Here is a 48,675-nt window from a genome sequence, read left to right on the forward strand (position 1 = left end):
GGGCACGCCGACTTGCCGGGCGACCGAAGGCATCACTGCATCGAACAGCGCGCAAGCGGGAATACACTGCCGCGCGGCCATTCGTGCAATTCGTAACGCTGCACCCTTCGACCTGCCGATTAAATATTACAACGCTTGGAAAAGTGTGAGAGACTTTAGATTTAGCGGAGCCCTATGATGAAATTGCTGCGAGTTTTCGCAATCTTGCTGTTGCTGCCTGCCCCCGTCGCGGCGCAGGATCTTGGCGACCCTGTCGAGCCGGTGACGTCGGTAGAGACGGCTTTCGAAGATGAAGATGAAGGTCTGACCGGCGGCGAAGTGATCGACGAGCTGGCGATGCAGAATCTGAGCATCGCCATCGCCAGTTTCGCAACAGATCGTGACGTTTCCACGCCCGCCAATGGCAACGGCACGGCTGCGCTTGGCAACGAGCTTGCCCGCGTTGTGTTCAATGATCTGAAGAATAACGGCCTGTTCAAACCGGCCGGGCCGGATTCGCTTCCCAAACCGACTTACGCGCAGATCACCGCGCCCAACTGGCCCAGCTGGAGCAATCGCGGCACCGATATGCTGGTGCATGGATATGTCCGCGCGCGCGGTGATGGCCGCTTGACGGTCGGTTGTTATCTCTATGATGTCACGCTGCAGGACGAACTTGCGCGTGCCGGCTGGGTTGTCCCGCCGCGCGATTGGCGGCGCGCTGCGCATAAATGTGCCGACCTTGTCTATGCCACGCTGACCGGCGAAAGCCCGTTTCTCGACAGCCGGATCGCCTATATCGCCGAAACCGGCCCCAAGGATAAACGCACCAAACGCCTCGCGATCATGGATAGCGACGGCGCCAACCACCGCTTTATCACCACCGGCCGTTCAACGGCGCTGACCCCGCGTTACTCGCCCGATTACCGCCGTTTGCTGTATCTCAGCTATACTGACGGCAATCCGCGCATCTATATCTATGATATCGGCACCGGGCGGCAGACCTTGGTCACACAGAGCACAAACCCGACTTTCGCCCCGCGCTGGTCGCCCGATGGCAAATGGATCCTCTATTCGATGGCGGTGGCGGGCAATACCGATATTTACCGCGTATCTGCCGAAGGCGGTCCCAGCATTCGCCTGACCAATACGCCGGGTATCGATATCGGTGGATCCTATTCACCCGATGGCAGCAAGATCGTGTTCGAAAGCGACCGGTCGGGCAGCCAGCAAATCTATGTGATGAATTCCGATGGCACAGACCAGAAACGGCTCAGCTTCTTCGGCGGCCGCGCGGCGACACCCGAATGGAGCCCGCGCGGTGACCAGATTGCTTTCACCCATATTGCGGGGAATTTCCGTATTGCGGTGATGAGCCCGGGCGGCGGCGGTCTGCGCCATCTGACCGATAGCTGGCAGGACGAGGCACCGACCTGGGCGCCCAATGGACGGATTATCCAGTTTTTCCGGACAACGCGCAATTCTGGGACAACAGCATTGTGGCAGGTTGATTTAACCGGCCGAAATGAAAGGAAACTGCCAACACCTGTAGATGCATCCGACCCGGCTTGGGGACCCATTCTTCCCTAAGCGCATTCTATCAAGGCATGCTGGGCCACAAACCAGCGTAAGGAGACGCAAAATGAAAACTCGTTTCGCCACAGTTACTCTTCTCGCCAGTGCGGCGGCGCTAGCCGGCTGTAAAACCACCGCGCCTGACGTGCTCCCGCCCGATCCGGGCGCGACGACAACGCAAACCGACACGACCAACACCCTGCCTGCCGGACCGCAGCTGGGAACCAACGAACATTTCGTCAACTCGGTGAACGGTCAGAACATCATCTATTTCGATACCGACCGCTACAATATCGACAGCGCCGATATTCCAGCGCTGCAAAGCCAGGCGCAATATCTGATGCAATATCCGAATATCAGCGTCACCGTTGAAGGCCATGCTGACGAACGCGGTACCCGCGATTACAACCTGGCCTTGGGCGAACGCCGCGCCAATGCGACCAAAAACTACCTCGTCAGCCTGGGCGTGCCTGCGGGCCGGATCCAGACGGTCAGCTATGGTAAGGAACAGCCGGTCGCGCTCGGTTCAAACGAGCAGGCATGGGCGCAAAACCGCCGTGCTGTGACGGTGGTTATCAATTAAAGTCTGATAAAAGGGAGGGCGGCTTCGCTTGCAGGAGCCGCCTTCATCCATTCGGGATTAATCGGTCAGAACCGATACCGCGTAAGCCGGAAGATCCAGGCCCGCTTCCATCCTTGCTTCGCGCAATTCACCCGCCGCACCAACCAGCGCAAGCAGAACGAGTGCAAGGGCAGACGCGTGTGCGGAGATGGAAAGTTGTTTGCTCATAGTCTCAATCTGTCTCTGTCTTCCGCTGCGCTCTAAACCGGATATATGAACGCTTTGTTGCAGTACAACATTTTTAATCGCAACTTAGTTCCCGCTCTTCCAAAAAAACTCAATTCTCTCTAGACGGACCGCTATGCCAGTCGGACAAAATGCATTTTTCCCGCGCTTTGGGGCGTTTCACCATGGTGGGTAAGCGGCGCAAGGATGATTGGGGGTTCCCCAATTGGGGCGGCTATGAAAAGTCGCAGGAAGCGGTCGCGCAGAAAGAATGCGACCGGCATGGCTGCGAAGAGGCGGGCCTGTGTCCGGCGCCCAAATCGCCCAACAGCCCCGACCGGTGGTATTTCTGCCAGAAGCATGCGGCGGAATACAATAAGGGCTGGGACTATTTCGAAGGGCTCGACAAGGAACAGGCCGCCGAACGCCAGCGCACCGAACAGCGCGACGCCAATGCCTATGCCGAAGCATCGCATTATGGCTGGGCCGGGGGAACCGGCGATGGCGGGCGCACTGCCGATGAAATGCTCGCGCTCGAAGTGCTGGAATTGGAAGCCGATGCCGATTTCGCGGCGGTCAAGAAGTCATTCCGGATAAAGGCCAAAGCGGTCCACCCCGATGTCAAACCGGGCGACAAGGAAGCCGCAAAGGAATTCCAGAAAATCCAGGTGGCTTACGAAGTCCTGAAACAAGCCGAAGAACGGCGCGAGTGGATGGGCAACAACAGCTAGTCGCGATCAATCGCCACGATCGGATTGTCGTTCCACCAAGGCACATCGGTCCACGGGCGGACATCCACTTCGTGCGTCCAGCAATTCCTCGGTTGGTGCGCCAGATGCCAATAGGTTTCGGCCAGCGCAGCGGGGTCGATCACACCGTCATCGCCTTTGCTGGCTTTGTAGGCTTCGAACTGGTCGCCCAGCAGCTTGCCCAGAGTGTCGGGCGCGTCGACCGATCCGTCGACGACGACATGGGCAACATGCACACCTTGGGGTGCGAATTCAGCATTGAGCGTCTGGCATAGCATCCGGCGGCCACCCATTGCGGCGGCGTGGCTATGCTGGCCGCTATTACCGCGCACGGCTGCGGTGGCCGATGTCACCAGCAAGCTGCCCGTTCCCCGTTCGACCATGCGGGGCGTGAGCACATGGGCAAGCCGGAACAGGCCGAATGTGCCGAGGCGCCAGCCCAGTTCGAACGTCTTGTGCGGTGTGTTGGGCAAAGTCCGGTTCCCGATCTGCGCGCCAAGATTATACATCGCACAATGGATCGGGCCGATTTCGCCTTCGACCTGTTCGACCAGATCTTCGATAGAGCCGTCTTCAGCCGCATCGAGCAGCCGCCCGCTTGCTTCACCGCCGGCATCGCCGATCTGGTCGACCAGCTTCTGCAATCCCGCCTCGTCTGACCGGCGGGCCAGCACTGCGTGATAGCCGCCTTCGGCAAAACGTTTCGCGACATGGCCGCCAATGCCCGCGCCGGCACCGATTACAAGGAACACGGGTTTTCGATCGGCCATATGCGGCTCCCTTCAGTCTCACCTTAGTCGGGCAACAATCGCCTCTGCGATTCGGTCGCCAAGATCGGGACCCTGCATCGGATAGAGGAACGGTTCAATGACCTCGGCTTCCATCAGCAGCAGCGATCCGTCCGCTCCCTCGGCATCAGCACGCAGCATATCGATCCGCGCATAAAGCGGCGGGTCACCGGGCAGCGCCTGCATTATCGTCAAAGCGCAGGCGATGTCCGCATCGCTGGGGGTGATCGGCGTTTCCTTGCCGCCATAGAGCGACTGGATACGGTACTCGCCGCTTGCCGGTGTTTTCTGGATGGCGTGCGAAAACGCGCCGTCAATGAACACAAAGGACAATTCGCCCTCTTGCTGGATCGTGGGCAAGAAGGGCTGGATCAAGGCCGGGGCCCCCATCCGCCAATCCGCCGCGGGAAGATCCGCCTTGGAGAATATTTCCTGCCCGATCGCACCGCCGCCCACGCGCAGCTTGACCACCACCTTGTCGCTTCCGAAAAATTTCAGCGCGGAAACGATATCAGCGCGGCCGGCATTGGCGGCCCATTTTGTTGGGATGGTTTGCGCGCCTTGCGCCGCAAGGTCCTTGAGATAGGCCTTGTCGATATTCCAGCGCACCAGATTGGGCGAATTGCAGACGATTGTTCCGGCTTTTTCAATCGCATCAATCTTCGCCACAAAGGCATCTGCGTGGTCCTGATAATCCCACACTGTGCCCAGCAGCACCAAATCGAATGCGGCAAAATCTTCCAGCGGGGAATGCCAGTCGATCTCTGTCAAAGAGCCGCCGCGCGCCTCCAGCGCCGGGCGCAGCGCCGCCACCTGAAGATCATGCTCAAACGCATCGCCGCGCCGCTCTCCGCCGGTAGAGGGCATCGTTGCCGGGCAGGCGAGGAAACCGATTTTCATGCGCCTGCCCTCCGGCATCAAACCTGATCGAGCGCTTGCGCGAAATCGGCAATCAGATCGTCGGGATCCTCAATACCGATCGAAACGCGCACCAAATTGTCGGTAATGCCCAGCTGTGCTTTTCGCTCGTCGGGCACGGACAGGTGCGTCATTGCCGCGGGCAAGCTGGCGAGCGTTTCGGTACCGCCCAGGCTAACCGCGAGTTTGGCGATTTTCATACTGTCGAGGAAACGGAACGCTTCCGCCTCGCCGCCTTTGACGAAGAGCGAGAACGTGCTGCCCGCGCCTTTGCAATGCCGGTTGTAAATGTCCTGCTGGCGCTCGTCTTCGATGAAGCCGAGATAGCCAAGCCGTTCGACCTTTGGATGGTCTTTCAGGAACGCGCAGACTTTCTCTGCATTTTCGCCAGCCCGCTGCATGCGCAACTCTACTGTTTCCAAGGACCGCAGCAGCATCCACGCGGTGTTGGGATCGGCAATGCCGCCCATCGTGTTGCGCAAGGCACGGATCGCATCAATCCAGCGCTTGCTGCCCGACACGCTGCCAGCAACGAGGTCCGAATGGCCGCCGACATATTTGGTCAGCGAATACACCACCAGATCAGCACCGTGATCGAGAGGGCGCGACCACAGGGGGCCAAGGAATGTGTTGTCGATCGCAATCGGGCAGCGGTCGGGATCGAAATGCGCGTCGCGTGCTTCTTTCACAGCCTCGACATCGACCAAGGCATTGGTCGGGTTGGCCGGGCTTTCGAGATAGATCAACGGCACTTCGCCGCCTTGCGCTTCGGCCTGCGCCTTGGCTTTCTTCATCACTACATCGAGTTCCTCGCGGGTCGCGCCTGCGGGGAAATCGATATAGGTGACGCCGAACTTGGCCATGACTTTGGCGACAAAGCCTTCGCTTGCGGCATAGAGTGGTCCCGAATGGACAATCACGTCACCCGCATTGCACGCGGCCAACATCAAAACGCAGATCGCGGTCATTCCGCTGGAGAAACACAGCGCATCTTCCGCGCCGTCCCAGATCGCCAGCCGGTCTTCCAGGATTTCCTGATTGGGGCCATTGAAGCGCGAATAGACAAGGCCTTCTGCGCCGCCGGGACGTTTGCCGGTGATGCCTTCAAAATGCCGCTTGCCGGCTGCCGAATTCTCGAAAGCGAATGTGCTGGTCAGAAAGATCGGCGCCTTGAGCGAGCCTTCGGATAGCATCGGATCGTAGCCGTGACCCATCATCAGCGTGCTGGGCTTCATCGGCTTGCCGCCAATCGTGGTGACTTCCGGCTTGGGCTTGCGGCGCGGTGTCGGGGTATCGACGGGTTCGAAGGCGTCTTGTGTCTTGTCGGTCATCGGGATGTCGCTTCCTAAGTTGAGTGTACCCTGGGCGCTCCTAGGAAGGCAGGAGCTTAACAGCCGGTCCGGTCGGAACCCCTTTTTGGGCCTTGTTCCTAACCTCCGCAGGAACGCATCTCCGAACTGGTCTCAATGGCAAATCCGGTATCATCTGAAACCAGTCTGTTCAACCAAAGAGAGTGAGATGCCCACCGGAGAATGTGACGGGTGCAGCTGCCCTCTTGCCTGATTGAACGTGCCGGTTTTCGCGACCGTGGGCTGTGTGATAGTAATACTCAAAATAATAGATGGTGAGTCGCGCCAGTGATCAGTGATATTACTTCAAATTTGAAGCAATGGAGGCAGTTATGGACGATCCGTTTCAAATGCAGCGCGAATTACGTTATGGCGCACCGGTCTGTGATCAGGTCCTGACCGGACGATATTTCACTATCGGCTATTCCTGGTACTTCCGGCAGGCCAAATGGACTCTCGAAATCGTCAATAGGGGTGGCAAGGAATTTGCCCCCGACGCTTTCTCAAAAGCCAAGCGGATGAACAATTTCCGCGCCGATGTGCGAATTCCCCACCGCTTCAGAGCCTCGCTCGAAGCCTATAAGGGCAGCGGATTTGATCGCGGCCATCTGGTGGCAAGCGCCAATGGCGATCTTAGGCATATCGAAAATAGCGAGACTTTCCTGTTGTCCAACATGTCGCCGCAGACAGGCGATTTCAATCGCCAGGCATGGCGCAAACTGGAAGAACGGGTGCGCGAGCTCAACGAACAGGATGACGTGCTGGAAACCTATGTTCTGAACTGCCCGGTTTTCGATTTCAGCAAGCCGATCGAAATGATCGGCGATGCCAATGACGAATACGGCATATCGGTTCCCGTACCGCACGCTTTCGTCAAATCGGTGCTGGCGGAGTACCGCAATGGTGCGCTCAAACTTTGGACTTTCCTGATGGAAAACAAGAAGCTCGACGATGACTTCGCGAAGTATCTGGTGGTGACTTACGACGCAGAACAACTGGTCGGCGGGCGGTTCTGGGATCGCGCCAGCGGCGGCGACATGCACGAGATGAAGAAAAACCCGATCCAGATGTGGTAATCCGGCCTATCCGATAAGCGCGGCGACAACCCACACCAACCCTACGATCAGGAATATCCCGGCGATATCGAGGATAATTCCTGCGCTCACCATTCGCGGCAGTTTGATCCGCCCGGTTGACCAGGCGATGGCGTTCGGGCCGGTCCCCGCCGGCAGCATAAAGCCCCAGCTTGCCGCGAGCGCGGCAGGCATGGCCAGCAGCACCGGATCGACGCCCATCGCCACCGTCAGGCTGGCCACGACCGGGATGATCGCGCTGGCGGTGGCGACATTGCTGGCGAATTCGGTGATCAGCACCACCATCGCGACCAAGGTCAAAGCGACGATAATCAGCGGCACTGCCGAAAGTGGCAGCAGCGCATTTCCAAGCCATTCGGCCAGGCCCGAAGCGCTCATTCCGGCGGCCAGCGCCAATCCTCCGCCAAACATCATGATCACGCCCCATGGCGCGCGGTCTGCCTCTTGCCAGGTCAGCAGCGGGCGGCCTGTTCCATCGGGCACAATGAACAGTGCAATTCCCGCGACAATGGCAATGGTGCCGTCGGTCAACGCCCCGTCCGGCAGCATTGGTTTGAGCCACGGCCCGCTCATCCAAAGCAGAAAGGTGATCGCTATGATCGGCAGCAAACGCCGTTCGGGGGCGCTCCAATTGGTGTTTGTCGCAATTGCCTGCCGCGCGGCCTCGACATCGAAAGCGTGGGCCGAAACATTCTGGACCCTGGCGATAATCATCGCCGCAATCGGCACGCCGACCATCACAATGGGCAGACCGAAAGCGGTCCATTGGGCGAAGCTGATTTGCAACCCGATCATATTGTCGAGCAGGGCCACAGCGATGCCGTTTGTCGGCGAACCAACGATGGTTCCCAAACCGCCTATTGATGCGGCAAAGGCAATACCCATTGGCAATGCGCCCGCCAGCCCATCGCGCTCCCCATCGGCCAAACCGCCGCCAGCGAGCACCGCAAGCGCCATCGGCATCATGATAAGCGTGGTGGAGGTGTTGGAGATCAACATGGAGAGCACCGCTGCGCTGACCATAAAGGCGAGCAGAAGCTTCTCTGCATTGGCGAGCATCAGGCCCGCGATGATCGCCACAGCAAGGGCCATCACCAGCAAGCTGGCGGGTGCGTTGAAGATCAACATGGACAGTATCGACGCGCTCACCACTGCCGCCAGCAGCCAGCGCGATGTGTTGGCGGGCATCGCTTGCCCGCTGCCCACCGTCTTGAGGATCGCCAGCGACAGCCGGCGGTGAAGACCGGTCCTTTCAATTGCCAGCGCGATAAATGCGCCGCCCAATATGAGAAACAGGATCGGCGCATAATATGCGCCAGCGGTTTCCCTTGCCGACATAACGCCCGCAAATGGCAGGACGACAAAGGGCAAAAGCGCGGTGGCGGTAAGCGGAATCGCTTCGGTCATCCACCATGCGGCCATCCACAACACCAGCCCCGCGACGAGCCAAGCCTCTTGCGGCATGCCCGAAGGCGCGGGAACAATCAGCGTCGCCGCGAATGCAACGAGGCCCAGAATAAAGCCGATCCGGCGTGCGGTCATTTTCGACGTTCTCTCCCCTACGCCACGCTTTGGCGTGTTCTATCTTGTCGGCCAGCGGTTCAAAGCATGAAGTAACTCACCGCGAGCGCGCCCATCACCGCAATGGCCAATATGTTCAGCCCCCTGATCGCGGCGCTTGGTCTGGCACTATCCGGCATCGCGCAGCGGGTGACAACCAAGTGATTGAGCAGCGCAATTATGGGGGCCGATAGAAAGGCGAGCGAAGTCGCCAGATCGACAAAAGTGCCAAAGTCGGTGAGCAGGAACAGCACCGCCGCAAAAGCGAGCGCGGCAACCGATAGCACGATTATAATATAGGCGCGGCGCAATGTCAGCGGATCGTTGTCATTGCCGATTTCCCGAAAGGCAGCGGTGAACGATTTTCCATAGGCGTCAAAGGCAACGAACATCGTCGACAGCATCACCGCCAAGGCTGAAATGGCTGCGAGCAATGCGGGGACCGGGCCCAGCGTTTCGCGGTAGAGCCCGACCAGCTGCGCCGCGAAGCCGACAGCGTCGGAAGCAGGCTCTACATTTCCTGTGTGCATTACGCCCGCACCCATGATGCAGAAGCAAAGCGCAAGAATGCCGCTCACCAGATAGCCGCCGAGGAATCCTTTGCGCGCCTCGGCCAACGTCGCGCGCTGTTCCGGCGGAACATTCTCTTCGGCTTCCACGGTCCAGATCGATTGCGGCACGGAAACGTCGAGCGGGTTGGGCATAAATCCGGCCAGAGCGATAACGAACAGCAATGCGGCCGGATCGGCAATCCAGCTGGTATCGGCAAGTGTTCTCCACTCGACCCCCGGCAAGACCATCACTGTCGTCGCCAAGGTCGCCAGGATCAGGAACAGCATCAAAAGGCGATTGACCCGGTCGAGCCAGTGATAGCCGCCGACTATGATCAGGAACACCGTCGAACCCAGCACAATCGCAATTAGGGCGGGCAATGCGAGATCGATACCGGTCAGCGCGCCCAGCAAACCCGCCGTAGTGGCGCTGATCGCAGCAACAATGATGGGCGCCACGGGCACGATCACCAGACAGAACAGAATGGGCGCCCACAGGCCCAATTCGCGATAGCCCGCCAGCAGCGATTGCCGGGTCGATTGTCCGTAATCGACGCCAAAGCGGTAGGCGGGATATTTGAGGATATTGATGACCACAATCGTGGCCACCAGAGCGAGCCCGAACAATGCGCCCGCCCGTGTGGACTGCACCAGATGCGACACCCCGACCGCCGCGCCCGAAAACAAAAGCCCAGGCCCCAGCGTGCGCCAGAAATTCGCCTTTGCCATAAATTGCCTCTCCCCCAGCAATGTCTATGCAACCGGGGAAGGATCGGCAAACAGAAAAGGGCGCAGCTTTCGCCGCGCCCTTTCTGAGTTTCAAATGGGTGCCGCCTATTTCGGCGCCAGCACCATCAGCATCTGGCGGCCTTCGAGGCGCGGGAATGCTTCGACTTTGGCCACTTCGGCGGTGTCATCCTGCACGCGCTTGAGCAGGTCCATGCCTAATTGCTGGTGCGCCATTTCGCGGCCGCGGAAGCGCAGGGTCATTTTGACCTTGTCGCCATTGTCGATGAATTTGAAGACATTGCGCATCTTCACGTCATAATCATGCGTGTCGATATTGGGGCGCATTTTGACTTCTTTGATGTCTTGCGTTTTCTGGCTCTTGCGCGCGGCGTTGGCCTTTTTCTGCGCTTCGAAGCGGTATTTGCCGACATCGAGAAACTTACACACCGGTGGGTCGGCATTGGGGCTGACCTCTACGAGATTCAGGCCGACATCCGCCGCCTGCTCAATCGCTTCTTTGGTGTACATAACGCCCAAGTTTTCACCTTGGTCGTCGATTACGCGAACCTTGTCGCTTTGAATGAAATTATCGTAGCGCGGACCGCTCTTGGTGGGCGGGGTGTTCATGCGCCGAGGTGGACGGGCTATGGGGTGTTCTCCTGATTGACCAATTGTTGTGCGCGTTACTTAGGAGGGAATCCCCGAGAGCGCTAGGGGAGAGAAGCGTATATTTGGGAATGGTTTCCGCCTGTGGCGCGAGTGCTACGCTGCCCTGCGCCATAGTGGAAATTGGGCGAGCTTTCCGGCTGCGGGCAACACCGCGTCGATCCGGTCGGCGGGTTGCATGGCATCGAGAATGGCTGGATCCTTTGCGTCCATGCCGCCCGTCAATGCGCCAAAGGCGGGCAGGATAATGCGGTCTCCGCCCGTTTTGCTCCGGCTGACAACAGCGCAAGGTCGCCTGATAAAGCGTTTTCTTACATGGAGTTGCAAGCGAGGGTGGTAGTGGCCGGAGAATTCGGGGCGGGTCTCGCCGCGTTTGGCTTCGTGCCGCAAAACCATCCCTGCGATTTCCAGTTCCTCTGCAATCGTGCCGCCCGCTTTCGCTCCCATATGCGGGTCGTGATTGCCGGTGATCCATACCCAGTCGACCGCCCGGGTAAGGGCCGACAGCATTCCCGCCGCATGCGGTTCAAGCCGGGCGGACCCTTCGTTGTCATGAAAATTGTCGCCCAGAGTGAACACCCGCCGCGCGCCGGTTTCGCGAATCGCTTCTGCCACCCGCTCCAGCGTTTCGCGGCTGTCATAGGGCGGCAGCATCTGTCCGTGCTTGGCGTAAAAGCTGGACTTTTCGAGATGCAGATCAGCCACGAGCAAGGCCGATTCAGCGCGCCAAAAGAGCGCGCCCGAGGTGGTGAGCGCAAATTCCTGATTGGCGAACGAAAGGGGAACCATTCGTTGGGATTGGACTCTTTACCCGGCCAGTGCAACCCCTATTCCCGGTCATCCTGAGCTTGTCGAAGGATTGCTTTTTACTTTTGGCGAAGCGTCTGTAGAGAAAGGCAGCCCTTCGACAGGCTCAGGGCGAACGGAATAATTATGACTGACCACACCAATCACACCGCCCGCGCCAAAGAATGGTTCGAGGACCTGCGCACGCAAATCACCAACGAGTTCGAAGCCATCGAACGCGAAGCCGGAAGCGATGCCAGCTTCATGTTCACCCCGTGGCAGCGCGAAGAAGAGGGCAATGCTGACCCCGGCGGCGGTGTGCAGGGCCTGATGAAAGGCAAAGTGTTCGAGAAAGTCGGCGTCAATGTTTCGACCGTTCGCGGCAATTTTGCGCCCGAATTCGCGGGGAGCATCAATGGGGCCGATGCCGAAAATCGCAGTTTTACCGCAACCGGCATCAGCCTGGTCGCGCATATGGCCAATCCGCATGTGCCCGCCGTGCATATGAACACGCGCTTCCTTACAACGGGCAAAGCGTGGTTTGGCGGCGGTGCCGATCTCAACCCGCCGATCCCGTATGAGGAAGACACCGGCGAATTTCACGCTGCTTTCCGCGCGGCCTGTGCAGCACACAATCCGACCTATTACGACAAGTTCAAGAAATGGGCGGATGACTATTTCTACATCCCGCACCGCCAATGCCATCGCGGCGTCGGCGGGATATTTTACGACCATCTTGAAGTGGCAGACGACGCTGCTTTCGAACGCAATTTCGCTTTCACCAAAGATGTCGGAAAAACCTTCCTCGAGATTTATCCCAAGCTGGTCCGGCGGCGGATGGATGCAGAATTTACCGAGGCAGACAAGCAAACGCAGCTGGAATGGCGCGGCCGCTATGCAGAGTTCAATCTGGTCTATGATCGCGGGACCCTGTTCGGCCTCAAAACCGGCGGCAATATCGATGCGATATTGATGAGCCTGCCGCCCGAAGCGGTGTGGTCGTGACGCATTTGGTTCCGGCACGCACCCACTGTACCGCTTGAACAAGGGCACTTGTTCATCGGCGATTGATCCGCCATTTGCCAATGCGATTATAGATTTTCCCGAACTCCGGAGATTCCGATGCGTTTTCTCGCTACTGCTGCTGCTGCCCTTCTTCTCGCGAGCTGTTCCTCGCCCGAAAGCGGCGATCCCGATGCGCCCAAAGTCGCGCCGATCCTGACCAGCGAAGACGCAAAAGACGACCAAACCTTTGCCGATCCCGAGAAAGCACGTGTAACGCATATCGATCTCGATCTTGCGCTCGATTTTGACGAACAGATGGTTTCGGGCAGCGCGATGCTGGACATAATCGCCGCGGCTGATGTCGATACGGTGGTGCTCGACAATGATGGCTACACGGTGGAATCGGTTACCGATGGCGAGGGAAAACCGCTCGATTATGAAGTTGGTGAGGTGGTTGAAGGCAAAGGTGCGCCGCTCAGCATTACAATGGGTGAGGCGCGCGAGATCACCATTGCCTATTCGGCAAAAGATGCAGCGGCGCTGCAATGGCTGACCCCCGAACAGACTGCTGGCGGAGAGCATCCTTATCTGCTCAGCCAGGGGCAAGCGACGCTCAACCGGACATGGATCCCCACGCAGGACAGCCCGGGAATTCGCCAGACATGGTCGGCGCGGATTACAGCGCCAGAGGAATTGACAGTGGTGATGTCGGGGCTGTCGGGCGATGAAGCAGAGACGCTTGATGATGGCCGCCGTGCTTTCAACTTCACCATGGACAAGCCGGTTGCGCCCTATCTGATCGCGATCGCGGCGGGCGACATTGTGTTTCAGGAACTCGGCCCCCGTTCGGGCGTGTGGAGCGAGCCGTCGATGATCGAAGCGGCTGCGGCCGAGCTATCCGATGTCGAGGCAATGATCGACGCGGCCGAGGCGCTTTACGGCGAATATCGCTGGGGCCGCTATGACATGATCGTTCTGCCGCCGGCATTCCCATATGGCGGGATGGAAAACCCGGTCATGACATTCCTTACGCCGACATTCATTGCGGGTGACAAATCGAATAACGGTCTGATCGCGCACGAACTGGCGCATAGCTGGTCGGGCAATCTGGTTACCAATGCCAATTGGAGCGACAGCTGGCTCAACGAAGGCGTGACGTCCTATTTCGAGAACCGGATTGTCGAGGAAATCTACGGCAAGAAACGCGCAGATCAGGAAGCCGCACTGGCCTTTGCCAATATAGAGGAAACGCTGGCGGATGTCGGTGCAGACGCGCCGGGGACTGCACTCCACCAGCCAGCCAATACCGACCCGGTGGGCAGCGCGATCATTTATGACAAAGGCGCCTATTTCCTGCGTACGGTGGAAAGCATTGTCGGGCGCGAGCGGTTCGATGCGTGGCTTCAGCAGTGGTTCGACAATCACGCATTCCAGCCTGCCACATCGGCGATGCTGCTGGCCGATATGGAGGAAAATCTGGTCAAGGATGAAGCCGAGGCTGAAAAGCTGATGCTTCGCGAATGGATTTACGAACCGGGCCTGCCGAGCAATGTCGCCAAGCCGGACCCGGCGGCGTTTGCCGAAGTCGATGCTGCGGCCAAGGCATTTTCCGATGACCGCACTCTGGACGAAAGCGAATGGGCCAAATGGACATCGGCAGAGCGTCAGCGCTTCCTTGCCAATATTCCGAAGGAAATGATGGAAGCCGAACTGGCGGGTTTGGACGAGGCACTGCGCCTGTCGGATTCGACCAACAATGAGGTGCTTTTCCTGTGGCTCGAACTGGCAATGGACAACCAGTATGAGCGGGCGGTCCCCACGGTTGACGCGTTTCTTTCGAAAGTCGGACGCCGCAAATTCGTCGCGCCGCTGTTCGAAACGCTGATGAACGAAGGTGCGTGGGGTCAAACGATCGCCAAACGCATCTACGCCAAAACCCGTCCCAGCTACCATTCGGTGACGCAGGGCACGGTTGATGGCTTGGTGCTTGGCTGATCGCGTGGGCAAGGCCGAACACTGACCCGACTGTTTTTCACCCGTCGGGCGCTGCTCGTCCGGTTGTCCTTGCAACCACACTGCGCCGCCATGTTGCGATTTAGCGCCGATTCCGCTTGCGCTTCTGGCTGCAATACGCACATTTGCCATTGATGCTGCGCCAATATGAACTTGTAGAACGGGTCCTGAGCTATGACCCGGACGCCGATGAGGCGTTGCTCAACCGTGCCTATGTCTACACGGTGCAAAAACATGGCAGCCAGCAGCGCGCCAGCGGTGATCCCTATTTCAGCCATCCGGTGGAAGTTGCCGGACTGATGACCGATTTGCAGCTTGATCAGGAAACGATCATGACCGCGCTGCTTCACGATACGGTCGAGGATACACTCGCGACGATCGAGGATATCGAAAAGAATTTTGGGCGCGAGGTTGCGCGGCTGGTCGATGGTGTGACCAAGCTGAGCAAAATCGAAGCCATGCCGGAGGATGAGCGCGCGGCGGAAAACCTGCGCAAATTCCTGCTCGCAATGTCGGAAGATATTCGGGTGCTGCTGGTCAAGCTGGCCGACCGGCTGCACAATATGCGCACGCTGCATTTCATCAAAAGCGAAGAAAAACGCCGCCGGATCGCGCGCGAGACGATGGAGATTTACGCCCCGCTGGCAGAGCGGATCGGCATGTATGAATATATGCGCGAAATGCAGCTTCTGGCCTTTGAACAGCTGGAGCCGGAAGGCTACAAGACGATCACCGGGCGGCTGGAGCAAATCCGAAAGCAGGATGGCGGGCAAGTCGATGCAATTGCGCTGGCGATCAAGCAATCGCTCGCCGAAGCGGGCCTCAATGTCGAAGTGTCCGGGCGGGAAAAGCACCCCTATTCGATCTGGAAAAAGATGGCCGAGCGGCATGTGTCCTTCGAACAGGTGACCGACATCATGGCCTTCCGCGTGATCACCAATTCGGAAGCGGATTGCTATGCGGCGCTGGGCAATCTCCACACCACTTGGCAATTCATTCCGGGAAAATTCAAAGACTACCTCTCGACTCCGAAAAACAACGGATATCGTTCGCTCCACACATCGCTGATCTATGAAAATTCGATGCGTGTAGAAGTGCAAATCCGGACTCGCGAAATGCACCAGACCAACGAATTCGGGCTGGCGGCGCATTGGGCTTACAAGCAGGGTGACCGGCCGGATGGTGCGGTTGGCTGGCTGCGCGATCTGATCGAAATCGTCGATGCCAGCCACGATGCGGAAGAGCTGCTCGAACATACGCGGATGGCGATTTATCAGGACCGGATTTTCGCTTTCACGCCCAAAGGCGCGCTCCACCAATTGCCCAAAGGCGCAACCGCGGTCGATTTTGCTTTCGCTGTTCATACCGATATCGGGACGCAAACTGTCGGCGCGAAAATCAACGGGCGCCACATGCCTTTGCGGACACCGCTCAACAATGGTGATGTGGTGGAAGTCATCAAAGGCAAGAACGCCGTTCCGCAACTGAGCTGGCTCGGCTTCGTGGTCACCGGCAAAGCGCGCGCAGCAATCCGCCGCTCTGTCCGGCAAAAGGAGCGCGACGAAGTCGCCGAAATCGGCAGCAAATTGTTTGACGAGATCGCCGCCCGCGTCCCCGCGAAGATCGGCAAGAAAGCCATCAATGCGGCGGTCAAACGGCTTGAGCTAGAGGACGCCGACGCGCTGATGTATGCGATCGGCGCGGCAAAATTCGAAGACCGCGAAATTATGGAAGCGCTGGTCCCCGGTTGCACCGCAGAGATGGAAGAAACCGAGGAATGGTCGCGACAGGAACGCGCCATTTCGATCAGGGGGCTGACGCCGGGTGTGGGTTTCCAGCTGGCCGAATGTTGCCACCCCGTGCCGGGCGACCGGATTGTCGGCTTGCGCAAGCAGGGCCAGGGCGTGGAAGTGCACGCGATCGATTGTTTCGAGCTCGCCAGCGGGATCGATGTGGACTGGCTCGACCTGTCATGGGGCAAGAAATCGAAAGGCGCGGTCGGGCGGCTGCGCGCAACTTTGTACGACCGGCCGGGGGCCCTGGCCGAAATGGCGGGAATCTTCGGCCAGAATCTGGCCAATATCCGCATGCTGACACTGTCAGAGGTAGAGCATCCCTTCGGTATCTATGAAATCGATCTGGATGTGCAGGACATTGCTCATCTGACCCGCATTCTAAGCGCGCTTAGGGCCAGCGATGCGGTGGCACAAGCGGAGCGGATTTAGCCGTTCACAGCAATTCCAATTGCAAAGCGATCTGGTCATCCTTGGCCAAATCCTCCGCGCGCATCACTTTCTTGCTGACCAGCAAGATCCATTCGCGCGATTTGTCTTGCGGAAAGACAGAGCTTTTCCATCGGGTCTCGCCGATTTGCGCAACGACTTTTACCGAACCGAAACCGCGCCGCGTGCCCATTTCCAGCTTCTCGATGCGCGCATGCATGGCAATGGTTTCGGCGTGTTCGCCTTTGATGGAGACCAGATGATAGGTTCCGCGATCACCCTCCCAACGGATAAGGGGCGTGGAGACGGTGAGCGTCTCAGTCATTCGCAGCGGGACGAATGGGAACCGGAATATTGCAGATATCCGCACCGCCGGCGGGATGGATAAAGAACGGATCGCGGCGATTGGCGCGGGCTGTGGCGTATTTGGCGAAAGTTTTGCCTTCGGTGGAGAGATATTCGAACAGCGGTTGCTCGGCCTCGGGCAAATCGCTGGCGACGCGGACCGACAGGATAGGGGTGCGCTTGCCGAATTCTTCTTCAGTGTAGAAGCCCAGCGCACCCGACCCGCGCGGCAGGCTGGAAAGATGCTCTATTCCCGAAATGATCCGCCCGACCAGCGCGATATTGCGGTCGAGATGCCGCGGCGCATGGCCGATTACGGTATAAAGCTCCGCGCCTGATCCGGTGTCAGGAGAATATCCGCGTCCGACGCCAACCATGCCGTAGCAGTGGACGGGCCAGAAGTAGCTCTCCTGGACATTTTCGTAGATGCCGATTTCCCGAGCTTTGTGGCGGGGGAGAAGTGGGTCCGGTACCGGGTTACCGTTTGCATCTTCCCAGTTCATTGCTTGCCTATTGGCGACCGGCCATCCGAGAAAAAATTCTGTCCATTCCGCAAAACTATCGCGTTCATGCCAACCTTCGGGAGCACGAGGAGTTTGGGTCCCCTCTATCGAGATCATCGCGATTCTTTCGGATTCACTCATTTCGCCTTCTGGTGTCAGACCCATCTCTGAAATGATCGCCGTGAGTGCAGCGATTTGTTCTTCCTCACTACTTGTCTCATCTAAAACCACCTCGATTTCGGTGGCTGCTGCTTCGCCCAAGCTATCGGCATCGGCTAGATAATCTCTCTCCTCCATCACCTTCAACCCTTCGGGCAGAGCCTTCGCCTCACCCTCAGCTTCGGGGTTGTCGTAATTGGGATCGCCCCATTGGACGACGTAGTTGTCCTGCACGCGGTTGACCGAAATGCCGTCATACCAATTGGCGCGGGTGAGAGTGCGGATGTTTTCCACCCAGCCTTGGCTGAAGGGCGCGGGCATCAGCTGGATGATGACTTCGCGTTCATTGCCATCGCGGTCCGGGGCGAGGGTCATGACCAGCAAATCCTCCGCAGGGATGCTGATCCATTCTTCGGCGGGTGCAGCTTCGACAATCTGGTTGGGTGACGGTGCCGCTTCCTGTTCTTTGGCGGTCTCCGCCTCTTGCGCGGTGGCAGGCAGGGACAGGGCGAGAGCGACAGCCGTCAACAGAAGTTGCCTATTCATGACCGGATAGTGCCATATTGCGGACCAAGTGCAAGGGCACTCAATTCAACTCCACCGTCATTCGCGGGGATGACGGGAGGGGAGCATTCAATGCGCCTTGCGCGGTATCCCTATCATCGCTAGAGGCGCTGCTTCGTCATTAGTGGCGATGCGGAGACGTGGCAGAGTGGTCGATCGCGCTCGCTTGGAAAGCGTGTATAGGGCAACCTATCGAGGGTTCGAATCCCTCCGTCTCCGCCATTAAACAGGGTCCCATTCGGGGCCCTTTTTAATGGCTGATATGCGAGGAGACGAGAACCATCATGGTTCGAAGACGAAGCGCGGCGAAGACGGCCAGAGCCTCCACAAGCAGCGCAGGCCAATCCCACCAAACGGTTTTAACTCACGGTCTTCGCGTTCTCACTCGGTTTCGTACCCGAGTTTGCTGCCCCGCCAGCCATTCTGGCAAAGATCCATCCACCGATACCGCCCGCAATGACTTGCGAAAGAAAGCCCATTGCCGAGCGTGCGCCGCTGATGGGGACGGTTTGGAAGACGATATACATGAGCCCCAAAGTCGCGCCGATCGCGGCGGCTCCGGCAACGGGAAAGGCATATCGCGACAGGCGGGGAAGCAAACGCTTGACCAGCGCGGCGATGAGAAAGCCGAGCAGCAGCGCGACAAGAATGATGACGAGATAGAGCCACATATTGGACACATCGAAAGCGGTCATATTGAAGCGGTCGGAAAAGCTGATTGGCACATTATGTGCGTTCATCACGAACTGCGAATTCGCCACAACCGCGACCACATAGGTGCCCAAAGCTGCCGCCAACAATGCGGCAATCCGGCGAACAAATTTCATCCCGTCTCTCCTGTTGCGGCCGAGACTAAGCGCTTCCATCGCGTGATCAAGCTTTATCGCGGCAGTGGACAAATGCACCCAGCAACCTGATAGACCGGAAAACGCAAAAGCGGGCAGAGGGGAAACCATGCGGAAAATCTCGATCATTCTTGCAACGGCATCGGTCAGCATGCTGACAGCCTCTTGTTCCAATCAGGGAGCATCCGAGGCAGGCGATAAGACCAGCCAGCTGTCGGGGCGGGTGGATGCGGCGCCCGTTAACTACACGCTGGAAACAGTTGCCGATGGCCTCGACCATCCATGGTCGATCGCTTTTCTGCCCGACGGCGATGTGTTGGTGACCCAGCGGACCGGTGCGCTTCTTCTGATCGGCAAGGACGGGTCAAAGCAAACCGTCCATGACTTCAATGATAATGGTGAATTTCCGCCGGTTCATTTCGGGGATGGCATGCAAGCCGGATTGTTCGACGTCGTCTTGCATCCCGGCTTTGAGGAGAACGGGCTGGTCTATATCTCCTATGCCGGCAAGTTTCCCGGCGGCGACAATACGCTGATGCTGATGCGCTTCACCTATTCGAATGGCGAGGGCGGCCCAAAATTGAGCAATGGCGAGCAATTGTTCACAGCGGATCCTGCCCGCCCGCAGGGCAACCATTATGGCGCGCGCATCATTTTCCTGCCCGATGGCACATTGATGATGCCGGTGGGCGATGCATTCCATTTCCGTGAAGAGGCGCAATCGCTCGACAATCATTTCGGGAAAATCGTCCGCTTGAACGATGATGGCAGCGTGCCCGAGGACAACCCGTTTGTGGGCGAAGAGGGCGCCCGGCCCGAAATATGGTCTTACGGCCACCGCAATCCGCAGGGGATTATTCTGGCCGCCGATGGCCGCGTGCTGGAGAATGAGCATGGCCCCGCCGGCGGTGATGAAATCAATCATATAAAGCGCGGCGCCAATTATGGCTGGCCCACAGTGACCTATGCGCTGGATTATTCGGGCGGGCGGGTGTCTCCGTTCGAAGCGCTGGCCGGAACCGAGCAGTCGCTGGTCCACTTCACACCATCGATCGCGCCTTCTGGCTTTGCGCAGTATTCGGGAGAGGCATTTCCCGACTGGGCAGGCGATTTGTTTGTGTCGGCGCTGGCGCTCAAACATGTGCGGCATATCGACATGAAGCCGGATGGTTCATTGGGGTCGCAGCAAGAGCTTTTCGGGGAACTTGATGTGCGTTTCAGGGATGTCCGGTCGGGCCCCGACGGATTCCTCTATCTTCTGACCGAAGAACCCGATTCGGCGAGCAGAATTCTGCGGGTGAAGCCAAAAGTTACAGGCGAAGGGTGACCAGCGCCGCCTGAGTCCGGAAAGTCAGTCGATCCCGGTCACGCTGATCGATCGTGGCAGATCCTCCGCGCTTTTGTGCAGGTTGAGCAATTGCTGCACGATTGCGACAACTTGCATGGAGCGCGCGGCGATGACTTCATCTTCGGTACATTGATTGCCGGCGGGTTCGGGTATGAAATAGCGCACGCCGCGAAACTTGGTGGCGACCAATGCCCGGCCGCTTCCGTCCTCTACCGTGAGGATAGGGCGAAATTGCCGGACCGGAACGGGGCATTCATCGTTGAGGAAAGGCAGATTATAGGCATGCCTGCTTTTGGCCTCGCGAAAATACTCGCCTAGGAAGTAGATCATACCCTGCGTTGATCGGAATCTGGGTACTAGCGTGGCGCCGTTCAGCGATGGGTCCACAGCTTCGCCGCAGCGGGCTTCGTCCAGCCGGTTGATAACCACCGAACTGCTCGACCCGGTCAGGTAAAGTGTATCCTCTGACAAGGCCACGCTGTCTTTCTCGAGCAGGGCCAGAAAACCGGTAATTTCCTTACGTCGGGCGTCGGCATCGTCCTTGCCGTCTAGGTCAATAAGATCGGCGAAACCGGCCAGTGGCCGGGAGGATGCCGTGGCTTTGGTGGTCAGTTCGAAATTGCACAGAAACTTGGCAAAGCGCGTGTTATTGCCCGGTTCATTGTCGATATGGTCTGCCCGCGTAAGCCGTTTCTGGTCGGAATAGACATCGACCCGCTCTACCAGCAGCGCCAGAATTAATTCGTCCGGCCATCCTGCTTCCAGATAAGCGGCAACGGTTTCCGCCGCGATGGGTTGCTGGATTCCGCGCTGGAACTTTTCCGTCCCAAGCACCGAAGCCTTATAGCTGGGCGAGGTCTGCACGCCCAGGCTGCTTCCGGGATCGTGCGAGTTGGGCCCTTGCGCCAGTGTCAGATCAAGGCCCAGCCCCGTGCTGAACTGCGCGTTGCCATTGATCTCGCCAATGGTGGTGAAGTGCAGCGGAAAGCGCTGGCTTGCCCGGACAATGTTGAGCAAAGTCAGCTCGTCCTCGGCCTCCGCCACCATTTGGTTCTGGTTGACCGCAACTTGCCGCAGCTGCGGGCCGAATGCGCAGCCTTGCAACATACCGGCAGCGGCAACCGCCGCCACCAGTTGTTTGCCCAGATGCCGGCCGATCAAGCCCCGATGCCTTCCACGCCAAAGTCGCGGCGGGCGGAAACAATGGTCACGACCATCCCGGCCAATGCATCGAGCAACACGATCATCGTGATGATGAAGAAAGTCGATGTGGCGAAGCTTTCAAAGATCATGAATTCGATCACGCAGAGGATGAACAGGAACATCGAAAGCATGTGATTGATGATTCCGGTCGATGCTGTGCTGGTCGCTTTGATGACTTCGATGAACAGGAAGATCACCGCAAAGACGATCAGCAAATCCCCCCAGCCAAGCTCCAGATTGACCCCCGAAATCATCGGCAAAGTCAGCGCTGTGGCATCGACCAGTTGCAACATGGCTGGCGGCCCACCCTCTACCGAAGTACCCGCTGACATCGCGATGAAATTGTAGACCAGCACCGGAATCGCAAGAAATGGAAAAATGTCAGAAAAAATTCTGAGCCGTTTTCCGCCACTTCCGCGCCTAGACTTGGTGAGGGCTTCGATGTCCTTGGAAGATAGAGGGGTGGCCATAGATCAATTCCTAGAGGTATGAAGTAAGCAATCTGCTGAACCATATTGACAGCGAAAAAGAAATAATCAAGGTCGCAAAAAGACACTTTTAATAAGTGTATTCAAATGGTTACACGACTATTTGGAGCGATTGGTTATGGCCGAAAAGGAATAGTTAAGTCGATTCGAATCGAGGGAAAATATGCAAGAAACAGAGCAGGCTATTAATACAGCTCGTGAGGGAGTTCAGTCAGCTATTGACCAAATCCCGCCCGATGCCTGGCCGATGATTGATATCGCTTTCAAGATCACAATCGTTCTTGCAGTTGTCTGGCTGCTTCTTTCACTGGTCGCGTGGTGGCGCCGCCGCGCATATAATCTGACGGTCGCCTCTACTGCGAAGCGCAACAAGAAGGCGCAGCCCGACTTCCTCAATGTCGACAAGAAAGCGCGCGACGCTGCGATCAAGCGCGGCGAAGCGCATGAGGAAATGCTCGAAGACCGCGAGCGGGAAGAGGAAATTGCGGCAATGAAGGCCGCGAAAGGGCCGATCACCTGGGCCAAACGGATCAGCTCTGCGGCATCGCTGATCATGTCGATCTTCACGCTGGGCACCGGAATCAGCGGTGTGGTGCTGAATGTCGGGCGGATGGGAGATTATCTGAAAGAGGGTACTTCCGGCGGGCGGCTGCAATATCTGCTCCAGGAACACACAATCGGTGTGATCGTCGCGCTCGTGATCATCGTCATTCACATCTATTTTTACTTCAGCAAAAAGAAATGGGAGGCGTGAGCCATGGAAAGTAACGCTCTGGTTCTGTCCGATCCGAACGTCCTTGCCGAATATGCGCGGGAATCTCAGTTCAAGACATTCTTTGAGAAGCGCTTCGCCGCGCCGCCCGATCTTGCGGCCTTGCTGTTTCGCGACGGCGCGCTGATCAATGCCTATAAAGGCACCCAGTTCACCGTTGGCGGGCTATGGGAGAATATCAAAGGCGTAATCGGCGGGTCGCATCATTATGCGATCATGCTGGCCGATCTGAAGCCGTTTCAGGTCAAATTCCCCATTCGCGCGATTTCGAAAGACAAGGTCGAGATTGCCGGTGTTGCGACGCTGGAACTGCAACTTGATCCGGACAATCCGGGCAATATTCTGGGTTTGATGCGCGGCATCAGCCGCCAGAATCCGGACGAGGATAGCGGTGAGCCATCCAATGTCGGGCGCAAGGCGCTGTCGGTCTATGATGTACAGCAGCGTCTCGAGCCGCAATTTGAAGATCGTATCTTCGAACATGTGATCGGCCGGCACAATGCTGATGAAATCCGCGGTAATCGCGGAATGCAGGATCAAATTCAGGCCGACATGATGACCGAAGCAGAGCGGATCGCGGGCGATATCGGCCTGATGGTGCGCAACGGTTCGATCACTTTCGCCATGAATGATGCCGAACGGCAGGAATTCGAGAAAGCGCGGATCGAGCGTGAGCAGGCGGCAATGGATCACCAGCTCGAACTGCTCAAACGCGAAGTCGAGCGGCAGACTGAGTCGACCGAAGTCAAAATCCAGTCGAACACCGATGTCGCCAAGCTCCAGCGAGCGAGCGAGGACGAGCTGAAGCATATGGTGCTCGAAAGCGAGGTTTCCTTTGTTGATGCCCGCGAAGCAGCGGCGCGCCGGCAGGAAGCCGAAGCGCTAGAACACCAGATTGTCATTCTGGGTAAGGAACGCGCGGCCAAATTCGCGATGGCGCTGGAAGACGAGGATCACGGTTTCGATGTGGCCAAGGCGAAGGAGCGGACGCGCGCGTTCACACGCGATACCGAACTGCTCGAAACCAAACACAATATTGAGCTTAACAAACTGCGAACTGCAGCAGGAATTGAGACCAAGGAAGCCGTCTCGCTTTCCGATATTAAAATCGATGATGCGCAAGTTTCGTCCAAGCAAAACCAGACGGAACGCTGGAACGAAATTGCGAACAAAAATCTAGAAAAACTGACCGATGATGAATTGCGCAAGAAAGATGCCGAATCTAATCGCAAGATCGCTGAGGGCAGAGCGGAAGCCGACGCGCGCGTAGCCCAGATGGCGGCAGCTGCCGGCATGAGCGCTGAGCAGATCGGTGCGATCACATCCAGCTTTAGTCCAGAGGCAGCACAAGCTGCTATCGCTCAGGCGCAAGCGCGCGCGGCGAGCGGTGAGAAAATGACCGCAATTATTCGCGAACTCACTGCCGAGAGCCGCGAGCATGAGCATCGCATGCTCGAAACCGGGATGAAAGGCGCGAGCGGCGTCGCGGCCGGTGCTGGCGGGAAGGGCAAACCCGCCGAGTCCGGGGATGCGGCAGGGTCCGCTACCAAGGTCGAATGCACCCAATGCGGCAAGGTGTTGGGGGCGAAGGACAAATTCTGCACCGCCTGCGGCCACCGGATGCGTACATGAAGAAACGGCTGCGTTCACCCAAGCCCTGCTGCCGCGAAACCATTGCGGCGGACCGCGATGCGATGTGGTGCGGCAGCTGCGGCCAGCCCACCGTGCGCTGCATGGGTTTTTCCGAATGCGGCGGTCTGGTCGGTGCCGATGGACAATGTTCTGTTTGCGTAGAGCCGCATCTTATCATCGTACCGGGCGCAACAATGCATGCCCCGGTCGGCGGTTCGGTGGCGTTGCCGTTCGAACTGATGAACGGAGCTTCCAGCGATCGCCCGATTTTTATCACCGGTCTATGGAGCCGCGAAAAGGGCGATTGGCGCGAAGAGCGTTTGAGCTGGGAAGAGCTGGGCCAGGGAGAACGGTCGCCCGCATCGGTCATCGCGCGCGAAATTGACAAGCCCGGGCTGCATGAAATCGAGATCATGTTCGCGGTGGCGACGCGGTACAAGCAGCGCGAGGAACGCTTCGCATTTTCGAGCCGGATTTTGCTGACGGTTCAGGGAGAGGGCAGCCAAGCTGGCCCGACGATCCAGATCAGCAGCGAAAACGAGATGAACGGCAACGTCATCCAGATCCATGACAACACTTCGGGCGATGGTAGCGGCAGCGGCAAAGTGATCGAAGCGATCGACCTCAATGTCAGCCGGCTCGATCTGGAAGAACAACGCCTCGGTCTGCGCGGGATGGAGTCTGGGTTGCGCGTGCGGCGGTCCGCCTTGTTCGAATTTTCCGGCTTCCCGGCGGAAGACCATGTCCCCGACGGGCAGCCGATCATGACGCCGGACGGGTTGCTCGCATTCGGGCGCGAACGCGCGCGCGAAACAGGCGGGGGTAGCGACGTCCGCTTGCTGGCGGTGAATGCCGACGGTTCGCTCGACCGTGAATTGTCGCTGACGATTTCGCGCAGGCATTTCGATGTGTTCATCGAGAATGATTGTCTTTGCTTGCGGGTGCGCGGGCGGAACAAGCTGCTCGTCAATGGCGAGACGTTGAAAATGGAAGAGCGCATCGTTCTGGATGACGGGGACCGGATCATGCCGCTGATCGATCATCCGTCAATGCTGGTGATCACCGTTGCGTTCAGGCGCGAACACAACCGTGTCAGCACCGTGCATTTTTACCGAGAACCTGCCTCGGAGGGTACCGGGCAATGATTACTTGCAACAATTGCCAATCTGAAAATCCGGAAGGTTCATCCTTCTGCGCGAGCTGCGGCAAGCCGTTGAAGGAACAGGTTGCGCCGCCACTGGGGGACGATCTCGCCTCGGCGCAGACGGTTAGTCCGTATGAAACAATCGGCAGAAAAACCAAGAAGGCGGATCCCCAGCTGGATTATGCCGAGGGCGACGTTTTCGGCGGCCGCTACACCGTCAATTCGCTGATCGGGCGGGGCGGCATGGGTGTGGTTTACCGCGCCACTGACCGGCACGGCGAGCGTGATGTCGCGCTCAAACTGATCCGCCCCGATGTTCTTGCCGGCGAGGAATCGGTCAAACGGCTGATATCCGAAGGGGTCACCACGCAGGACCTTTCGCACGACAATATTGTGCGCGTGTACAATGTCGATGAGGCCGACGGCCTACCCTATGTCGCGATGGAATTTGTTGAGGGGACCACGCTGGCCGAATGGCATCGTACGCGTATTGCCGCGCGCGAACAAGTGCCGACGCATGTTGTTGGCCGGATCATCATGGAAGTGCTGGCCGGGCTGGAAGTTGCGCATGATGCGGGCATTATCCACCGCGATCTGAAGCCGCAGAATATCATTCTGACGGCCGAACCGGACGAGAAAAACGCGCCGCTCAAAATCCTCGATTTCGGTATCGCCCGCGCTGCGGATGCGGAGGAATCGCTCGCCGGAACAACCATGGGTACGCCGGGCTATATGGCGCCCGAACAGCGCACCGATCCCGATCTGGTTGACGGATCAGCCGACCTGTTTGCGCTGTCGAAGATATTCTACAAATTGCTGATGGACGCGTTGCCCGATGGAATGTGGCAACCTCCTTCGTCAAGCCGCAGCGATGTGCCGGTGCCGGTGGACGAACTGATCCTTGCAGGCATTTCGGTCAACCGGCAGGGACGCCCGCAAACCGTTGGCGAATACCGCGAGCGTTTGGTCGCGGCGATGAACAATCGCAGATGGGGAGGGCCGACACCTGCACCCGGCCCTGGTCCGAGACCCGTCCCTCCGTCACCCCCGGGCCCAATAGATAATGGTCCGAAGGGTTTCGAAGAGTTCGTGAAGGTAAACCAGAAACCTATTGGTATTGGCTGCGGATCGTTGCTGGTACTGGTCTTTCTGGCGGCGCTTATCGATTCCTGCGACCCGGGATATGAATCCGGATATTACGAGGACGAGAACAGTTTTCTCGATTCAGATATCGACGCAATGGACGATGCAGCCGATGCGATGGAAGAAGCAGCGGTAGAGGCAGCATCGCCCGCATACTCGGTTTACAATGGCAGCTGGTACCCCGAGTCCGGTGGCCAGCCCTTGTCGATTTCACTCAGTCCGGATGGCATTTCTAACCAGCAATGGATCACTAGCAGCGGCACAAGCGGGGACCGCTGGGAATATGTTCTGGACTTCGGGGGAAAGTATCTGTTCCGCAACGATCTGCTCGACGTCAATAACAAGGTGGTTTTCACCAATGAATTCCGTCTGGAATCGGACGGAAGCCACGTCACGCTGACCGAACGTTACCCCAATGGCACATCGGTCCGCGCCGAGCGATATCACATCAATCACACACCAGAATAGAGGCCCGGGGCAGGCTAACCCGCCCGGCCAAACCGCGAAGGAGACCGCGCATGTATGATTCAACCTATGAAGGTCATCCGCTCAACGGGTGCCTGTTCGAAGACAGCCCGGCACCCTCGCCGACTTTGGATGCGCCGGGCGGCTCGGCTTCGGGGGCTGGCATTCCCAAAATGATCGATCTGCGGCCCTATTGCACCGCGGTCGAGAACCAGCAGAAGACCAATAGCTGCGTTGCCAATGCGATTGTCGGTGCGGTCGAGTTGCTGCAGAAAAAGGCGGGGCAGAACGATCAGGATCTGTCGCGCCTTTTCCTTTACTACAACGCGCGCAAAGTCGGTGATCGCGAGACGAAGGACGAAGGCACCTATATCCACCACGGGATGGCAGCTTTGATGGCGCATGGTGTTTGCGAAGAACGCATGTGGCCGTTCCAGCAAGTCGCGGTCAATCAGGTCCCCACGCAGGCGTGCTACCAGAACGCGACGCATTATGAAGCAATCCAGTTTGCGCGGACCCCGGGCGGTTCGGCAATCGCGGCATTGGCGCAGGAATTGCCGGTGGCGTTCGGTATCGTGCTTCCGGGTGAATGCTATGCGGTGGCGGCGCAAACCGGGATCATTCCGCCACCCGAAGTGCTCCCCGTTACCAGCCCGCCCAGCGGTCATGCGATGCTGATCGTCGGTTACGATCTGGAAGAGAAATATTTCATTGTGCGCAATAGCTGGGGGCCGGGATACGGCAAGGATGGATACATTCTGATCCCGTTCGACGTGATGTTCAAATATGCCCATCCTGACCAGTTCTGGACGATAGGCGCTATCGAGCGTGCGCCCGGTTTGCGCCTGATGGGAATGGGCGTGGAAGAAGCCGCGGCAAGCTATGGCGCCCCTGTCCAACGGTCAGGCGCATTGGATGGTTTGAGCGGCCAGCTGCGCGGCGAATTGGAAGGTCGATTGGACAAGGCAAAATCGGACTTTGCCAGCCGTCTCAAGAGCTAACGTCAGGCAAAAACACGCAAATTGGCTTGTCTAGCCGCCGTGCCTTCTATAGCCCCATCCCTAAGAGGGGGACGGGACGTAGATGGCTGCCCACGTCGAAACACAATGGCTGATTTCCGATTGGCGCGAAGGCAATTTGTCTTCGCGGGACAAGCTGATCCAGCGGATATTGCCGGAACTTGAGCAAATTAGCGCAGCGCGGCTCCGCAATGAAAGTAAAAGTTCGTTATCTACCAATGACTTAATCAATGAGGCCATGCTCCGCATCATGGCCAACGAACCCGAGATCACCGATCGCGCGCATTTGCTCGCGCTGGTATCGCGCCTGATGCGCAACGTGCTGGTCGATCAGGCGCGGGCGCGCAACGCAGGCAAGCGCGAGCATTTCAAAGTCGAACTGCAACCCGATCAGGATGCCGGCCCGGCACGTGATCTGCATTTGCTCGATTCCGCGCTAATCAGGTTAGAGGCCATAGAGCCCGGCTTCGCGGAGATTGTCGAAATGCGCTATTTTGGCGGAATGACTATTGGCGATATTGCCGAGGTGACGGGCTGGTCCGAACCCACGGTGAAGCGGCGCTGGCAAGTTGCAAAGGCGTGGCTTGCCGATGCCTTGACGAAGCCGCTGCCAGATGGATGACGTAGCCCTAGAACGCAAAGCCCTGACGCTGTTCGAAGCGATGCTCGACATCGATGACAAAATACGCGAAAAATGGTTGACGGAGCAGACCGGATCCAACGTCAAACTGCGCCAGCGCGTCACCCAGATCTGGCGCGCTGACAAGGCAGCGACGATGCAAACCGGCGCTGCGGTGGATGCGGTCGAGCCGCTGCCGCCCCCGGATTCCATCGGCGCTTACAAGATTACCGGTACCATCGGATCGGGCGGGATGGGCACCGTCTACGCGGCCGAGCGCGACGAGGGTGATTTCGAACATGCCGTCGCGATCAAGCTGATCAAACCAGGCATATTGTCGGAACGGCTGGTCGCGCGCTTCAATCACGAACGGCAAATCCTCGCGCGGTTGAACCACCCGAATATCACACGCCTGTTCGATGGCGGAACCACCCGCGACGGTCAGCCCTATATTGTTATGGAGCGCGTTGACGGAACCGCGCTTCTGTCTTGGCTGGCTGCGGGAGAGCCCGATGAGGAAGCGCGTCTGCGCCTGTTGTTGCAGGTCTGCGATGCCGCCGCGCATGCCCACCGCAATCTTATCGTCCACCGCGATCTGACCCCGGCCAATGTGCTGGTCGATGCAGAGGGGCAGGCCAAGCTGATCGATTTCGGTATCGCCCGCCCTGATGGTGAAGAGGTCATCAGCGATTCCGCCAAGATTCCGCTGACCGCGATGACTTTGACGCCCGGCTATGCCGCGCCAGAGCGGCTGGCGGGCGATGCGTCGACGGTGCAAAGCGATATCTATTCGGTCGGCCATATGCTGGCAGAGATGATCGATGCACCCCGCGCGCCAGAGCTGGATGCGATTATCGCCAAGGCCACCGCCGACAATGCGGATGATCGATACCCCGCAATGGAGCGGTTGGCGGAGGATATCCGGCTTTACCTAGATGGTCGCCCGGTCGAGGCGATGCCCGGTTCCACATTCTATCGCGTGCAAAAATGGGGCCTGCGCAACACTGCGCTTGCCGGGGCGATCGGGGCGCTGGTTGTCGCCACGATCGCGGGCGCGGGGGCAACCGGTTGGTGGTGGTCGCAAGCCGCCGAAGCGCGCGATCAGGCAGAGGCCCGGTTTGACGAAGTACGCGGGATCGCCAATTTCATGCTGTTCGAATTGTATGACGAGCTTGAACCGGTTTCGGGCAATACCAAGGCGCTTTCGCACATTGCCGATGAATCGAAAGCCTATCTCGAAAGGCTGAGCGCGGGCGACAATCTTGATCCCGACCTGCGGTTGGAAATCGCCCGCGGATATCACCGGCTATCGACCGTGTCGGGCAATCCCGAAGGCGCCAATCTGGGCCGCCGCGAAGATGCGCGGCAATTCCTTGATCGGGCATTGGCCGATCTGGACGAACTGCATCGCGAAGAGCCCGGACGCGCCGATATTACCGAAGCTTTGGCGAGCGCGCTCTATTCGGAGGCAATTTTCAAATTCATTGCGGAAGACGACAATGAAGGATCAATCGCGCCTGCCGAACGATCGGCCAGCCTGTATAGCGCGCTGATCGACAAAGACCCGCAATCGGCCGATTACCGCTTTGCGTGGTATCGCTCGCGCTTGCAGGCGGCAAAGCCCTTCGTCTGGATCGACAAGGGGCCGGAAGGCGAAGCACGGATTCTCAAACTGATCGAAGAGCTCGAAGCGGATCGGGTTCTGGCCAAACAGAAAGAGGATTTCGAAATCGCTTTGGCCAGCCTCTATTCCGAGCTGGGCTATACAAGGTCATGGTTCCTCGAAGTCGGGAAAGAAGATTATGCCCGTTCGCTTCCACCGATGGACCGCGCCTTTGCAATCTATGACCGGCTGTTTCGCGAAGCTCCCGCCGGGAAGCGCGATGACAGGCGGCTGAATCTGATTGCGACATTGTTCAAGCGTTCATTGATCCACAGCGATATGGAGCAGCCGCAAAAAGCGCTGGCCGATCTTGAACTGGCAGAGCGCTACGCAAATTTCATCATCAATCGCGATCCCGATGACGAAGGGGCGAAATCACGTCTCGACACGCTGCATTCGCAAAAGCTGTTCGTGCTGCTCGATCTTGGCCGAAATGCAGAGGCAATTGCGCTGGCCCGGCAATCGCTGGCCAAGCGCGAGCAGGCACTGGCCAACGAGCCGGACAATCTTGGCTATCTGCGCGATGTTGCAACCGGTCAGCAGGGGCTTGCCGACACGCTCGATGAAGCGGGCCAAAGCGCTGCGGCCTGCGCCGCCAATCTGGCCGCGCTGGACATCTGGGAAGAGGTGGCGAAGCGGTCGGAGATATCGTCGGTTGACCGCGAAAACAGCCTTGTGCCTCTGGAAAAAGCCAAGGCCCGCTGCAGGTCCTAAGCGGTACGCTAAAGCTGGAAGGCGGGGCGCTGTTTCAGCCGCGCATGCCATTTGGCGACATTTGCATGCGTTTCGAGCGGGCGTTTCTTCACCACTTTGGCGAAATCGACAAACACATAGGCCGTGACATCTGCCACCGACAGCTGACCAGCCGCGACAAATTCATGATCGGCAAGATGCGCGTCAAACTTGTCGAGAAAATTGTCCACTTGCGCGAAACCGCGCACGGCCAATTCAGGAATCTGCGGGTAGTCATGTGGACCGGGCAGCGCTCGATCTTTCATTGCCGGGTTGGAGTTTCGCAGTGCACTGGCGACACCCATACCGAATTCCATTTCCACTTTCGCTTGCCATGTGGCGATGTCGGCCTTGTCGGTGGGTGAAACGCCCATCAGCGGCGGTTCGGGATAGGTCGCCTCCAGCCATGCGGCGATCCCCGCATTGTCGGTCAGCACGGTTCCGTCCTCCAGCTTCAGCGCCGGCACCGTGGCATTGGGATTGATCGCGCGAAAGGCCTCACCCATTTGTTCGGCGGTCCGCAGGTCAATCTCCACCACATCATGCGGCGCGTTCTTTTCCGCCAGAATAATCCGTGCGCGGCGCGGGCTGGGCGCGGTTTTGCAGTCGTAGAAAGTCAGCGTCATCGCGGTGCTCCGGGCCTTAATTTCGACATTGTAGGTGCCATATCGCACTGCTAGTTTTTGATGACAAGCATATCAACCGGAGCACGCCCAGCATGATCGATCTCTATACTTCGCCGACGCCGAACGGCCACAAGGCGTCATGCACATTGGAAGAATTGGGAGTGCCTTATGAAGCGCATCTGGTCGATCTGACCGCTGGTGACCAGAAAACAGAAGCGTTCCTGTCGATGAATCCCAATGGCCGGATTCCGGTGATTGTGGACCGCGACAATGATGGTCTGGCCGTCTTTGAATCGGGCGCGATCATGATCTATCTTGCGGATAAGACCGGCAAGCTTTTGCCGACTGAAAGCAAAGCGCGCGCGCGGGTGATGTCGTGGTTGATGTTTCAGATGGGCGGGATCGGCCCGATGATGGGGCAGGCCAATGTGTTCTTCCGCTATCTGCCCGAAAAGATTCCAACCGCGATCAGCCGATACCAGAATGAATCGCGCCGGCTGTTCGAAGTGCTCGACACTCGATTGGGCGAAAGCGAATGGCTGGGCGATGATTTCTCCATCGCTGACATCGCCAATTGGTGCTGGGTCCGGACCTATCGGTGGTCGGGTGTGTCACGCGATGGATTGGACAATCTGGACCGCTGGCTCGATGCGATGAAGCAGCGGCCGGCGATGCGCGCCGGAGTGCAAGTGCCGGTCGTCAGCGAGAGCCTGATCAAAGACGAGAAAGCCGCCAAGGAGTTTGCCAAAAGGGCCCGTGGCAACGTCCAGACCTGACAGGCGGCTGGGCGCTTTACTGTAAATTTTGCGCCCAAAACTTAATCTAGATCGTGATATCCCAATTAATCGGCAGATAGGCTGCTGAAATACTTGCAATCGTCACGCGTCCAAGTCAGCAGTGTAAGAAATTCCGGCACTCGCCGCCGGTTGGGGGCACCGGATGGGGACAAGCGGAAAATTCGATGTCATCGTGGCGGGCGGCGGCCCGTCAGGCGCGGCGATGGCATGGGCGCTGGCTAAACGGGGGATCAATGTCGCCGTCATCGAACGCAGCACTTTCCCGCGCGAGAAAGTGTGCGGTGATTTTGTCGAACCCGCCGGCTTGCGTATCATCGCACGGATGGGCTGCGGCGAGGCGTTGGGGCTGAGCGAGCGTCCGGCGATTGATCGCGTGCGGGCCTATTACGGGCCGCATATCGCCTACCAGAATGATGTCGCCTATTATGAAGGCGAAGCGGGCATGCCGCGGCACGGCCATATCGTTCCACGCGACCAGCTTGACCATGGCCTGTTGGAGAATGCCGCCAAGGCCGGCGCGCGCGTTTTCTATGGCACATCGGTCAAATCCGTCACTCGCGACGGCGAAATGGTAACGGTTGGGACAAAGACCAAGAATGGCTCCGGCGAACTGACCGCGCCGGTCGTGGTCGGTGCCGATGGCGTGCAATCCGTCGTCGCCAATGCCTTTGGTCTACGTCGCGATGACAAGCGCCATATCGGCGTGTCGCAGCGAGTCTATCTCGAAGGGGTCGAGATGGATGAGGACGAAGCCTGTATCTGGTTCGATGACGATCACTACCCCGGTTACGGCTGGGTATTCCCGACCGGCGGCGGGCGCGCCAATGCTGGGATGGGCATGCTCAGCGAGACATGCGAACGGTTCGATATTTCGGTCCAGCAATGTTTCCGCGAGAGTATGGACCGGCTCAAATACCGTCATCCCGGATGCGAGAAAGCGACCATGATGACCAAACCGCTGGGCGGTGCGGTGCATATGTATGGGGCGATAGAGCGCAATCATTTTGCCGGCGGTTTGCTGGTCGGCGATGCTGGGGCCTTTGTCGATCCGATGACAGCGGAAGGGATCACGCAGGGGATGGAATCCTCGATCATCGGATCGCGCACCATCGCCGATTGTCTTGAGCGGGGGCGCTTCGAAGAGGAAGATTTCGCCCGCTATGAGCATGATTTCCGCTCCTATTTCGATCACGGCATGCTCTATCTCAGCTTCTACGCCACAATGATGCGCAACCGCCATTTCGGCGATTTCTTCCTCAGCATGACCCGGCAAGGCTTCGAACGCGCGCAGCATGATCGCGAATTTGCCCGCGTATCGGGCACGGGCTTTGGCGGCTGCAATGTCCAGCCAGCGGCAATGGCGGCGCAGATATGGTCGGGCATTGCAGCGCATATTGCCGAAGGCGGGGCGGGCGCGATCCAGGACCTTGTGGCGGGGCGCGGAATGCCGCTGGACGGGTTCGTTGGTGATTGGAATTTGTGGCAATCGGCCTGGCGCGCATCTGTGCAAGACGACCGTGCCTGGCACATGTCATGGCTGTCAGACATTGTCCGCGCGGCAAGCAAGCTGGGGCCATCATTCACGCAGCGCGAGAACCCGCGGCTGAGGGGACCATTCGAGACGGGGGACGGTCTATGAAGACACCGGTGAAGAAAAAGGCAGCGCCGAAGAAAACAGCGGCGGCAAAAGCAAAACCGAAAGCGCAGTCGCGGCGTTCCCCGGCGGCCTCGATCGGCAAAGTTCCCAGCGGCAAAGGCAAGAGCGTGGCGATTGTCGGTGGGGGGATTTCCGGGCTGGCGGCGGCGGTAAAGCTGCAGAAAGCCGGATTCGATGTGACGGTGTTCGAAAAGAACGAACGGCTCGGCGGGAATATGTCATCGACATTGGTCAACGGTGTCGAGCACGATGTCTATCCGCATATGTTCCCGTCTTGGTACGTCAATTTCTGGGACCTGTTCGAGAATGAGCTGGGCCTTAGCCAGTCCGCCCATTTCGATCCGCGCCCGGGCGTCAAGATGTTCGCGCAAGGGGCGAGCGAATATGTCGATCTGCTCAATCCGACATCGCTGCACGCTATTGTCGAGAATTTGAAATCGGGCCTGATGTCGCCGGAGGAAATGCTGCTGACCGGCTATACCTCGCTCGACATTGCCGGCTATCCGATGGGCCGCGAGGGCTTTGGCCAGCTCGACAAGCTTGACGTCAACGGCTTCCTCTATTCGACCGGCTATGCGACCGAAGATGTCGCGCAGATGGTCAATTATATGTTGCAGGTGATCTGGTCGATCCAGAGCGAGCGGACGGCGGCGGTTACCTATCAGGACTTTATCCGGCACACGCTGACATTTCCCAATGACGCGCCGTTTGCGCATATGCTCAAGGGCAGTCTCAACGACAAAATCATCGAGCCGATCAAGCAATTGCTCGAACGCCATCGTGCGACGATCCGATGCGAAACAGAAGTTACCTCTGTTCGACTGGTCGATGACAAGCCGGTTCTGCGCTGGAAGCGCACCGGATCAAACGGGCGCGCGCAGAGCGGCGCATTCGATCAGGTAATCCTCGCAGCCCCGGCGCCGGTTCTCAACCAGCTGGTGTCCGCCGGTTCGCGCAGCGGCAGCGGAGACCGGCTGATCGACCGCGAGCCTTCGCTGGCGCAGTTGCGCCGCCTTGGCGGTGTTCCGATCCCGGTGATCGATCTTTATCTCAAGACCACGCTCCCCCACTTTCCGGCCGAGAATATCGGGTTGGCCGGCGCGCAGTATGGTCTTTCGGTTCTCGACATTTCGCAGCTCTGGCCTGCCCAGCAATTTGACGGGAAAACCGCGCTCGTCCTCGCGGCATCCGATGGCGAGGCACTGCCAGGCAAGACCACTCCCGAATGGGGCTGGGCAATGCTCGAGGAGCTCAAGAAATACTATCCCGCCATCGATATCGGCAGCGGCTGGGAAGACCCCGATTGCGATATCGACTGGGACAAGACCTTCGCCCGATCCAATGCCGACTTCGCGCTGTTTCTGAACCAGGTCGGTAGCTGGGATTTCCGCCCCGAAACATCCTATCCCGACACCTTGCCCGGCGTCTTCTTCGCCGGCGATCTATGCCGCAGCAATGTCGATATGGCGACAATCGAAGGCGCGGTGGAAAGTGGAGTTCTGGCGGCAAAGGCGACCCAGCAATTCGAAGCGGCCAAGCGCAGGGGAGACCCTCTGGGCAAGCCCATCGAAATCGTGAAGCACACCACTTTCAGCGATGCGGCGCTGCGCGGTGCCAAGCTGGCTTTGATGCCATTCGCCTATGCTGCGAAATTCTGTGTCGAAAGCAAGCGCGACAAACAGGGCCAAACGGGCCTGCAGGATCTGGGCAACGCCCTGCAGTCCGAACATAAGGTCCTGCTGCCGATGATCTATGTTCTGGACTGGTGGACCACCGCCTATTGGTTCTGGCGCAGCGTGCTGGAGCCGGACAATGACGGCAATTCGACCGCGGCTTCCAACCACGATGATGACAATTTCATTGGCCTGGGGACCGCGATCCTGATGGTTCTGGGTGAGTTCGCCAGCTACGCCACCGAAACATATTCGGACCGGGTTTTGGGCGGCGCGCGGCGGGCGAATACCGGGCCTTCGCCTTCACAAAAGACCCGGCGCTGGCGCCCGAAACGCTAAACTTCTGACCATTTAGAGGAATGCTGAGTTGAACAATTCAGGTTTGGATACAGTTACCGCGGGCATCGTGTCCGATCTCGGCTTTGTCGAAGAGATGGACCGCGTGCGGACATGGCTCAACACATGGATTGCGGGCACCGGCACCGATCTGAAGCCGCTGCTCGAATGGCAATTTGTCGAAGGGTCGAAATATTTCCGTCCGCTGACGATCTTCGGCTGCTACCGCGCGACGCATGGGGCGAAGGCGGACATCCCGGACACCATGATCCGTTCGGCCGCGGTGCTCGAAATGATGCACAATATGACGCTGATCGTGGATGATATTCTCGATCACTCTGACGAACGGCGCGGGATCCCCTCGCTCCACGCAAAATTCGGATCACTGCCCGCATTGATGGCGTCGGGCTTCATCGTTGCCGAAGGCTTCGATATGTCCGCCGATGACCCGCATGACATCCGAATGTTCGCCGATCTGGTGAAGCGGCTGGGCGTGGCCGAATGCGCGCAATGGCGCTTGCGCCGGCAGCCTTTGGGTGTCGCCGATTGGGAAGAAATCGCTGGCGAAGACACCGGATCGATGTTCGAAACCTGCGCCTGTCTGGCTACGCGCGATGACACGTTGCGCCGCTTCGGCCGGCTGATCGGCATGCTCTATCACGGCTGCGACGATGTTGGCGACGTGAAAGGGCTGGAGGGGCTTGGCGGTGGCGGCGAGGAAGATCTGCGCGACGGCATCCTCACCTTGCCCGCCTCACTCGCGATTCAAGACCGCGCGATCTGCGACATGTTCTGCAAAGCCGAACCGTCAGCCGCCGAACTCGATCAGATCAAACACGCAATGATCGCACAATTGCCCGCCGCCGACGCGCATCTCGACAAACTGGCCAAAGATGCGAAATGGCAGGCGCAGACCAAGACCAAAGAACCCAAGGTTCTGGAGGAACTGGTCGACTACACCCGCGAACTATCGCGGCGGTGAGTTAGTCCGGTGAAGGGGCCATCGCCCAGCGAGATGCGCGCACCAGATCGCCCATATTGACCTTTACCGAATTCTTGCTTGCACTGTTGAGGAAGCGGCGAAGTTCGCCTTTCAACTCGGGCCGGTATTGGATGTAGAAGTCGGCGTCTTCATCATTCTCGCTGATGAAGCGTTTGAGCGTTTCGCTGTTCATCGCAAATTCGGCGCGATTATTGCCAAAGAAGTCGGGGCTGACCGACGGGTTGGTGCGCAGCAGAACGTAGCTTCGGTCGCCCTCCACGGACTTCAATACAATCGAATCATAGTCCTTGTCGAAACTCGCTTCGATCTTTCCGTCGCGCGTGAAATAGACGTTGCCGCTTCCACTGAAAGCGCCGCCCGCACTCACGCGGAATTTTGCCACCGCTTTGCCGGAAGAAAGTGTCCGGTACGCTGTCACACTGGCATAGTCGCCCATCCGATAATTCAGGAAATAGGATTCCCACGGCCCGATCCATGGATCAATCGCGCTTTTTTCCGGCTCTCCAATTCCGGCCAGGCCTGCATCGCTCGTACCCGCAGGAGTGGAGCGCAATTGGCGCAGGGCCGCGACTTTCGCCAAAGCCGGGCCGAAGGTCGATGGATAGTAATAATCCTTTTTCTCTGCGCATCCTTGTTCGAACAGCGGGACCATGCTTTTGGCGGCGGCCAGAACCGGTTCTTGCTGGCTGGATTGCAGCGAAGCCTTTACGCGATCGGCGGCAATCTTGAGCTGGCCGGCGGAAACCGGGCTGTTCGATTTTCCGATGCAATCATCGGGTGACATCGGAATAAGGCTGGCGGCGATGACCGACGCTGCGCTCATCTGCTTGACGAAATCGATCTGTTTCCATGCATCGGATGCTTCGTCGCGGCTCTTGCATCCTTCGAACAGGACGCGCCCTTCTTCCCAGATCTCTTCTGGCTTGAACTGGTCGCCAAGAATTCTTGCAAGCGGGGATTTGAGCTCGCCAATCATCGCGTCTGCGTAACGCGTTTCTGCCTGATCGAGCACCGCACAGGATTCGTTCATGCCAAGCGACCGCTGGGCCGCGGTGAACTTCACAAATGCATCGCGCACTTGCGCCTCGGTTTGCGCCGCCGCGTTGCTTGCAGGCAAAGTGGCAAAAACCGCCGCCGCACTGATCGCGACCGCACCTCTGGTGAAAATCATAAAAGCTCCGCCGAGGTCAACCTGCCGCAAAAGCAGATTGACCGTAAGTAATTGGATTTAGTGCGGATTGTATCAGTCGGTCAGAGGCCGCCTGTCAAACGAAATCTTCCACCCGTTCGATGATCACTGCCGGCGCCATGCCGCCCGCAGCGCACATGGTGACAAGGCCGTAGCGACCGCCGGTTGCTTCCAATTCGTCGAGCACGGTTCCGATCAGGATCGAACCGGTTGCGCCAATCGGATGGCCAAGAGCGATCGAGCCGCCATTGACGTTCACATTATCCCAGCTGAGGCCAAGATCGGTGACGAATTTATGCGCGACCACTGCGAAAGCTTCGTTGATTTCCCAAAGATCGATATCGTCTTTGGTCAGGCCCGCTTTCTCAAGAACTTTTTTCGCAGCCGGCACGGGCGCGTTGAGCATCAAGGTCGGATCATCGCCCATATTGGCGGTCGCGACGATGCGCGCACGGGGTTTGAGGCCGTTTTTCCTGGCATAATCTTCTGAAGTGACCAGTACACCCGCCGCGCCGTCAACCACGCCCGAGCTGTTGCCCGCATGGTGGAAGTGCTTGATTTCCAGATCGGGGTATTTCTGGTTAACCAGACCGGCAAAGGTCGTACCATTGGCGTCGAGCGGAACATTGGCGATTTTGGCGAAAGCGGGCTCCAATTCGGCCAGCCCTTCGCGCGTGGTTTGCGGGCGCGGATATTCGTCCTTGTCGAGGATCACATTGCCTTCATCATCGAGCACCGGAACTACGCTCTTGTCGAATTTGCCCGCTTTGATCGCGGCATCGGCACGCTGTTGGCTGCGATAGCCGACTTCGTCCAGCTCTTCGCGGGTATACCCTTCGAGGCTGGCAATGGCATCGCCGCAAATCCCCTGATGCGATTGCGGATGCACCTTGGCCAGGCGTTCATTGTAGCTGCCCATCATCGGCGGCTTGAGCCCGGCGCCCATTTTTTCTTTTGTCATTTCGGCGGTCAGGCTCATCATTTCTGTTCCGCCCGCGACGACGCAATCTTCCATGCCGCTCATCACTTGTGCCGCGGCGAAATTGACCGAAGTGATCCCGCCACCGCAAAAGCGGTCGAGCGTGGTGCCGCTGGATGTGATGTCATAGCCCGCATCGAGCGCGGCCATCCGGCCCAGATCGCCCGCTTGCTTGCCGTCTTGTGTAGAGACCGACCAGATCACATCATCGACTGTCGACGTGTCCAGATTGTTGCGATCCTTGATCGCTTTCATCACCGTGGCGGCGAGATGCTGCGGATGCTCGTTCGCGAGCGAACCCTTGCCTACTTTGCCGATGCCGCGCGGGGTGCGGACTGCGTCGATGATATAGGCTTCTGCCATGATTGGGGTTCCTCTGCTTTAGCGAAATAGCGTGGTGACAAGTTAGTTCACCTAGTTATATATGTCAGCATAAAGGCGGCGGCAAGTGGTCGCGGCCAGATAGATAGCGGAGAGTAGAGTTATGACCGACGAAGTCCTTACCCAGGAACAGGACGGGATTCTGATTATCACGATCAACCGTCCCGAGGCGAAGAACGCGATGACCAAGGCCGCGTCGGAAGCCATTGCGGCGGCGTTGGATCACCTCGATGCATCTGACGATCTGCGTGTGGGGATTCTGACCGGCGCGGGCGGTACTTTTTGTTCGGGTATGGATTTGAAAGGCTTTTTGAAAGGCGAAAGCCCATCGGTTCCCGGTCGGGGATTTGGCGGCTTGACAGAAAAAGGCCCGGTCAAACCCCTTATCGCGGCGGTAGAGGGATATGCCCTTGCCGGCGGGATGGAATTGATGATCGCCTGCGACATGATCGTGGCGAATGATAAATCGAAATTTGGCATACCCGAAGCCAAGCGCGGCCTTGCTGCTGCGGCTGGCGGTTTGATGAAGCTGCCCGATCTGATCTCTCCCAAAGTTGCAATGGAGCTGGCGCTTACCGGTGATTTTATCGACGCGGCGCGCGCTTATGATCTGGGCCTGCTCAACCGCGTCACCGATGGCCCGGCGCTGGATGCGGCGATCGAACTGGCCAACGCCATCACCGCGAATGGTCCGCTGGCGGTGAAAGTATCCAAACAGATTGTGGTGGAATCGCGCGGATGGGCGCTCGACAAGCGGTATGAGGAGCAAGCGAAACTGCTCCCGCAGGTCTTCATGTCCGAAGATGCACGCGAAGGCTCGCTTGCCTTTGCCGAGAAGCGTGCGCCGAATTGGAAGGGTAAGTAAGAATTATGGCCGGTCCACTCGAAGGAATCCGTATTGTCGAATTCGCGGGGATCGGCCCCGGCCCATTCTGCGGGATGATGCTGGCCGATCACGGTGCGGAGGTTATCCGCATCGACCGTGCATCGGGCAGCCGAGGCGGCACCACGCCGCTCAGCACCAAGGATGTGCTGGCGCGCGGGCGAAAGTCGATCGCGATCAACCTGAAAAGCGAAGAAGGTGTCGCGTTGGCGCGCAAGCTCTGCGCGAGCGCTGATGGCATAATCGAAGGCTTCCGCCCGGGTGTGATGGAGCGGCTGGGCCTTGGCCCGGAAGAGTTGCTCGAGGACAATCCCAAGTTGGTCTATGGCCGGATGACGGGTTGGGGCCAGACCGGCCCCTATTCGCAAGCGGCCGGTCACGACATCAACTATATCGCGCTTGCCGGTGCGCTTGCGCATTTCGGGCGCAAGGGAGAAAAGCCGACGCCGCCGATCAATATGGTCGGCGATTTTGGCGGTGGCGGGATGATGCTGGCATTCGGTATGTCCTCCGCGCTGCTCAATGTTGCGCGCGGCGGCGAAGGCCAGGTCATCGATTGCGCGATGACCGATGGCACAGCGGCGCTGATGGGTATGATCCACGGCATGAAGAATATGGGCGTCTGGTCGGAAGAATTGGGCGCAAATATGCTCGATACGGCCGCGCATTATTATGACACATACGAAACCTCTGATGGCAAATTCGTCTCGATCGGCAGCATCGAACCGCAATTCTACGCCGAGCTTCGCCGGCTAGCCGGTCTGGAAGAGGACGCGGCCTTTGATGCGCAGCAAGATCGCGCGGCGTGGCCTGATCTGAAAGCCAAGCTGGAGGCGTTGTTCAAAGGCAAAACGCAGGCCGAATGGAACGCGATCATGGAGCATACCGATGTGTGTTACGCGCCCGTTCTGACCATGAGCGAGGCTGTGGTGCATCCGCACAACGTCGCGCGCGAAACCTTTGTCGAGATTGCCGGCGATATGCAGCCCGCGCCCGCCCCGCGTTACAGCGGCACAAAGACAGAGACACCCGCACCGGCTCCGCTGCCCGGCGATGACAGCGACGAAATCCTCGGCTCGCTCGATATGGATGCCGCCGAAATCGCCGCGCTGCGTGATGCAGGCACGGTGGCGTAAGGGACGATAGCAATGCTCGATACAACCAACCGCTTCGCCTATAATGAAGACCACGAGATGTTTCGCGACACGGTGCGCAAAGTGTTTGCGCAGCATCTGGAGCCGCATCTCGAACAGCACGAGAAAGACGGCATCGTCCCGCGCGAGGTCTGGAAAGCGGTTGGCGAGGCGGGCCTACTTTGCCCCACAGTCAAGGAAGAGAATGGCGGGCTCGGCCTCGATTTCGGCTTCAACTGCGTTTTGTGCGAGGAACTATCCTACATCGGCTCTGCCGCTGGCTTCACGCTGCAAAGCGATATCACTGCCAATTATTTTGAACGGCTTGGGTCGGACGAACAGCGGGCGAAATATCTTCCCGGGATGGTCAGCGGCGATATCATCACCGCCATTGCAATGACCGAACCGGGCGCGGGCAGCGACTTGCAAGGAATCCGCACCACCGCGGTCGAAGATGGCAATCATCTGGTGATCAACGGGTCCAAAACCTACATCACCAATGGCCAGAATGCCGACTGCGTGATTGTTGTCGCCAAGACCGATCCGACGCTGGGTGCCAAAGGTACATCGCTGGTGCTGGTCGATGCCGATACGCCGGGTTTCGAGCGCGGCCGCAATCTCGACAAGATCGGGCAACATTCCGCCGATACGTCGGAATTGTTTTTCAACGATTGCCGCGTGCCCAAGACCAATATTCTGGGACAGGAAGGACGCGGTTTCATCCATTTGATGGAGGAATTGCCGCAGGAACGGTTGGGCATTGCGGTGGGTGCGCAGGCTTCTGCGCAGCGGGCCTTTGACGAGGCAGTGAATTTCACCAAAGACCGCAAAGCCTTTGGCCAGACCGTGTTCGAATTCCAGAATACCAAATTCACGCTCGCCGATCTGAAGGCCAAGCTGCAGGTCGGCTGGGCGCATCTCGATTGGGCAATTTCGCGTCACCTCAATGGCGAACTGACCACCGACGAAGCAAGCGCCGCGAAACTTTGGCACACCGATTTGCAATGGGAAGCCTGCGATGCCGCGCTGCAATTGCATGGCGGCGCGGGCTATATGAACGAATATCTGATCGCACGGCTATGGCGCGATGCACGCGTAACGCGGATCTTCGGCGGCACCAACGAGATTATGAAAGAAGTAATCTCGCGGAGTATCTAGACGATAAACCCCTTCACTTCTTCGACGAAATCGTCGAACCGGTCGTGATGCACCCAATGGCCTGCCCGGTCATAGGCGGATACGCTGACATTTTCGCCGAAGTGTTTGATGCGGCCGTCTTTCTCCGGATTGCTGGCCCAGCTGTCATTGCCGTAAATCATCAGCGTCGGGCAGGTGATCCGGGCCCATAGCTCTTCGACTTGCTCAAGCGTCGTGTCATCAGGCGGCCAGGCGTGGAGGTGCGGGTCAAATTTCCAGCTCCAGGTTCCATCCTCGTTGCGGATCGCGCCGTTGCGGGTCAGATGCTCTGCCTGTGTGCGGCTGAGATAGGTGTTCGCCTCGTGCATCCGGTCGAGCGCATCTTCGAAGCTTTCGTAGCGCTTGGGAGTCCGCGCCGAAGAATCGCGTTTCTTGTCGATCCATTGCTTGCGATGATCGAACCATGGCGTTTTGGCCATTTCTTCCTGCATTGCAGGGCTGGGGCCGAGGCCTTCGATGCTAACCAGCTTGCGGACATTTTCGGGATAGAGCCCGGTGTAACGTGTCGCGACATTCCCGCCGAGCGAGTGGGCGACAATCGTAACCGGCGCCAGTTCGAGCTGATGCACGAGCTGCGCAAAGTCATAGACATAGGCGGTCATCGGATAATAGCCGGTATTGGTCCACTCGCTATCGCCATGACCGCGCAGGTCAGGACAAATCACGTGCCAGTCATGGCGCAATTCCTCCGCCACCCAATCCCAGCTGCGGCAGTGATCGCGCCCGCCATGCTGCAAGATCAGCGGCGGCGCACCATGATTGCCCCAATCGGCATAATGCAGCCGCGTGCGTTGGGAGATGAAGCTTTGCGATGTTGGTCCGATTAATTCCATGGCGAGTCTTTGGTGCGGTTTGGATGATTTCGCAAGCGTTGCACTTATCTAACTAAGTGATACAAGAGAGCGATATTGCAAACATATAATCAACCAGATGAGAGATGCCGCTATGCCCGCAATCAATGTACCGCAGCCGGAATTCATGGAAGACGAAGAAATCGCCATCTTCGCCGATGCCGTGGGCAAATTCTATGAACAGAAAGCGCCCGAGAAACGCGTGCTCAAATGGCGCGAGGATGGCCAGGTGGAACGCGAATTCTGGAACGAAGCGGGCGAGGCCGGATTGCTGGGCGTTTCGGTGCCCGAAGAATATGGCGGCCATGGCGGCGATTTCAGGCACGATCTTGTGGTGATTGACCAGCAGGCGAAAAAGGGCGTCGAAGGCTTCGCCGCCAGCCTGCACAACACCATCATCCTTCCCTATCTGGTGCGTCACGGAACCGAGGAGCAGAAGAAGAAATATCTGCCCAAACTGGTCACCGGTGAACTGGTCAGCGCGATCGCTATGACCGAACCGGGCGTCGGGTCAGACTTGCAGAGCATTACCACTACAGCGGTCAAGGACGGAAATGGCTACCGGCTCAACGGTGCCAAGACCTATATTTCCAGCGGCCAGCTTGCTGATTTCATCGTCGTGGTTGCCAAGACCGACCCGAACGAGAAAGCCAAGGGCATCTCTTTGATGCTGCTGGAAACCGAAGGTGCCGAAGGGTTCCAGCGCGGCAAAAAGCTCGACAAGATCGGGCAGGACGCGGCGGACACATCGGAATTGTTTTTTGATGATGTGTTCATCCCCGGCGACAATGTGCTTGGCGGAGTTGAGGGGAAGGGCTTCTACCAGCTGATGGGCGAACTGCCGCAAGAACGCCTGATTATCGCTGTCGGCGCGATGACAGGCATTGAAAAGGCGCTCGAGGTTACGCTCGAATATGTGAAGGAACGCAAGGCATTCGGCCAGACAATCTGGGATTTCCAGAACACGCAGTTCGTTCTGGCCGATCTCGCAGCGCGCGGAACCGCGGCACGGATTTTCGTCAATGATTGTATCGCCAAACATATCAAGGGCGAACTCGATGTGGCGACCGCCTGCATGGCCAAATATTGGGTGACCGAACTGCAAAGCGAAGTGGTCGACAAGTGCCTGCAGTTCCACGGCGGGGCAGGCTATATCAACGATTACCCGATTGCGCGGATGTATCGCGATACGCGTATCGCGCGGATCTTTGGCGGATCGAACGAAGTGATGAAAATGGTCATCGCGCGTTCGCTATAGGGGTGTGATCAGGAGAATTTGGTGAGTGATTTGGACACATCGGATGGAGCGCTTCCGGGCGCGGAAGCAGTCGTGCGCGTGCCCAAAACCGCCGAGCTGGTCGCCAATTCGATCCGCCGCCGGATAATCCAGGGCGAGCTGTCCGAAGGCGATACTTTGCCGCCCGAGGCGCAGCTGATGGAGCAGTTCGGCATTTCGCGGCCGAGCCTGCGCGAAGCATTCCGCATTCTCGAGACCGAACGGCTGATCGAGGTCAAGCGCGGCTCTCGTTCAGGCGCGCGGGTCAGCTTGCCCAAGGTTGAAAGCGTTTCGCGCTATGCCAGCTATTTTCTGCAAGCGAGTGAAGTCAAAGTCAGCGATATTTACGAAGCGCGGCTGGCTCTCGAACCCTATGTCGTGCGCGCCCTGTCAGACCGGCCATCAGCGCCGGCGGTGGCAAGATTGCGGGCAGAAGTGTCGAAGCTTGCGGCCTTTTCCGATGATAATCAGGAACGCGAATATATGATCGCGTCGGCCCATTTCCACAGCGTGCTGATGGAAGTGGGCGGCAATGCCACGCTGTATTTCCTGACGCGCGTGCTCGAAGATGTGATCGCGCAATATCAAAAGCGGCACGTGACCGCGGCGGCCGACGTGGCCCAGCGCAAACGCAACCGCGAAGCAGGCGTAAAGTCGATCACCAAATTGATCGATTTGATCGAAGCGGGCGATGCCGATGCAGCCGAGGCGCATTGGCGGCTGCATCTGACCAATACGAGCAAGACATGGGGCAGCGATAAGACGCTGCGCGAAGTGCTGGCTTAACCCGCTGGCCTAGCCCGCTGGCTTAACCCGGCAGCCCGACCAGACCTATTGCGGGATGGGTTCGCGCCCGACCACGCTCAGCCCATACCCCTCCAGCCCCACAACGGTGCGATCGCTATTGGTCATCAATACCATCTCAGTCACACCGCGATCGACCAGGATCTGTGCGCCGATGCCGTAATCGCGCAGTTCCCCTTCACCGGGAGGGTGGCGGCCAATCTCGGCCTGCAGTTTTTCCGGGCGGTCGGGCATAATCAGCACGATCAGCCCCGCACCTTTGTCCCCAATCGCGGCCATAGAGCGTTGCAACTGACGTTTCTTGGGGCCGGTCTGCCCGAAGACATCGTCAAAGATAGAGATCGCATGCATCCGCACCAATGTCGGCGTGTCGGGATCGATATTGCCTTTCTGCAGGACAACATGCGTCGCGCCGGAAACCTTGCTGCGATAGGTCATGGCGCGCCAATCGCCGCCATAATCCGATTGCAGCTGGCTCTCGCTGACCAGTTCGACCAGATGATCGTTGCGTAGGCGGTAAGCGATCAGATCGCGAATCGTGCCCATTTTCAAATCGTGCTTGCGCGCAAAAGTGATCAGATCATCGAGGCGTGACATTGTCCCGTCTTCATTCATGATCTCGCAAATCACGCCCGACGGATTGAGCCCTGCCAATCGCGAAATATCGACCGCGGCTTCTGTATGGCCTGCGCGCACCAATACCCCGCCATCGCGCGCGACCAGCGGGAACACATGGCCTGGCGCAACAATGTCATCGGGGCCTTTGCCCGCATCGATCGCAACCGAAACGGTGCGAGCGCGATCAGCCGCGGAAATGCCCGTGGTCACGCCTTCTTTCGCCTCGATCGAAACGGTGAAAGCGGTTTGCATGCTTTCCTGATTGTTGCGCGTCATCGGTTCGAGGCCGAGATGTTCAACCCGCTTGCGATCGAGCGACAGGCAAATCAGCCCTTTGCCATGCGTGGCCATGAAATTGATCGCCGCGGGAGTGGCCATTTGTGCGGGGATGACCAGATCGCCTTCATTCTCGCGGTCTTCATCATCGACCAGCACGAACATCCGTCCGTTGCGCGCCTCATCGATAATCTCTTCGATACTGGCGAGCACCGGACGGTCATCATTGGCTTTGAGAAACGTCTCGAGCTTGCCCAGCGTATCGGCGGTGGGATTCCAGCTCTGTTCGGTGCAATCGCGCAGCGAATTGGCGTGAAGACCGGCGGCGCGGGCTATCCCTGCGCGGGTCATTTTGCCCGCATCAACCAACGTGCGGATGCGGTCCTGAACGGATTGGGATGTTTGATCTGTCATACGAGTCGGATAGCACAGCAATGTGATTTTGCAACACCTGAATCACATTATAATGTGAGTAATGGCGGTTTTGTTGGCGGGAATCGGGAAATCGAGCAGCAATTTTCCAGATTTGACCACATCAATGTGATCTTTGCGGCCTGTTCGCGTTGCTTCATCGGCTGCGATTCTTCGGGTGATTTCCGACTTAGCCACAGGCGGCTGGCTTGCTGTCATCGCCGGGTCCTGTAGTGTGTTTCGCATGCGAATTTTGGGTCAGGTGATTCTCCGGGCAGTGGCGCTGTTTTCAGCGCTTTTCGGCCTGTCGGTCACCGCCGTTCCCGCCTTCGCAGATGTCATGGAAATCGGAGACGATGGCGCGCGCTGGATCGCGGGTGGCCCGCAAATCACTTCGCCTGACATTTCCTTTGAACACGCTCCGCCAGCGCAATTGTCTGCCGATTTTGCCGTTCCTCCCGAAGCCATCATGGATGCGGCCTATCAAGCCGGGCTGATACCGGCACAATATGTCGCCAAAGTTTATGAATTGTCGGAGCGGTTCGACTTGAGCCCCGCGCTGATCGAGGCAGTCGTGTGGCAGGAAAGCCGCTGGCGCGCGAACGCAGTGTCGCCCGTGGGCGCGCGCGGGCTTGCGCAATTGATGCCCGGCACCGCGCGCGAACTTGGCGTGAACCCCAATGATCCCTTCGCCAATCTGGAAGGCGGCGCGCGCTATCTGCGCCAACAGCTCGACCGGTTTGGCGGTGATCTGGAGAAAGCGCTGGCGGCCTACAATGCCGGCCCGGGCCGCGTCATCCGCGCGGGCGGCATCCCCCGCATTCGCGAAACCCAGAACTATGTCGCTGCCATCATGGGCAGACTGTCCAACCATTCCCGGAGAACCCAGTAAATGCATCTAATGTCTCGTCTCGCCGTTTTGGCCGCTGCGTTTTCGCCTACTGCCGCGCTGGCGCAGCAAGCCGCCGATCCGCAGGGATCGGGGCCAATCGTCAATGCGCTGGCATGGCTGCAAGGTACGCTGCTCGGCAATGTGGCGACAGCCATCGCGGTTATGGCGGTTGCGGCCATCGGCTTTATGATGCTGACCGGGCGGATGAACTGGCGCTTTGGCGCGACCGTGATTATCGGGCTGTTTATCCTGTTCGGCGCGAGCACAATCGTCGCCGG

Annotated in this window: 46 protein-coding genes and 1 tRNA gene (1 of these 47 only partly in view); 28 read left to right on the forward strand and 19 right to left on the reverse strand. The window is 58.4% G+C overall.

The annotated features are described in order from the left end of the window. The 3 genes in view from GRI41_RS13950 to pal are tightly spaced (at most 52 nt apart) and all read left to right on the forward strand, a layout consistent with a single transcriptional unit that may run on beyond the window. Nucleotides 1-178, forward strand: partial view of an energy transducer TonB gene (locus GRI41_RS13950; RefSeq protein WP_160605750.1) — the end only. It extends 653 nt beyond the left edge of the window; only the last 178 of its 831 coding nucleotides appear in the window; its start codon lies beyond the left edge, outside the window; its stop codon occupies nt 176-178. Continuing rightward, nucleotides 178-1,569, forward strand: a complete 1,392-nt coding sequence (gene tolB, locus GRI41_RS13955) for a Tol-Pal system beta propeller repeat protein TolB (RefSeq protein ID WP_160605899.1) — start codon at nt 178-180, stop codon at nt 1,567-1,569. Before GRI41_RS13950 ends, tolB begins: the two co-directional genes overlap by 1 nt. 52 nt (nt 1,570-1,621) lie before the next feature. Beyond that, a complete protein-coding gene (pal, locus tag GRI41_RS13960) occupies nt 1,622-2,137 on the forward strand; it encodes a peptidoglycan-associated lipoprotein Pal (RefSeq protein WP_160605751.1) in 516 nt (171 codons plus the stop codon). Nucleotides 2,138-2,194: 57 nt separating this feature from the next. On the opposite strand, the gene GRI41_RS13965 is transcribed toward pal, so the two are convergent. Further along, on the reverse strand, nt 2,195-2,344 hold the full coding sequence (locus tag GRI41_RS13965; RefSeq protein ID WP_160605752.1) for a hypothetical protein: 150 nt from the start codon (nt 2,342-2,344) through the stop codon (nt 2,195-2,197). A gap of 182 nt (nt 2,345-2,526) precedes the next feature. On the opposite strand from GRI41_RS13965, the gene GRI41_RS13970 reads away from it, so the two are divergent. After that, nucleotides 2,527-3,072, forward strand: a complete 546-nt coding sequence (locus GRI41_RS13970; RefSeq protein ID WP_160605900.1) for a J domain-containing protein — start codon at nt 2,527-2,529, stop codon at nt 3,070-3,072. Here GRI41_RS13970 and GRI41_RS13975 read toward each other — a convergent pair. From GRI41_RS13975 to GRI41_RS13985, 3 genes are read right to left on the reverse strand one after another with little or no spacing between them, the layout of a single operon-like run. Continuing rightward, entirely contained in the window at nt 3,069-3,860 is a 792-nt protein-coding gene (locus GRI41_RS13975) for an SDR family NAD(P)-dependent oxidoreductase (protein WP_160605753.1), read from the reverse strand. The genes GRI41_RS13970 and GRI41_RS13975 overlap by 4 nt on opposite strands. An 18-nt stretch (nt 3,861-3,878) precedes the next feature. Then, nucleotides 3,879-4,778, reverse strand: coding sequence for an ATP-grasp domain-containing protein (locus GRI41_RS13980; protein ID WP_160605754.1), 900 nt, complete (start codon nt 4,776-4,778; stop codon nt 3,879-3,881). 17 nt (nt 4,779-4,795) lie between these two features. Beyond that, on the reverse strand, nt 4,796-6,127 hold the full coding sequence (locus tag GRI41_RS13985; protein ID WP_160605755.1) for a cystathionine gamma-synthase family protein: 1,332 nt from the start codon (nt 6,125-6,127) through the stop codon (nt 4,796-4,798). 350 nt (nt 6,128-6,477) lie between these two features. Here GRI41_RS13985 and GRI41_RS13990 point away from each other — a divergent pair, with 350 nt between their 5' ends. Beyond that, nucleotides 6,478-7,221, forward strand: coding sequence for a DNA/RNA non-specific endonuclease (locus GRI41_RS13990; protein ID WP_160605756.1), 744 nt, complete (start codon nt 6,478-6,480; stop codon nt 7,219-7,221). Nucleotides 7,222-7,227: 6 nt separating this feature from the next. Here GRI41_RS13990 and GRI41_RS13995 read toward each other — a convergent pair whose 3' ends face one another. The 4 genes from GRI41_RS13995 to pdeM form a co-directional block, all read right to left on the reverse strand. Next, complete coding sequence (locus tag GRI41_RS13995) at nt 7,228-8,781, reverse strand: SLC13 family permease (protein WP_160605757.1); 1,554 nt, start codon at nt 8,779-8,781, stop codon at nt 7,228-7,230. A gap of 59 nt (nt 8,782-8,840) precedes the next feature. Beyond that, nucleotides 8,841-10,079, reverse strand: coding sequence for an NRAMP family divalent metal transporter (locus GRI41_RS14000; protein ID WP_160605758.1), 1,239 nt, complete (start codon nt 10,077-10,079; stop codon nt 8,841-8,843). A gap of 105 nt (nt 10,080-10,184) precedes the next feature. Further along, entirely contained in the window at nt 10,185-10,706 is a 522-nt protein-coding gene (infC, locus tag GRI41_RS14005) for a translation initiation factor IF-3 (RefSeq protein ID WP_160605759.1), read from the reverse strand. 135 nt (nt 10,707-10,841) lie between these two features. Then, complete coding sequence (gene pdeM, locus GRI41_RS14010) at nt 10,842-11,534, reverse strand: ligase-associated DNA damage response endonuclease PdeM (protein ID WP_160605760.1); 693 nt, start codon at nt 11,532-11,534, stop codon at nt 10,842-10,844. 144 nt (nt 11,535-11,678) lie between these two features. Here pdeM and hemF point away from each other — a divergent pair, with 144 nt between their 5' ends. From hemF to GRI41_RS14025, 3 genes are all read left to right on the forward strand, one after another. Continuing rightward, entirely contained in the window at nt 11,679-12,536 is an 858-nt protein-coding gene (hemF, locus tag GRI41_RS14015) for an oxygen-dependent coproporphyrinogen oxidase (RefSeq protein WP_160605761.1), read from the forward strand. 117 nt (nt 12,537-12,653) lie between these two features. Then, nucleotides 12,654-14,531 (forward strand): M1 family metallopeptidase, encoded by a 1,878-nt coding sequence (locus tag GRI41_RS14020; protein WP_160605762.1) that lies wholly within the window; start codon nt 12,654-12,656, stop codon nt 14,529-14,531. A 152-nt stretch (nt 14,532-14,683) separates the two neighbouring features. Beyond that, nucleotides 14,684-16,774 (forward strand): RelA/SpoT family protein, encoded by a 2,091-nt coding sequence (locus GRI41_RS14025; protein WP_160605763.1) that lies wholly within the window; start codon nt 14,684-14,686, stop codon nt 16,772-16,774. A gap of 4 nt (nt 16,775-16,778) precedes the next feature. Here GRI41_RS14025 and GRI41_RS14030 read toward each other — a convergent pair whose 3' ends face one another. Then, complete coding sequence (locus tag GRI41_RS14030) at nt 16,779-17,096, reverse strand: DUF1905 domain-containing protein (RefSeq protein ID WP_160605764.1); 318 nt, start codon at nt 17,094-17,096, stop codon at nt 16,779-16,781. After that, complete coding sequence (locus tag GRI41_RS14035; protein WP_202388821.1) at nt 17,089-18,324, reverse strand: peptidylprolyl isomerase; 1,236 nt, start codon at nt 18,322-18,324, stop codon at nt 17,089-17,091. Before GRI41_RS14035 ends, GRI41_RS14030 begins: the two co-directional genes overlap by 8 nt. Before the next feature lie 152 nt (nt 18,325-18,476). Between GRI41_RS14035 and GRI41_RS14040 the strand changes: the two genes are divergently transcribed. Then, nucleotides 18,477-18,564, forward strand: a tRNA-Ser gene (locus tag GRI41_RS14040). A gap of 137 nt (nt 18,565-18,701) precedes the next feature. On the opposite strand, the gene GRI41_RS14045 is transcribed toward GRI41_RS14040, so the two are convergent. Continuing rightward, nucleotides 18,702-19,340: a hypothetical protein gene (locus GRI41_RS14045; RefSeq protein WP_160605765.1), complete on the reverse strand. Its 639-nt coding sequence runs from the start codon at nt 19,338-19,340 to the stop codon at nt 18,702-18,704. Here GRI41_RS14045 and GRI41_RS14050 point away from each other — a divergent pair. Continuing rightward, the gene (locus GRI41_RS14050) at nt 19,339-20,514 is read left to right on the forward strand and encodes a PQQ-dependent sugar dehydrogenase (protein WP_160605766.1); all 1,176 of its coding nucleotides are present in this window, start codon (nt 19,339-19,341) and stop codon (nt 20,512-20,514) included. The two genes, GRI41_RS14045 and GRI41_RS14050, sit on opposite strands and share 2 nt — an antisense overlap. A 24-nt stretch (nt 20,515-20,538) precedes the next feature. Here the strand turns inward: GRI41_RS14050 and GRI41_RS14055 are convergent, their stop codons facing one another. After that, complete coding sequence (locus GRI41_RS14055) at nt 20,539-21,696, reverse strand: hypothetical protein (protein WP_160605767.1); 1,158 nt, start codon at nt 21,694-21,696, stop codon at nt 20,539-20,541. Next, the gene (locus tag GRI41_RS14060; protein WP_202388822.1) at nt 21,693-22,208 is read right to left on the reverse strand and encodes a hypothetical protein; all 516 of its coding nucleotides are present in this window, start codon (nt 22,206-22,208) and stop codon (nt 21,693-21,695) included. The genes GRI41_RS14055 and GRI41_RS14060 overlap by 4 nt, the downstream gene beginning before the upstream one ends. A gap of 265 nt (nt 22,209-22,473) precedes the next feature. Here GRI41_RS14060 and GRI41_RS14065 point away from each other — a divergent pair, with 265 nt between their 5' ends. The 7 genes from GRI41_RS14065 (at nt 22,474) to GRI41_RS14095 (ending at nt 31,397) form a co-directional block, all read left to right on the forward strand. Beyond that, entirely contained in the window at nt 22,474-22,980 is a 507-nt protein-coding gene (locus GRI41_RS14065) for a hypothetical protein (protein WP_160605768.1), read from the forward strand. A gap of 3 nt (nt 22,981-22,983) precedes the next feature. Next, nucleotides 22,984-24,630 (forward strand): hypothetical protein, encoded by a 1,647-nt coding sequence (locus tag GRI41_RS14070; RefSeq protein WP_160605769.1) that lies wholly within the window; start codon nt 22,984-22,986, stop codon nt 24,628-24,630. Further along, nucleotides 24,627-25,775 carry an FHA domain-containing protein gene (locus GRI41_RS14075; RefSeq protein ID WP_160605770.1) on the forward strand — a complete coding sequence of 383 codons (1,149 nt, stop codon included), beginning with the start codon at nt 24,627-24,629 and terminating at the stop codon, nt 25,773-25,775. The genes GRI41_RS14070 and GRI41_RS14075 overlap by 4 nt, the downstream gene beginning before the upstream one ends. Then, a complete protein-coding gene (locus GRI41_RS14080; RefSeq protein ID WP_160605771.1) occupies nt 25,772-27,385 on the forward strand; it encodes a serine/threonine-protein kinase in 1,614 nt (537 codons plus the stop codon). The genes GRI41_RS14075 and GRI41_RS14080 overlap by 4 nt, the downstream gene beginning before the upstream one ends. Before the next feature lie 50 nt (nt 27,386-27,435). Beyond that, nucleotides 27,436-28,383, forward strand: a complete 948-nt coding sequence (locus tag GRI41_RS14085; RefSeq protein WP_160605772.1) for a C1 family peptidase — start codon at nt 27,436-27,438, stop codon at nt 28,381-28,383. Between the two features lie 82 nt (nt 28,384-28,465). Continuing rightward, entirely contained in the window at nt 28,466-29,023 is a 558-nt protein-coding gene (locus GRI41_RS14090) for an ECF-type sigma factor (protein ID WP_160605773.1), read from the forward strand. Then, nucleotides 29,016-31,397, forward strand: a complete 2,382-nt coding sequence (locus GRI41_RS14095) for a serine/threonine-protein kinase (RefSeq protein ID WP_160605774.1) — start codon at nt 29,016-29,018, stop codon at nt 31,395-31,397. Before GRI41_RS14090 ends, GRI41_RS14095 begins: the two co-directional genes overlap by 8 nt. Before the next feature lie 8 nt (nt 31,398-31,405). On the opposite strand, the gene GRI41_RS14100 is transcribed toward GRI41_RS14095, so the two are convergent. After that, the gene (locus GRI41_RS14100; RefSeq protein ID WP_160605775.1) at nt 31,406-32,041 is read right to left on the reverse strand and encodes a glutathione S-transferase family protein; all 636 of its coding nucleotides are present in this window, start codon (nt 32,039-32,041) and stop codon (nt 31,406-31,408) included. Nucleotides 32,042-32,133: 92 nt separating this feature from the next. On the opposite strand from GRI41_RS14100, the gene GRI41_RS14105 reads away from it, so the two are divergent. The 4 genes from GRI41_RS14105 to GRI41_RS14120 all read left to right on the forward strand — a co-directional run bounded on the left by GRI41_RS14105 (nt 32,134) and on the right by GRI41_RS14120 (nt 37,486). Next, the gene (locus tag GRI41_RS14105; RefSeq protein ID WP_160605776.1) at nt 32,134-32,817 is read left to right on the forward strand and encodes a glutathione S-transferase family protein; all 684 of its coding nucleotides are present in this window, start codon (nt 32,134-32,136) and stop codon (nt 32,815-32,817) included. Nucleotides 32,818-32,980: 163 nt separating this feature from the next. Continuing rightward, entirely contained in the window at nt 32,981-34,477 is a 1,497-nt protein-coding gene (locus tag GRI41_RS14110) for an NAD(P)/FAD-dependent oxidoreductase (RefSeq protein ID WP_160605777.1), read from the forward strand. Next, nucleotides 34,474-36,507, forward strand: coding sequence for an FAD-dependent oxidoreductase (locus tag GRI41_RS14115; protein ID WP_160605778.1), 2,034 nt, complete (start codon nt 34,474-34,476; stop codon nt 36,505-36,507). Before GRI41_RS14110 ends, GRI41_RS14115 begins: the two co-directional genes overlap by 4 nt. A 43-nt stretch (nt 36,508-36,550) precedes the next feature. Next, nucleotides 36,551-37,486: a polyprenyl synthetase family protein gene (locus tag GRI41_RS14120; protein ID WP_160605779.1), complete on the forward strand. Its 936-nt coding sequence runs from the start codon at nt 36,551-36,553 to the stop codon at nt 37,484-37,486. A gap of 1 nt (nt 37,487) precedes the next feature. Here GRI41_RS14120 and GRI41_RS14125 read toward each other — a convergent pair whose 3' ends face one another. After that, nucleotides 37,488-38,678, reverse strand: a complete 1,191-nt coding sequence (locus tag GRI41_RS14125; RefSeq protein WP_160605780.1) for a hypothetical protein — start codon at nt 38,676-38,678, stop codon at nt 37,488-37,490. Nucleotides 38,679-38,772: 94 nt separating this feature from the next. After that, nucleotides 38,773-40,038, reverse strand: a complete 1,266-nt coding sequence (locus GRI41_RS14130; protein WP_160605781.1) for an acetyl-CoA C-acetyltransferase — start codon at nt 40,036-40,038, stop codon at nt 38,773-38,775. Between the two features lie 121 nt (nt 40,039-40,159). Between GRI41_RS14130 and GRI41_RS14135 the strand changes: the two genes are divergently transcribed. The 3 genes from GRI41_RS14135 to GRI41_RS14145 are packed head-to-tail and all read left to right on the forward strand — an operon-like array spanning nt 40,160 to nt 43,230. Further along, nucleotides 40,160-40,921, forward strand: coding sequence for a crotonase/enoyl-CoA hydratase family protein (locus GRI41_RS14135; RefSeq protein ID WP_160605782.1), 762 nt, complete (start codon nt 40,160-40,162; stop codon nt 40,919-40,921). Nucleotides 40,922-40,926: 5 nt separating this feature from the next. Further along, nucleotides 40,927-42,075, forward strand: coding sequence for a CaiB/BaiF CoA transferase family protein (locus tag GRI41_RS14140; RefSeq protein ID WP_160605783.1), 1,149 nt, complete (start codon nt 40,927-40,929; stop codon nt 42,073-42,075). Between the two features lie 12 nt (nt 42,076-42,087). Further along, nucleotides 42,088-43,230: an acyl-CoA dehydrogenase family protein gene (locus tag GRI41_RS14145; protein WP_160605784.1), complete on the forward strand. Its 1,143-nt coding sequence runs from the start codon at nt 42,088-42,090 to the stop codon at nt 43,228-43,230. On the opposite strand, the gene GRI41_RS14150 is transcribed toward GRI41_RS14145, so the two are convergent. After that, nucleotides 43,227-44,102 carry an alpha/beta fold hydrolase gene (locus GRI41_RS14150; protein WP_160605785.1) on the reverse strand — a complete coding sequence of 292 codons (876 nt, stop codon included), beginning with the start codon at nt 44,100-44,102 and terminating at the stop codon, nt 43,227-43,229. The genes GRI41_RS14145 and GRI41_RS14150 overlap by 4 nt on opposite strands. Nucleotides 44,103-44,214: 112 nt before the next feature. Between GRI41_RS14150 and GRI41_RS14155 the strand changes: the two genes are divergently transcribed. Further along, complete coding sequence (locus tag GRI41_RS14155; RefSeq protein ID WP_160605903.1) at nt 44,215-45,378, forward strand: acyl-CoA dehydrogenase family protein; 1,164 nt, start codon at nt 44,215-44,217, stop codon at nt 45,376-45,378. Nucleotides 45,379-45,399: 21 nt separating this feature from the next. After that, nucleotides 45,400-46,182 carry a FadR/GntR family transcriptional regulator gene (locus GRI41_RS14160; RefSeq protein ID WP_160605786.1) on the forward strand — a complete coding sequence of 261 codons (783 nt, stop codon included), beginning with the start codon at nt 45,400-45,402 and terminating at the stop codon, nt 46,180-46,182. Nucleotides 46,183-46,227: 45 nt separating this feature from the next. Here GRI41_RS14160 and ribB read toward each other — a convergent pair whose 3' ends face one another. Further along, on the reverse strand, nt 46,228-47,508 hold the full coding sequence (ribB, locus tag GRI41_RS14165) for a 3,4-dihydroxy-2-butanone-4-phosphate synthase (RefSeq protein WP_235901243.1): 1,281 nt from the start codon (nt 47,506-47,508) through the stop codon (nt 46,228-46,230). 42 nt (nt 47,509-47,550) lie between these two features. After that, complete coding sequence (locus GRI41_RS14170) at nt 47,551-47,724, reverse strand: hypothetical protein (RefSeq protein WP_160605787.1); 174 nt, start codon at nt 47,722-47,724, stop codon at nt 47,551-47,553. A 25-nt stretch (nt 47,725-47,749) separates the two neighbouring features. On the opposite strand from GRI41_RS14170, the gene GRI41_RS14175 reads away from it, so the two are divergent. After that, on the forward strand, nt 47,750-48,397 hold the full coding sequence (locus tag GRI41_RS14175) for a lytic transglycosylase domain-containing protein (protein WP_235901244.1): 648 nt from the start codon (nt 47,750-47,752) through the stop codon (nt 48,395-48,397). Then, on the forward strand, nt 48,398-48,675 hold a 278-nt coding region (locus GRI41_RS14180), incomplete at its 3' end, for a TrbC/VirB2 family protein (RefSeq protein WP_160605788.1).

This window comes from Pontixanthobacter aquaemixtae, assembly GCF_009827395.1.
GTDB classification, from domain to species: Bacteria; Pseudomonadota; Alphaproteobacteria; order Sphingomonadales; family Sphingomonadaceae; genus Pontixanthobacter; species Pontixanthobacter aquaemixtae.

Bases quoted from the DNA above. Each gene is read 5' to 3' on its own strand.
- GRI41_RS13965 (WP_160605752.1), bottom strand. From the start codon at position 2,344: ATGAGCAAACAACTTTCCATCTCCGCACACGCGTCTGCCCTTGCACTC.
- pdeM (WP_160605760.1), bottom strand. From the start codon at position 11,534: ATGGTTCCCCTTTCGTTCGCCAATCAGGAATTTGCGCTCACCACCTCG.
- infC (WP_160605759.1), bottom strand. From the start codon at position 10,706: ATGAACACCCCGCCCACCAAGAGCGGTCCGCGCTACGATAATTTCATT.
- GRI41_RS14090 (WP_160605773.1), top strand. From the start codon at position 28,466: ATGGCTGCCCACGTCGAAACACAATGGCTGATTTCCGATTGGCGCGAA.
- GRI41_RS14080 (WP_160605771.1), top strand. From the start codon at position 25,772: ATGATTACTTGCAACAATTGCCAATCTGAAAATCCGGAAGGTTCATCC.
- GRI41_RS14155 (WP_160605903.1), top strand. From the start codon at position 44,215: ATGCCCGCAATCAATGTACCGCAGCCGGAATTCATGGAAGACGAAGAA.
- GRI41_RS14145 (WP_160605784.1), top strand. From the start codon at position 42,088: ATGCTCGATACAACCAACCGCTTCGCCTATAATGAAGACCACGAGATG.
- GRI41_RS14075 (WP_160605770.1), top strand. From the start codon at position 24,627: ATGAAGAAACGGCTGCGTTCACCCAAGCCCTGCTGCCGCGAAACCATT.
- GRI41_RS14045 (WP_160605765.1), bottom strand. From the start codon at position 19,340: ATGCTGACCGATGCCGTTGCAAGAATGATCGAGATTTTCCGCATGGTT.
- GRI41_RS13985 (WP_160605755.1), bottom strand. From the start codon at position 6,127: ATGACCGACAAGACACAAGACGCCTTCGAACCCGTCGATACCCCGACA.
- GRI41_RS14050 (WP_160605766.1), top strand. From the start codon at position 19,339: ATGCTGACAGCCTCTTGTTCCAATCAGGGAGCATCCGAGGCAGGCGAT.
- GRI41_RS14140 (WP_160605783.1), top strand. From the start codon at position 40,927: ATGGCCGGTCCACTCGAAGGAATCCGTATTGTCGAATTCGCGGGGATC.
- GRI41_RS14030 (WP_160605764.1), bottom strand. From the start codon at position 17,096: ATGACTGAGACGCTCACCGTCTCCACGCCCCTTATCCGTTGGGAGGGT.
- GRI41_RS14070 (WP_160605769.1), top strand. From the start codon at position 22,984: ATGGAAAGTAACGCTCTGGTTCTGTCCGATCCGAACGTCCTTGCCGAA.
- GRI41_RS14105 (WP_160605776.1), top strand. From the start codon at position 32,134: ATGATCGATCTCTATACTTCGCCGACGCCGAACGGCCACAAGGCGTCA.
- GRI41_RS14035 (WP_202388821.1), bottom strand. From the start codon at position 18,324: ATGAATAGGCAACTTCTGTTGACGGCTGTCGCTCTCGCCCTGTCCCTG.
- GRI41_RS14065 (WP_160605768.1), top strand. From the start codon at position 22,474: ATGATTGATATCGCTTTCAAGATCACAATCGTTCTTGCAGTTGTCTGG.
- GRI41_RS14170 (WP_160605787.1), bottom strand. From the start codon at position 47,724: ATGACAGCAAGCCAGCCGCCTGTGGCTAAGTCGGAAATCACCCGAAGA.
- GRI41_RS14150 (WP_160605785.1), bottom strand. From the start codon at position 44,102: ATGGAATTAATCGGACCAACATCGCAAAGCTTCATCTCCCAACGCACG.
- pal (WP_160605751.1), top strand. From the start codon at position 1,622: ATGAAAACTCGTTTCGCCACAGTTACTCTTCTCGCCAGTGCGGCGGCG.
- tolB (WP_160605899.1), top strand. From the start codon at position 178: ATGAAATTGCTGCGAGTTTTCGCAATCTTGCTGTTGCTGCCTGCCCCC.
- hemF (WP_160605761.1), top strand. From the start codon at position 11,679: ATGACTGACCACACCAATCACACCGCCCGCGCCAAAGAATGGTTCGAG.
- GRI41_RS14020 (WP_160605762.1), top strand. From the start codon at position 12,654: ATGCGTTTTCTCGCTACTGCTGCTGCTGCCCTTCTTCTCGCGAGCTGT.
- GRI41_RS13990 (WP_160605756.1), top strand. From the start codon at position 6,478: ATGGACGATCCGTTTCAAATGCAGCGCGAATTACGTTATGGCGCACCG.
- GRI41_RS14060 (WP_202388822.1), bottom strand. From the start codon at position 22,208: ATGGCCACCCCTCTATCTTCCAAGGACATCGAAGCCCTCACCAAGTCT.
- GRI41_RS14115 (WP_160605778.1), top strand. From the start codon at position 34,474: ATGAAGACACCGGTGAAGAAAAAGGCAGCGCCGAAGAAAACAGCGGCG.
- GRI41_RS14175 (WP_235901244.1), top strand. From the start codon at position 47,750: ATGCGAATTTTGGGTCAGGTGATTCTCCGGGCAGTGGCGCTGTTTTCA.
- GRI41_RS14000 (WP_160605758.1), bottom strand. From the start codon at position 10,079: ATGGCAAAGGCGAATTTCTGGCGCACGCTGGGGCCTGGGCTTTTGTTT.
- GRI41_RS14100 (WP_160605775.1), bottom strand. From the start codon at position 32,041: ATGACGCTGACTTTCTACGACTGCAAAACCGCGCCCAGCCCGCGCCGC.
- GRI41_RS13995 (WP_160605757.1), bottom strand. From the start codon at position 8,781: ATGACCGCACGCCGGATCGGCTTTATTCTGGGCCTCGTTGCATTCGCG.
- GRI41_RS14085 (WP_160605772.1), top strand. From the start codon at position 27,436: ATGTATGATTCAACCTATGAAGGTCATCCGCTCAACGGGTGCCTGTTC.
- GRI41_RS14110 (WP_160605777.1), top strand. From the start codon at position 32,981: ATGGGGACAAGCGGAAAATTCGATGTCATCGTGGCGGGCGGCGGCCCG.
- GRI41_RS14025 (WP_160605763.1), top strand. From the start codon at position 14,684: ATGCTGCGCCAATATGAACTTGTAGAACGGGTCCTGAGCTATGACCCG.
- GRI41_RS14135 (WP_160605782.1), top strand. From the start codon at position 40,160: ATGACCGACGAAGTCCTTACCCAGGAACAGGACGGGATTCTGATTATC.
- GRI41_RS14095 (WP_160605774.1), top strand. From the start codon at position 29,016: ATGGATGACGTAGCCCTAGAACGCAAAGCCCTGACGCTGTTCGAAGCG.
- ribB (WP_235901243.1), bottom strand. From the start codon at position 47,508: ATGACAGATCAAACATCCCAATCCGTTCAGGACCGCATCCGCACGTTG.
- GRI41_RS14130 (WP_160605781.1), bottom strand. From the start codon at position 40,038: ATGGCAGAAGCCTATATCATCGACGCAGTCCGCACCCCGCGCGGCATC.
- GRI41_RS13980 (WP_160605754.1), bottom strand. From the start codon at position 4,778: ATGAAAATCGGTTTCCTCGCCTGCCCGGCAACGATGCCCTCTACCGGC.
- GRI41_RS14125 (WP_160605780.1), bottom strand. From the start codon at position 38,678: ATGATTTTCACCAGAGGTGCGGTCGCGATCAGTGCGGCGGCGGTTTTT.
- GRI41_RS13975 (WP_160605753.1), bottom strand. From the start codon at position 3,860: ATGGCCGATCGAAAACCCGTGTTCCTTGTAATCGGTGCCGGCGCGGGC.
- GRI41_RS13970 (WP_160605900.1), top strand. From the start codon at position 2,527: ATGGTGGGTAAGCGGCGCAAGGATGATTGGGGGTTCCCCAATTGGGGC.